Here is a 57,299-nt window from a genome sequence, read left to right as displayed (position 1 = left end):
GCCGCCGTGTCGGGGCGCTCGGCGGACCAGGCGGACTTCACCCGCTCCGGCATCGCCCCGTTCATACTGCGAACCCCGACCCGCCCGCACATCCAGGGCGTCGCGATCGAAGACTCCACGTAACCGGTCGGCGTATCCGCGTTCAGCTCCAGCAGTTTGATCCGGGCCTGATTCGGCGCGTCGGGATCTTCCGTCACGGCAAAGTCGAAACGCGCATAGCGGCTGATCTTCGCTTCTTCCGCGACGGGCGCCTGATCGAGCATATTCCACAGCACAGGCGGAATCCCGATCAGCTCGTACAAATCGCGGCGGCGGTGCACGTAGCGGACCGCTTTGTCGAACACGCTCCACAGACGGCGCGAGGCTTCGTTCAGCTCGGCATAAACCGATTCGTCCATAACGGCAACCTGGTCGATCCAGTACCGTTCGTCTTCATAATCCGCCCACGCAAAGCCCAGTTCGCGCAGTTCCTCTACGCGGGCCGCGCGGTCTTCCGACGGCGTGCCCGCGATACGAAATATCCCGCTCATCCGCCGAAGAAGCCGCCGGACTTCGAACCGGACGACTTGGAACCCGACGAACTGAGTCCGCTGGATTTGCCGCCTACGCCGCCGGAACCCGAAGAGGTGGAGCGGCGTGTGATTTTGCCCGTGGAATTCGAGGTCTTCGGCCGTACGGTCGAGCCGCTTACCGCACGGTTCTGGAAGCTGCCGCTGCTGTAGGTGCGCGGCGTATAGGGCCGGGTCGAGCCCGCGTAATAGCCGCGGCGGTTGTCATACCAGCCGCGCGACGAGTAAACGCCGGCATTGTTGAACAGGAAATGGTACAGCATCAGATCGCCCCAGCCGAACCCCGAGCCGTAACCGCCGTAATAATTGTTGACGACCGTCGTGCCTTCCGAACCGTCGGACGGCGCGGTGGTCTGCTCCTGCTCCTTCAGATCTTCTTCCGTGATCGGCAGGCTCCAATCGACGGTCGGATCGTAGTACTGCTTGACCTCTTCCGTCGAAAACTCGACCAGCTTGGGCTCGGAAGAACCTCCCGATGCGTTCGAAGCCAGGGCTCCTCCCGGAATCAATGCCGTATTGGCGAGCAGGGCAAGACCCAGCGACGTCGACAGGACCTTGACCGGTCGGCTGAAGCCTGCTTCCCGCTCCGAACCGCTTTCTTTGGCTTTGCCTTTTTCCGGCGTACCGGAACTCTTGTCCGAAGATTCCGCTTTCAATGTATAACGCTCTTTGTCCGTATGATCCAACGTTCTTGTCCCTCCTTCGAAAAACTTGCGTGTTCCGCCGCCGGGTGTCAGCCGTGCATCGGCACGAGCAGCAGCTCCAGCTTGCCCGTATCGACATTCAGCCGGCCTTCGACCGCTTCATATTCTTTACCCTGAACGACCAGATAGTTGGCATGTTCCAGCGCCGCTACCATATTCATGCTCCACGGGCGCTCTTCGATCTGTCTCAACTCGCCTCCGACCATTTTCTCGAACAAAATGACGGTAATGTCTTTATCCATTCGGCAGTCCCCTTTCTGTTTCTCTATCCCATTTATGGTCATGCATCGGTTTACGCCAACTGTATACGCACTGCGCGAAGATTCGTTGCGTAAATTCCCGGCATTCTGCGGAACTTCCCGATATTCCCATTCAGCATACGATTTCTCATTAATGAAGGCAATATTTTCGGACACTTTTTGATGAAAAAAGGTACCGTTCGGATACACCCGCACAGCAAAAACGCGCCCCCGGAAAGGGCGCGTTTTCGAATCCGTCCGCAGCTGCGGGTTTCACTTGTTCGTCCGCCGCTCCCCGCGTCCGCCGGTCAGCAGACTGACCGCCACGATCGCGACCAAGTTGACGGCAAAGCCCGGGACGATCTCGTACAGCGTTTCTTTGAGTGCCGGTATATTAGCCCAGACGATAACCGTCAGAGCGCCGGCAACCATGCCGGCGAGCGCGCCCCAGCGGTTCATCTGCTTCCAATACAGACTCAGCAGAATCACCGGGCCGAACGAAGCGCCGAAGCCGGCCCAAGCATACGCAACCAGCGTCAGAATCGTATCGTTTCGGGTATACGACAGCGCCAGTGCGACAATGGAGACGACCAGCACCGCCAGGCGGCTGACCCGCGTCAATTCTTTCTCGGAAGCGCCGCGGCGCAGAAAGATCCGGTACAAATCTTCCGTCAGCGAGCTGGAAGTGACCAGCAGTTGGGAAGAGATGGTGCTCATGACGGCGGCAAGCAGGGCCGCGAGCAGGAAGCCCGTAATCAGCGGATGGAACAGAATGCGGGACAGTTCGATAAATACCGTCTCCGGATCGGCCAGATTCAAGCCGCGGCGCGAGAAATAAGCCGCGCCGAGCAGACCGGTCAGCATCGCTCCCGCAACGGAGAAGATCATCCAGCTCATTCCGATCCGCCGGGCTTTTTTGATCTCGTGGACCGAAGAAATCGCCATGAAACGCACAATGATATGAGGTTGGCCGAAATAACCCAGACCCCAGGCCAGCAGCGAGACGATACCGAGCACACTTGCATCCTTGAGCGGATCGAGCAGGGATGGATCGATCGCGCGAATCTCGCCGAGCGAACCCGAGATGCCGCCGCTGTGGAGCAGCGTCACGATCGGGACCATCACCAGCGCCAGGAACATAATGAGCCCCTGCACGAAGTCCGTCCAGCTGACGGCCAGGAAACCGCCGAACAGCGTGTAAGCAATCGTAACTCCCGCCACCAACCATAATCCCGTCCGGTAATCGAGGCCAAAGCTGGATTCGAACAATACCCCGCCCGACACCATGCCCGACGAAATATAGAAGGTGAAGAAGATGATAATGACCAGCGCCGACACCAATCGGATGATCCGTGTACCGTCGCCGAAGCGGTTCTCCAGATACGAAGGAATCGTCATGGCATCGCCCGCCTCCTCCGTGTACGTCCGCAGGCGCGGAGCCACGTACAGCCAGTTGGCATAGGCGCCGATCGTCAGACCGACAGCGATCCAGCCCGCACTGAGTCCCTGGGTAAACATCGCACCCGGCAGACCCATCAGCAGCCAGCCGCTCATATCGGCCGCGCCCGCGCTCAAAGCGGTAACGGCAGGTCCCAGGCTTCGGCCTGCCAGGACATAATCGGACAAGCCGGATGTGCGCTTATACGCAACCCAGCCGATCAACAGCATGCCCGCCAAATAAATGGCAAGCGAAATCAAAATCTGAGTATTGGCCATGTTTCTCCCCCGGTTTCTCTCTGGATGAATCGGATGACCGGCGTTGCCCGCCAGCCAATCATTTTAAGATCGTAATTGATTTACCGCGTCAGTGCAACGAATTTGTTGGTATAGAAAAGAAATAGGGAATTGAAAACGTCTTCAACTCATTTGGTCGGTATCGGCGGATACAATTATCGAAAAACCCTTGTTCAATCGTTCACAATCCTTTATTTTAAAAAAGCACGCTGCAATGACACATCTAAGGTATACACATCGATGGAGGGGTATTATGAAAGGCAAACAAGAAGGGCAAGCGGAGCTTACCCGCCAAAATATTGTGGACAGTGTGCCGCAGACGGGATTCTTCGGTCACCCGAGAGGGCTGCTGACGCTGTTCTTTACGGAGTTCTGGGAACGGTTCTCCTACTACGGCATGCGGGCGATTCTTCTGTATTACATCTACGACACGACCGTCAACGGCGGATTGGGCTTCACGCAGTCGACGGCTGTCGCGATCATGTCGATCTACGGCTCGCTGGTCTATATGTCCACCATTATCGGAGGCTGGCTCGCGGACCGGCTGCTGGGCAAATCGCGTTCGCTGTTCTACGGCGGTGTTCTTATTATGATCGGTCACGTGGTGCTCGCCCTGCCTTACGGCGCCAACACCATGTTCATCTCGATGGGCCTGATCATCATCGGCACCGGCATGCTCAAGCCCAATGTCTCGAGCGTGGTCGGCGAGATGTATGCGGACAGCGACAATCGGCGCGACGCGGGCTTCAGCATCTTCTATATGGGGATCAATCTCGGCGCGTTCATCGCTCCCCTGGTCGTCGGAACGATCGGCCAAAAAATCGATTATCACCTCGGATTCTCCCTGGCGGCGATCGGCATGCTGGCCGGTCTGCTGGTCTTCCTCTTCACACGCAAAAAATCGCTGGGACTGGCCGGAACGGTCGTGCCCAATCCTCTGACCCGCGCAGAACGGGGGCGCGTCCTGACCACTCTCGGACTGGGTGCGCTGATCATTGCGGCTATTGTCGCGATTGCGGCCTGGCAGGGTTGGCTGACGATCCGTTCGTTTACGTTCACGATCGGCATCCTCGGCGTCCTGATTCCGATCGCCTACTTCACCGTCATGTACCGGAGCGGCAAAACGACCGATACCGAGCGCTCCCGGCTGCTGGCCTATATTCCGCTCTTTATTGCGGCGGTCATGTTCTGGTCGATTCAGGAACAGGGTTCGACCATCCTCGGCGTCTATGCCGATAAACGGACGCAGTTGGACTTCATGGGCCTTCAGATCGAACCGTCCTGGTTCCAGTCCGCGAATCCTCTGTTCATCATCGTTATGGCTCCCGTATTCGCCTGGATCTGGACCAAACTCGGCGACCGGCAGCCAAGCGTTCCTGTCAAATTCTCGCTTGGCCTGCTGTTCGCCGGCCTCTCGTTCCTTGTGATCCTGATCCCCGGCCAGTTCGGCGGCGGCGGACTCGTCAGCCCGCTGTGGCTGGTACTCAGCTATTTCGTGGTCGTGCTCGGCGAACTGTGTCTGTCGCCGGTCGGCTTGTCGACGACGACCAAGCTTGCGCCGGCCGCTTTCTCCGCGCAGGCGATGAGCCTCTGGTTCCTCGCACCCGCGGCGGCGCAGGCGCTCAACGCCCTGATCAGCCAGCTGTATTCGGAGCAGAACGAGACGCTGTATTTCGGCATTATCGGAGGCACGGCGCTGGTACTGGCCGCTGTGCTGCTGCTGCTGGCTCCGATCATCCGCAAAGCGATGCGGGGCATTCATTAAATGGGGAAAAAGCCTGTCCTTGGCGGACAGGCTTCAGGCTGTCGAGAAAGTCCTATTCTTAGGAGAAGCTTGTCGGCTGCGAGAGAAATTCGTTCCGGTCGCGTGTTGAAATCGGGGAAAAAGATTGAATTTCAGCGGAATTTTCTCGATTTCAAAGGCGAACACTATCGTTCCTACACTGAATTTCTCCCTTCGCCTCCTCGCTTCTCTAGGAACCATACTTTCTCGACACGTTGAAGCCTGTCCTTGGCGGACAGGCTTTTTTATGCCCAGGCAGAGAAGAAATCTTCCGCCCGGGCGGTCAGCGGCCGAGGTGAAAGACCGGCTTCAGCTCGCGGGATACGGGACTGTTGTCCGGGTTCGTCTCCATGATGTCTTTCATGTACGCCCACCATCTGCGGCAGATTTCGGTATCGGCGGATTGTGCCCAACGCTCTTCGTCTTCGATTTCGAGATAGGCGAACAGGCTGTCCGTTTCTTCGTCCAGATAAATCGAGTAGCTCAGCATCCCGTGTTCGTTCAGCATGGCTTCCATCTCCGGCCACAATTCGTCGTGCCGGCGCCGGTATTCTTCGTGATGTTCGCTGAATACTTTCATGACCGAGGCTTTGCGGATCATGTCGTCTTCCCCCTTTGGGCAATTCGGAATTCGTGAAGATTATAGCGCTTCCAAAAAAGACAAGCAAATCAAAAAGCGCGCCCCGCAAAGGGCGCGCTTAACTTGTTGGAAACGGTTGATGCCGAATGCGATCAGCCCGCCGCAATCGTGCCTGTGCGGACGGATTTTTCGTCTTTGCGGATCTGCTTGCTCCGCAGCTGTCCGCAGGCGGCATCGATATCGGTGCCGTGCTCCATCCGGACGGTCGCGTTGATGCTGCGCTTCTTGAGCACGTCGTAGAAGCCGTTGATCGCTTCCGGCGTACTGCGCTGATACTGGCTGTGTTCGTCGACCGGATTGTAAGGAATCAGATTGATGCTCGCCTGATCCTTGAATTCCTCCAGCAGATCGGCCAGCTGCACGGCCGTGTCGAGACCGTCGTTGACTTCACTCAGCAGGATATATTCGAACATGATCCGGCGGTTCGTCGTCTCGAGGTAGTAACGGACAGCGTCCATCAGTTTCTCGAGCGGGAAAGCGCGGTTGATCTGCATAATCTGTGTGCGCAGATCGTTATTCGGCGCATGAAGCGAGATGGCCAGATGCGTCTGGGTACCGAGATCCGCGAAGGCGCGGATCTTGGACGGAATGCCGCTGGTCGAGACGGTGATGCGCTTCGCGGCGATCGCCAGTCCCTTGCGGTCTTTGACCACTTCGAGGAACTGGATCAGATGTTCGAAGTTGTCGAACGGTTCGCCGATACCCATGACGACGATATTGGTGACCTTCTCGCCGTTCCCGGCCGCATCCAGATAATGCTGCACGGTCATGATCTGCTCGACGATCTCTCCGGCGGTCAGATCGCGGCTTTTCTTGATCAGACCGCTTGCGCAGAAGCTGCAGCCGATATTGCAGCCGACCTGCGTCGTGACGCAGACGGACAAGCCGTACTTTTTGCGCATGAGTACGGTCTCGATCAGGCTGCCGTCATGCAGTTGGAGCAGGAACTTGACGGTACCGTCGGAAGCTTCCTGCTTGACGAACTCGGTCATCGTATTCAGCGAGAAGCGATCTTTGAGCAGATCCAAACAGGCGGCGTTCACTGCGGTCATCTGCGAAAAGTCGCTGACTCTTGCCGTATACAGAGCCTCCCAGATATGCGCGGCGCGGGATTTCTTTTCCCCGTTTTGCGTCAGCCAGTCGGACATAGCCTCCAAAGTCAGTCCGTAAATGGACGGTTTGCTGTTCATGATGGTTAACCTCTTTTCATTTTAAAAAACCGGAAGTCCGCTCGGGACCCGGTATGTTGGAGTGGATGTTGGACTGGACAGTAAAATTCATTCTTATTCTCCCAAATTTCGGCCCCGAGTACAAGCGGCTTAAGGACCGCTCCGGATCAAAAAGACGAAAGAACCTCGCGCCGCAGGCCAGGCTGTCGAGAAAGTCCTATTCGTAAGAGAAGCTTGTCAACTTCGGGAGAAATTCGTTTCGGTCGCTTACGATGTGCCTTTCTTCGAAAGGATTTAGGTCGCGTGTTGAAATCGGGGAAAGGGATTGAAATTTAGCAGAATTTCCTCGATTAACGGTGCAAGTTCATATCCTGATTTTGGATGAACTTGCACCACAAAGGCGAACACTATCGTTCCTACACTGAATTTCTCCCTCCGCCTCCTCGCTTCACTTGAATTCAGACTTTCTCGACACGTTGGCCGCAGGCGGAAGGTTCCTCGAAACGCTTGGTCCGAAGCTCAGCCGAAGCGCTGGGTCTTGTACCACTTTGTCTTTTTGCCCGTCACTTTGCTGACCGTCAGATTCCAGACCGCTTTGAGCGACAGAACGATAAAGAGCTGCGCATAAGTGAAGTAGGACAAGCAGGACAGTACAAAGTTGCTCGTGGTGCTCTGTCCGATATCGGAAGACAGCGCCAGATTGATCTGGAGCACGTACAGATAATACATCAGCGCCCCCGACATCATCAGATACATGTAAAGACCGTCGGCGAACCGGAACGGCGAGACCAGAGAAGAATAGAACAGATTCAGAACCAGGAACACTAGGTTGATGCCCAGAATGAAGTCCGAGATCAGGATCGCGAGCATAAACCAGAGATAGCCAGTGGCATAATACAGAATCAGAAATTTGACTCTCCAGGTGGAGCGGTCGAACAGATGCTTGATATTGGTCATGATGACATAGAAATTGCCCTGCGCCCTGCGCGTTCTCTGCTTCATATAGACGCTCAGGTCTTCCGGTTCCTGCTGATACGCTTCGGCCCGCGAAGCGAGGGCAATCAGCTTGCCCCTCTGCATAATTTCGAAAGACACCGCCGTATCTTCCGTCAATGCCTTCACGTCCCAGCCGCCGATCTCCCGGATCAAGTCCGCTTGGATAATGAAATTGGTGCCGGGAATCGTTCCGATCCGGAACAGCTGCCACATCCCGGTATGATAAATCCGCTGCACCGTCACCAGTTCCAGATTGATGAAGCGAGACAGCAGATTCTGGCCGCGGTTGCGCGCCTTGTTCCGTCCGAACACCGCCCCGTACTTTTCCGGATCTTCCAGCGCTTTTGTTATGAGGAAAAAGAGGGTATTGCGCTCGGGAGCCGCATCCGCATCGAAAATGCAGCTCCATTCACCCTTCGCCTGTTCCAGAGCATCGTTCAAAGCCCCCGATTTGCCGCCCGTGCCGCTTCTTTCAAACACCGCGAAATCCCGATCCCGGAAAGCCGGCATTTCCTTGAGCGCCCGCAGCCGCTGCGCCGTGGAATCCGAACAGTTGTCGGCGATGACGATCAGCTGCAGTTTCTCGGGTGGGTAGTTCAGCTTGAGCACATTCTCTGCGGTTGCGGCGATAACCATCTCTTCATTGTGGGCAGGAATCAGTACCGTTACGGTCGGAAAAGAACTCATGTCCTGGGAAGAGTCCCATCTCTCCCGGCGTTCCAGGATCAAAAAACGGGCACCGCCGGCCATAAACACGATGGACTGCAGTACCGCCGCCCAAATGCTTAACATCGAAAACAGCAGCAAACCGTCACTCATGCGATTGGCCCCGGTCGTAACTCCGGTTAACCGCGCTGCGAAGCCACAGGGTCAGTCCGGTCAGTACTACAAGGCAAAGCGTCAGAAAAGCGTTCACTCCGCCACAAAGCGGAAAAAACCACGCCATATAACTCTCCACGTTCAATCCTCCTTTATTGGGCAGGGTCACAAGGAGACCGCAGCCCGTTAGATATACTCGCCGATCAAATCCGTTTCCGAGTTGCGTACAAGTGCGGCTACGACATCATTGGCGTCCCCGTACTTGCTGAACTGTTCTTCGCGAAAAACAAGGCCGCCGGCACGGACGACGAAGTTGACGCGCTGACCTCCCGGGCTTTCGACCCGGTGGTCCATGATGGCCTGCTTGATCCGGTCTTTGAGCATCTGCAGATCGTCCGGCTGCGTCATGGGACAGATCACGACGAACTGTCCGCCTTCAATCGAAAACTTGTAATCTTCAAACCGGATCTGCTTCTGGATAATCGCGGACAGATCGACCAGGAACGCCGAATATCGCCGGGAGCCAAGCGCTTCCTGCACAGAAGGCAGAAAGTCGATCTTGAACAGCATCAGACAGAATCCGTAGCGGTCGGAGTAACGGCGAGCCAGATTGGACTGTTTGATCAGCGTATCCTGCAGGGCCAGACGGTTGCCCAGATTCGTCGTAAGATCGACTTCCGGGTTCAGGCTCTGCAGGGCGTCCAACCGTTCGATCAGCCTTCGGATGCGCACGAGTCCGCGTCCCAGCAGCCCGGCAACCAATAGGTCGGCGGGTACGAGAAGCACCCAGGAAACCCCCAGCAGGTCAATCGGCCCGTAGGAAGTCAGCCAGACAAAATACGCGACAACAAACACAAACACCAGTACTACCGAAACGCCGAGCGGGATCAAAAATCCAACGCCCAGCGCAACAAGCGCCATCAGTCCAAGCCCGATCTCTCGCGAAGTGCCGCCGGAGTTTTGGTAAATGTGCAGATTCAGCAGAAGCGTCTGCACGACAGCCAGCGCGATCAGAGCCACATATCCGATCGAAAACGGACGAATAAAAACTGCTTTTTTCATAAATTATCGATTCCTTCTATCGGTTTTCCACTGCTGTTCCGCCAAGAGCGGGAACAGGTTATCAAAAGCATGCGTATCGCCGTCAAATACATAACCGCCTGGGTACGCAGGATCGTGATCACGGAATTCCAGCATTTTGGCGATCATTTTGCCGGCCCATTTGGAATCGTCGGATTCCATGAAGAGGATAGCGGCCAGTCCGTATACGGCGGGAGACTCGTAAGAAACGGTGGCTTTGGCGCTGGCACGGTCATAACGGCCGGCCAGCCTGCCGTCCTGCACAAAATGCTGCTTCAGAAACTCCAGCAGTTTGTCCGGCATATCGCCGGCTTCCCGAACGTGAATAGCCGCAATCAGCTGCTCGGTCAGATTGACTTCGTTGTCGGATTCATAGCGGTTGGTCTGAACGTTGTAGCGCTGGGGATAGAAAACGGAGTCCCGGGGAACATTCTCGAGCAGAGCCGTGTAACGCTGCAGCGACGCATCGTCCATCAGCCCGTAAGCATTCATTCTCTTGAAAGCTTGGATATCGAGGTAAGCGAGGTTAAGCGTAGAAGCGGAGCTTCCGTCGGAGAAATTGTGGTAGTCGACCATATAGCCGTTTACGGCCGCCTTCCGCTGCAGCACGTCCGAGATCCGGCGAGCTTCTTCGAGATAGGCGTCGCCGCCCCAGGCATCATGGGCTTTCAGAAGCACATTCAACAAACGAAGATCGTCACCGAGCGCATTGGTCGCGACACTCGAAGTTCCGTCGGGCGATATCTTCCAATACCAGTAGGATTCGGGGGCGGTAAAATACGTCTGCACCACGCCGAAACTTTTGTCGAATTCGGTCTGCTTGTCTTGATTCAGGTTGTACTGCATCCATAAGCCCATCGACTCGAGCAGGGCTTCTTTGCCGGCGGCAATATCGGGATGCTGGGAAACGGAAGGTTTGAGATAAGTGGCAAGGGTTTGATTAGGGTTCATCAGGTGGGAAGCGACGAAATTTGGGGTCGGGGAAACGTAACGCTGTCGAAGAAGTTCCCATCCGCCGCAAAAAATAGCCGTCGCCGTAACAAACAAAGCGATCAGTACGTAGGCGGATTTCTTTTTTCCTTTTAGTAGCACCCGGAACAGCCTCCAGTTTTTACTTAGAAGTTCTTATAGAGTACTTTATACCTAATCATATAGGATTAAGCAATACCTAATAGGTAATTTACCCAGCAAAAAGAAATTTAGAATACTTTCTCATCCGTATATCGAGCACGAATTTCCAAAAACTCATCCAAATGTCTCAGAAACAGGTCCGTGAGTTTCGGGTCGAAATGCTTGCCCCGCTCTTTGCGGAACAGCTCGACGATCTCGTCCATCGGCCAGGCTTTCTTGTACACCCGGTCGCTTGCCAAGGCATCGAATACGTCGGCGATCGCGGTGATCCGACCGTAGAGATGAATCTCTTCGCCGCTCAGTCCCTGCGGATACCCGCCTCCTCCGTATTTTTCATGATGCTGAAGCGCGATGATCGCCGCCGTCTTGAGGATCGGGCGGCTCGAATGCTTCAGCATTTCGTAGCCGGACCGCGCGTGGTTCTTCATCGTCGCGTACTCCTCTTCCGTCAGCTTTCCGGGCTTGTTGAGAATGGAATCGCTGATGCCTACCTTCCCGATATCGTGCATCGGGCTGGCCAGGGCAAGCAAGTTCGCTTCCTCTTCCGGCAGCCCGTATTTTACGGCAAGCAGTTTGGTGTATTCGGCGACGCGTTTGACATGGAATCCCGTTTCCTGCGAGCGGGTTTCCGCGATTTCGCCAAGCGTATAGATGATTTCTTTCTGCGTGCTTTCGATCTCGTGACGCAGCTCCAGATTCTCGAATACGGCATCCGTGTTGGCACAGTACGATTCGGCCAGGTAGTATTCCCAGTCGCTGGGCATCTGGCAGGCTTCCACGAAGATCAGACGTTCCGGGCCGATCACACTCGGGGAATGGAAACTGAAACCGTCCGGGATCAGGGACTTGGCGTTGGATTCCCGCAGCAAAGCGAGTACGTCTTCCATCTCTTCGGGCAGCGAAGCCGGATTCAGCTTGACGTATTCGCCGGAGGCCGCCAGCATGCGCCACTGCTGCCCGTTCTTCTGCAGCACGAGGCCTCCCGAAGACGGATAGGTTTTGAGGATTGACGCGAGATGGCGCAGAACATCCCCGGCCAGTTCCTCAAGCGAACCCGCATTGAGGACAAGCGAGGAAGACAGCGCCACGTAATCCAGACTTTTTTTCTCGTCTTCGGTTTTCTTGAAATCCCGGTAGCCTCGCAGCGAACCGATCAGCGCCGACTTGAACTTGCTTGCGCTTCCGTCGAATTCCCCTTTGAGCCGGAACGTATTGATGTCGTACCCCAGCATGATTTCTTCTTCCGCTTCCGCCCAGGCCGGGTCGGCGACGACGACAATCCTTACGGCCGCGTTCGATAGGGATTCGCGGATATATCCGACCCATTCGAGCGCCTGCCGACCGGCCGAAGCGCACAGTTCCAGCATCACCACCGCGATGTCCGTTTCTGTCGCAAGCTGCAGACGGACCTCTTCCGGCGTTACAGCATGAAGCAGCCGCATGGAACGGCTCTCAAATTGAAAGCCGGCCAGCAGATGCGTCAAGCCCCTAAATTCTTCGCTCCCGCCTCCGATCAGCAGGATATTCCATTCGCTCTCCGTCGGAAGGTTATCCTCTCCGATTAGCGGGTATCTGTCCATTGCATTTCTCCTCCAGCACGCAGCCCTTCCGGCTCTTGATCCGTTCATACAGTTAGATTGCATCCTTTTCGCTTTATCGTCAAATCGGAGGTCGATGTGAAGAGATTACGGGTATAAATTGTTAAGATTCATACCGAAACGACCGCAAATCGACGTCAGGAGGAATAAGATGACCGGCCCGGACCGTTTGGAAGAGAAGAAACGCAAAATCGTACTTGCCGGAGCCACCGGATTTATCGGCGGAGCGCTTCGGGAACGATATACGAAAAAGGGATACGACGTACGGATGATTTCCAGAAAGCCGGAGCATACGGCCTGGGACGATTCCGAAGGCCTGTGCGCAGCGCTTGAAGGCGCGGATCTGCTGGTCAATCTGGCCGGCCGATCGGTTAACTGCCGGTACAATGAACGCAACAAACGCGATATTCTGCAGTCGCGCACCGAAACGACGCGAATTCTCGGCGAAGCGGCGGCCGCCTGTTCCCAACCGCCGAAGCTGTGGATCAACTCGGGCACGGCCACGATCTACCGGGATGCCCGCGACCGGCCCATGACCGAGGAGAACGGGGAGATCGGCAGCGGATTTTCGGTCGATGTCGCCAAAGCCTGGGAAGAAACTTTTTGGGCGGCCGATACGCCGCACACGCGCAAAGCGGTGCTGCGGATCGCAATTGTATTGGGGCCGGGAGGCGGCGTAATGACGCCTTACGTCAATCTGGTCCGCTTCGGTCTCGGCGGCCGTCAGGGAAGCGGAGACCAGCGTTTCAGCTGGATTCATCTCGAAGACCTCTGCCGGATAATCGAATTCATCGAAGAACGCCCGGACCTCTCCGGGATCTTCAACGCTTCGGCGCCGGAGCAGGTGACCAATACCGAGCAGATGCGCATCATCCGGGAAGCGTACGGCCGCAGATCCGGCCTGCCCGCGCCCGTCTGGATGCTGGAGCTGGGTTCCGCCATGACCCGTACCGAAACGGAGCTTGTTCTCAAGAGCCGCTGGGCAGCTCCCGAGCGGCTGCTGCGCGAAGGATTCGTATTCCGGTATGCGACGCTGCGCGAAGCGATGGCGGATATAGCGAGGTAGCGCCGCTTGACGGCGCAGGAGAATAGGCCGGGCTTATTGTTCTGATTCCCGGCGCAGATACTCGTCCGTAATCGCTTCGATATAGGCGGATGTTTCCGCGTCCAGACCGTAGACCCGGGCAGATTCGTCTGCGCCGGGGCGGACGAACGTCCAATAGCGTTCCAGCAGCTGCTCGTCGCCTCCGAAAGCTTCTGCCGCGTAAGCCAGCAGATCACGCGCCAGCTCGAGCGACTCCGGCGAATCGGGCGGGCGATGCAGACTCTCGCGAAGCCGGTGCAGCAGCGCCGCCCAGACTTCGGTCGCAGCTCCCGTTTCGACCGGCTGCGGAAGCCTGAGCAGCTCGTCCCCCGTGAAGAATGCCGTGCGCGCTTCGCCTCTTCGGGAAGAGTCGAAATCGCCCAGCTGGCGCACGAAATCGGCCATGTCTTCCAAGACAACCTCACGGTTCACTTCGATCGAGAACAGACTGGATTCGATCAGCTTGCGCATGGCCGCAAGTTCCCGCATGCGAGTATCGATCCATTCCGATTGCCGGAGCAGCGCGCTTTTCCAGGCCTCTCCGCGCGGCTGTCCGGTCTCGGTGGGCATCCCGCCGATCTCCGACAGCTTGAATCCCATCGCTTTCAATACGGCAATCTCCTGCAGCCGCACCAGATCCTGCGGTCCGTACAGTCGATACCCGGATTCCGGGTGACGCTCGGGCTGCAGCAGACCAAGTTCTTCATAATAATGGAGCGCGGCTATGCTGATCCCCGAACGCCGGGCCAGTTCGCCGACTTTGTACTTTTTTTCGTGCATAAGACGCCTCCTTCTCTTCTGTGCGAGCTTATCCCAACCGATCCGTCCGGGGCAAGGCCGGGCTCTGCCGCTTCCGGGCAGTACGGCGGCGCAGCCCGGCCAGAGCGGCAAACACCGAAGCTCCGCCGACCACGACCGTCAGGAACAGCACGAACAGGCTTCCCGTCTCCCGTTCGATTTCGACGTAGCGCACCAAGCCTTCTCCCGGTTCGGCCAATACGGCAAAACGCGCCAGCATGAGATAGGCCAGATGAAAACCGATGCTGCCTCCAAGAGTCCCCAGCGCGGAACGGACGAACTGCAGCGCCACGGCAAAAAAGAGCAGCAGCACCACGTAATCGACCGTAACCGCCTGGGCATCCATGCCGGTCGCCGCCTGCAGCCCTCGCGCCGCGAGCGGTGCCAGCACGAACAGGATCGGCGCCAGCAGGAAAACGGCGGCGGACCGCATCCGGCGGCCGAGCGCATCGGGAATCAAGCCGCGGAAGACCAATTCTTCCGGCAGAGCCTCGTACAGCAGCGCAATCAGGAGATTGAACGCCATCGCGCTCAGCAGCGGCCCGGTAAACCGGACTTCTTCCACAACGATCCAGCCCAGGCTATGGGCGGCTCCGAACCCGGCGGCCGCAAGCGCACACGCGATGCCGGCCGCGCAAAGTCCGGCGCCGATTTCGCGCTTCCATGCCCCGCCGCGAGCGCGCAGCGGAAATTCTCCCGCGCCCCGCCGGCATAGAAACCGCACGGTCGGCACCACGATACCGACCACAATCAGGGCCTGGACCACACGCTGGACCGGTTGAACGATTCCCGAATGCTCCATCAGGTGATAGGCGGCCGAAGCCGCATACAAAGCCAGTACGAAGCTTGTCCAACCGATCGCGGCCTGTGCGCCCGGCTTCAGTTTCTTCTCCATATCCACTTTCCTCCTTCGGCTTGAAACGGATATTCCGTTTCGCTCTGACGCCACCATAAACCCTCAGGTTTACCTGAGAGTCAAGCGCAAGCCTGTGGGAATCGGGTAATGAAGCACAGAAACTTCCATAAGGAAAGCGAGGAAAATCATTTGCCGCAGAATCCGAATGTCCCCTCCGAAGAATTGACGATCGTCGTCGGTGCCGGTCTGGCCGGTCTCAGCTGTGCGTTCGAGCTGGCCGAAGCCGGCCGATCCGTACTGGTACTCGAAGCCGCCCCCTATGTGGGAGGACGCACCGCCAACTGGAACGAGAACGGAATGGAAGTCGAATCCGGTTTCCACAAATTTATCGGCTACTACACGCTGCTTCCCGAGCTGCTCGAGCGTGCCGGCATCGATCTGAACGAGATGCTGTTCTGGGAAAAATCGATGGAGACCCGGCATCCGGAGTCCCCGGAACCCGGCGTATTCGGGCTGGATGTGATCCGGGCTCCGCTCAAGACGGTACTCGGCGCACTCGGCAACAACAGCTACCTGACCCCCGCCGACAAAGCGTCGCTGATTCCGTTTTTTGCCGCGGGTTTCAAAGACTACGTCGCCCGTCCGGAAGAGCTCGACGAAATTCCGCTCAAGGAATACGCGGAGCGCCATCACGTGACCGAGCAGGCACTGGAGCGGATCTTGGAGCCGCTGTCTTCGGGCATCTTCTTCCTGCCGCCGGAGCAGTATTCGTCCTACGCTTTCTTCGGACTGTTCGCTCCGGGGATTCCCCGTCTGCACAAGATGCGGATCGGCGCTTTCAGCGGCGGCATGACCGATGTGATGTGCCGGCCGCTGGCCGATGCGATCGAGCGTCTGGGCGGCACGGTGCGAACCTCTGCGCCGGTCAAAAGCCTCATTGTGGAACAACAAACCGTCCGCGGCGTCGAGCTGGAGAGCGGAGAGCGGCTGATGTCCGCAAATGTCGTCGTGGCCGCCAATATTCGCCGCTCGCAGAAGCTGGTCGCCGAGCACTTCTCCGCCGTATCGGCGTTCCGGCCGTTCTTCGACCTGGAAGCCATGCCGCATGTGACGGCGCAGTTCGAACTGCCTGCGCCGCTGCTGCCGCAGGACCGGACTACGTTCGGACCCGGTACCCAGCTCGGATCGTTCGGCGAGCAGTCGCGCACCACGTTCCGCGATAAACCGGGACGTACGTCGATCATTCTGGTCGATCCCGACGCTCTGGTCGATCTGCCGGAAGAAGAAGTCTGGCAGCGGACGGTCGATAGCCTTAGAGAGATCGGTCTGGAGGGCGTCGACAGCGCCACGGACTACCGGATCATCCGGGGAGACGAGAATTTCTACCGCTTGTCCGCCGGCAGCGAGAAAAAGCGGCCCAAGCAGGTCACCCCGATTCCGGGTCTGTTTCTGGCCGGCGACTATACCAAGCAGCCTTTCCTCGCCACAATGGAAGGTGCGGTCATCTCCGGACAGCGCGCGGCCAGAGGCATTCTGAAAACCTGAGATCGGCCGTCCCAAAAATTTCTTCGCCAAAACGAAACCGCTCTCCACAGCGCCGCGTATATCTGGCATCAATCAAACGGAGGGTGAAAAAATATGTCTTTTTTCAAAAAAATGTTGGCCAGCGTCGGAATCGGTAATGCCAAGGTAGATACGGTACTCGACAACTCCCAGGTACCGGTCGGCGGCGATATCTCGGGGATCGTGCATATCGAAGGCGGCCAGGTCGAGCAGCAGGTCGATCGCATCTATCTGTTCATCAAGTCGGAATATCTTCGCGAACGCGACGACCGCAAGGTTCGCGAGACGGCTACCGTAACCAAGTTCCTGCTGACGGAGCGCTTTACGCTTCGTGCGGGCGAACGCAAACAGATTCCGTTCCGCTTCACCCTGCCGGAATATGTGCCGATTACGCTCCACAGCTCCGCCGTGTGGGTAGAGACGGGCCTCGATATTCCGAGCGCCGCCGATGCCACCGACCGCGATGCGCTGAACGTGACGCCAAGCGACGAGATTCAGATCGCGCTGGATGCGATCGAACTGCTGGGCTTCCGTCTGCGCGAAGTGACGAACGATTACTCGCCGCGTCTGGGCGGACCGCTGCCGTTCGTGCAGGAATTCGAATACGTTCCGACGACCAAGTTCCGCGGCCAGCTCGACGAGCTTGAAGTGCTCTTCCGTCAAAACAACGGCGACCTCGAACTGCTGCTTGAAGTCGACCGCCGCGCACGCGGTCTGGGCGGATTCTTCTCCGAAGCCATGGGCACGGACGAAAGCCTGGTTCGCCTGAACCTGTCCCGCAGCGATCTGAGCCGCGGACCGCATGCCGTCGCCGACATTCTGGAGAATACGATCTCCCGTTTCGCACACTAAAAGCCGGACCGCGCCGGACACGGACGATCGGTAGGTTGGCAAAAAGGACCGCCTTCGGGCGGTCCTTAACTTGTCGAGAAAGCCTGAATCCAAGTGAAGCGAGGAGGCGGAGGGAGAAATTCAGTGTAGGAGCTAAAGCATTTCGAAGAAATGCACTTCGGAAGCTTATGCTATAGTTCGCCTTTGAAATCGGGGAAATTCTGCTAAATTTCAATCCTTTTCCCCGATTTCAACACGCGACCGAAACGAATTTCTCCCGCAGTTGACAAGCTTCTCTTACGAATAGGACTTTCTCGACAGCCTGAGGACCGCTTTCGGGCGGTCCTTTTCTTATGCGCCGCGAACCCGCGAAACGGCGCAGCCGGCTGGAGCATCCATCAAGCCCGGCGCTCAAGCCGGAACACTTCGGCCAGCATTTCGTACATGCGCAGCTTCGACTCGAATTCCGGCGACACGGTCGCCAGCATCAATTCATCCGCTTCGTACAGATCGGCCAGCGCGATCAGCTGCCGGCGGATGCCAAGCGGATCGCCGACGACCATCCGGCTGCGGCCGGCGCGAATCTTCTCGCGCTGCTCCGGCGTGTAATCGCGCGAAGCGGCTTCTTCAACCGTAGGCACACGGTCCAGCCGACCGCCTTCGCCGATATCGAGCAGGTAGTCGTCGAAGACACCGGCAAGCCGCTCCGCTTCCGCTTCGTCGCGGCCGCATACCGCAAACAGGGACACGAGCACCCGCGGATGCCCGCTGCCGGGCGAAGGAACGAAGCGTTCGCGATAGGCCCGCACCGTTTCTCGGCCGGCCCGCCCGCGAATAAAATGACCGAAAGCCAGGCCCATGCCGTTAGCTGCGGCAATTTCCGCGCCGCCTTCGCTGGAGCCGAGCAGCCACAGCTCCGGCGGCGCGGCCGGATTCGGCGTGACCCGGGCTCCGCCGGTACCGCGGATATGCGCCGCAAGCCGCGCGACCTGATCGGGATAGCGCCGAAACGAACCGCTGCGCCCGTCCAGCAGCGCGGCGGAGGTCTCGGCCCGACCTCCCGTCGAGCGTCCGACTCCCAGATCGATCCGCCCCGGATACAAAGAAGCGAGCACGGAGAAGTTCTCCGCGACCTTGAACGGACTGTGCATCGGCAGCATGACGCCGCCTGAACCGATCCGCATTGAGCCTTGCAGCGAAGCGGCGAGCGCGGAAACCAGAATCTCCGGCGAAGAACCGGCAAGTACCCGGTTGCCGTGATGTTCCGATACCCAATACCGCCGGTATCCCCATTCTTCCGCGCGCCGGGCCAGTTCAAGCGATTCCGACAGCGCCCGTTCCGGGGAACCGCCTTCCCGAATTTCCGAATAATCCAAAATCGACAGCTGCATCTTCCGCCTCCTTTCGTCGTTTGGAGTTATATAGACTATTATAAACCATCCGCAGAGCGCAGCAAAAAAGCCGGAGCCATAACCCCAGCTTGATTCGACAGGTTCAAACGGATCGGGCGGATACTTCCGCCTCCGGTCTGTCTTTAAATAATGTTGTTAAAATCTTTCGCCCGTGCGTCCAACTGCTCCGAAGCGGCGGAAATGTCTTCGAACTCTTCCATGGCGGTACGGATCTGCGACTGGCTTTGCACGATGTTCTCCTGGGCCAGATTCGTTCCCTGGGTAATGTTCGATACTTCATTGGTAATGCCTTCGATATTTCGGCGGACTTCGACGATCGACTCGCTCACGCGGCCGGCCAGCTTTTTGACTTCTTTCGCTACAATGTCGAATCCTTTGCCGTGTTCACCGGCGTGAGCCGCTTCGATCGCCGCATTCAGAGCCAGAAGGCTTGTCTGCGAAGCGATTTCCTGAATCGTCTGCACGATCCCCCGGATCGATTCCGCCTGACCCTGCAGGCTGCCCAGCGTCGAGATGTTCTTCTCCGACACTTCCGAAATCCGCTCGATACTCTTCAGCAGTTCCTGGCTGCGGACAATGCCCGACTCCGCCCGCACATTCAGTCCTTCGGACATCTGCTGCAGTTCCGTGACGACTTCTTCGATGCTTTTCTGCCGGCGCGTAATATCCGTCGCGACTTTGAGCACTTCGACGACTCGGCCGCTGTGGTCGAGAACCGGCATATAGGTAGCTTCCAGCCAGATTTGCCGGCCGTGCGCATCCATCCGTTCGATCTTGTCTTGGTAGCTTCGACCGGACATCAGATCCCGCCAGAATTTGTCGTAGCCCGGACCGTTGGCGAATGCCGGAAAACAAAATTCGCGGTGCTGCATCCCGATCATTCGCTGCGGATCGTAACCCATCGCTTCGGCGAAATTCCGGTTAACGTCAATGACACGGCGGTTCAGGTCAAAGCGGATCATGGCTACATTTTTCTCCAGAGCGGATACAACCAAGTCGTTGGCGGCTTTCCTACGGTTTCTTTCATCATCTGTCTCACCTTGTTTCTTCAATTTGAATTTAAGGTTGCTTACAGCGCGGATAAATGAATGTCTTGGATGACTGTTATTTAAAAAACGATTATTTTCGACTTATTATTATATCATTCGACATTTCGCGAAAAGGGAATGTCCTTTATTTGGTATCTATACAAAAATTTATTTTTCAAGCTCTACTAAATCAGTTTCGAGAATTCTTTGGCCTGGGCATCCAACTCGCCGGAAGCGGCGGAAACTTCCGCGAATTCGTCGATCGCCAGCCGGATTTGTTCCTGACTCTCCGCGACGGTATTCTGTGCCAGGCTGGTACCGTTGGCAATATTGTCGACTTCCCTTGTAATGCCTTCGATATTGTGCCGGACTTCGACGATCGATTCCCCGGCTTTGTTCGCCAGTTTGCGCACTTCCTTGGCTACGATATCGAAGCCTTTGCCGTGCTCTCCGGCGTGAGCCGCTTCGATGGCCGCATTCAGAGCCAGCAGACTGGTCTGTGAAGCGATTTCCTGAATCGTCTGCACGATGCCCCGGATCGAATCGGCTTGGCGCTGCAGACTTGCAAGCGTCGCCATGTTCTCGTTGGATACATGGGCGATATGTTCGATACTCTTGAGCAGCTGATGGCTTCTCTGGATACCTGCTTCCGCGCGGATATTCAGACCATCGGACATCTCCTGCAGCTCTGTCATAACGGTGGTAATCGTTTCGATCCGCTCCGTAATGTTCGAAGCGACTTTGCATACGCCCAATACCTGCCGATTGCTTCCGAATACCGGCATATAGGTAGCCTGCAGCCAGATCCGTCTTCCGGTCGCCGTCATGCGTTCAATCTTGTCTTCATAGCTGTGCCCGTTCATCAGGTTGCGCCAGAAGCGTTCATAATCCGGACTGTTCGCAAATTCGGGCACACAGAACTTCCGATGATCCATGCCCTGCATTTGTTCTTTTTTATAACCCATGGCACCTGCAAAATTGTCATTGACGTAAACAACGCGGCGGTCCAAGTCGAAACGGATAATGGCCAGATTCTCTTCAAGAGCCTGGACAACCAGAGCATCGCTGACTTGTTCTTCTGCCTTCTGTTCGAAACGTGCTGTGTGCAAGCGGTTCATCGTATCACCTAAACTTTCTATGAATGGATTGATAAATATTGTAAAATAAAAATTTCACACAACTTTGTTTTCCGTTAATTTCTCTTGGCAATTATATCGGCCGAAAACGATCTCCTGCTTATATCCAAGAACGGTTTTGGAAAAATATTTTGGAGAACTGCTGTCGATGCTTCCAAACAGGACAACCTGAACGGCTTCCGAAGAAGCCGTTCTGCTAGTTAAGCGGAGATTGCCGGTCTCCAAACTCCGTGACCCGGTTTTTCCCCTGCGCCTTCGAAGCGTATAGAGCTGCATCCGCCTGCTGGTACAATTCGGCGAACGCCTGCACGCCTGCCTCCCGGTATACCATGCCGATACTGGACGTGACACCGAGCCGGACTCCACCCGCAAGAGTGAAGCTCGCCGCTTCAATCGCCCGGCGTAGGCGCTCCGCCTCTTCCCGGGCCTGTGCATGCGTTACTCCGGTCACAAAGACCGCAAATTCTTCTCCTCCGAAGCGGCCCGCAGCGGCGCTGCCCCCGACTCCTTCTCTCAATACGGAAGCGAACCCTTCAAGTACAACATCCCCGGCCGCATGTCCGTACGTGTCGTTCACACTTTTGAAATCATCGATATCGAGCACCATCAGCAGCAGGCCCGGTTCTTCGAGGCGCTCTCCGATCAGCTCCAGAAAATGCCGCCGGTTCACCAGACCCGTCAGCTCGTCGATCGTCGCATGGCGGGTCAGCACCTTTTTGCGGGCTTCCAGCTCTTCGTTTTTTTCTTTGAGCTGCTCCATGTACATCTTCGTATTGTTGATAATCCGTCCGGCTTCCACCGCGATTTCTTCGATTTCCGAATACGACCGGTCCATGCGGACCCCCTTCTCGAACAGCTCGTCCACGTCGCCATCGGCAAGCCGGCGGAAGACGCCGCGCAGCTGCCCAAGCGATCGCTGCATAGGGCCGACCAACCATCTGCCAAGCCAATAATTCACGTAAAAACAGAGCAGGCCCAGCAGGAGCATCAGCAGCGCCGTGACTCCCACGATCTCGACCAGCAGCGGCGGATAGATCCGTGCGGTGATTCGGCCGATCTCCCGGCCGTCATCGGTCACAATCGGAGCCAGATAAGGCTTGTTGAAATACTCGTACAGCAAATTGCGTTCCTGCAGCGCTTCCGTGACGGGAACGGAAGGCGGCAGATAGGCGCTTCGATACAGTTCCCGGCCGCCGAGTTCAACAAAGATATCGACCGTATGCAGCGCGCGCGGCATCTCGCGTCCTTCGTCGTAAGCCAGCGGTTCGCTGCCGTCGATCCAGGGAATCCGGTAATTGACGACTTCCTGACGCTCCACCGTCTCCCACCAGCGCTTGAATCCGGAAGATTCGGAAGAAAGATCTTCAAGATCGGCGATACCGTGATCTTTTGGAAAAGCGGGCGAAGTCATTTCTCTAAGCGTGGAGTGGGCGACAAGCTGAGCGCCGAGCTGCGCCAGCGGCCGAATGACGATTGAGAGCAGGTTGGTGACGATAACGGCAAAAACGAGGATGGTAAACAGCGTGGACGCATTCATCGAGCGGCGAATCCGTCGGCTCAAACTTTGGCCGCCGGTTATGTGGGTCAAGGGACTTCCTCCCGTTTGGTAGACTGTGAATCGGTTCTTGCATTTTCCTATTGTAGCGGCGGTTTAGATCGTGCGCAATCCATTTTAAGGCGGCAGAATGGCATTAACTCGAAAAATTTTAAAAAAGCGAATGAAAGAGCAGGAGAATCAAACAAAATCAGATGAAAAAAAGACGGCGCTGTGCTACAATACTGGAATTGCAAAACACTGCAATCGGCCATCATCCTAGGGAGGTTTATCGATCGCCATGCTTATAATTGGTATCGCCGGCGGCACCGGTTCCGGTAAAACAACGGTAGCACGCTCCGTCATCGACCGCCTCGGCGCGGGCAAAGTCACGTTCCTGTCACAGGACAATTATTATAAAGACCATCCGGAGCTCAGCTTCGAAGAACGCGGAGCGATCAACTACGATCATCCTTTCGCGTTCGACAACGATCTGATGGTTCAGCATCTGAACGAACTCAAAGAAGGCCGGGCAGCCTATGCTCCGGTATACGACTTCACCCTGCATGCGCGTTCCGCGGACAAGACGGTGGAACTGACGCCGAACAACATCGTGATCATCGAAGGACTGCATGTCCTGTCGGACGAACATCTGCGGGCGCTGCTCGACATCAAGGTGTTTGTCGATACCGATCCGGACGTACGCATCCTGCGCCGCGTACTGCGCGACATCGAGGATCGGGGACGCAATATCCGCTCGGTACACGACCAGTACCTGACTACGGTCAAACCGATGCACGAAGCGTTTATCGAACCGTCGAAAAAGTATGCCGATCTGATCATTCCCGAAGGCGGACATAACGAAGTCGGCATCCAGCTGCTGTCGGTGCTGACCGAGAAATATCTGTCGGGCGACCACAAATGGAATCACCATTCGTAAACCGGATTTCTCCCGGGGGGATCCTTCCGGGATCATCCCAAAACAAAAAGCTTATCCTTCAGAGAGGATAAGCTTTTTTTGATGCCCGAACCGCTCGCGCGATCCGTACGCCGCTCTTACTTGTAGAATACCTTGTCCACATTGTATTTCGCGCGGCCGGTATTGATCAGATACGTCTCGTAGATTTCGCGTTCCGTCGGATCCGCCACCAGGCAGACTTCGATACGGCGCACTTCTTCCCGGTGATCCTTCATCGGCGACACTTTGTCTTCGAAATGTTTCTTGATCCGGGGTCTAAGCTTGCGGGCTTTGCCGACAAACAGAAGCTCGTCGTTTGCGCCGTAGAACATAAAGATGCCCGCTTCTTCGCGCGTAATCAGATGGAAATCGGTAAAGCCGTAAATATGGCTGAGCTGCGGATCCGTCTGTTTCTCGATCACGACGTCCGGCTTCGGTACGGTAATTTGAATCATGCTGTTCACGTCCTCTTATTCGAATGATACGGGAGTCTGCCGGCTGCGCCAAGCGGCGTCCGGCGCTGCCCATCCTACCACAGATTTCACCCGCGCGCCACGAAAAATAAACAACAGAGGCGCAACCATCGTGTTCTTCGCCTCGTATGCTTCTGCATACAGGAATCGGCAGCACCGGGGAAGAATGGATACCGCTTGAGCGGAATACGCCGCCGCATTTACTTACCGAAGGAGTGAAGACCCATGTCCACGATCAATGCAAGCATTACCGAAGGTGTTTTGCGTACGCGCAAAAAACTTCGCCAGGATACGCTGATTTCGATTTTCGAAGAGTTTGACGGAGAACGAATGGGTCTCGATGACGGCAAACGCGCGGAAAAATACAGCAAAATGGCGTTAAGCCCGTTTTCTTTTTACCGGGGGAGCGCCTATCTGTTCTACTTCGACGTTACGCGCCAATACTTCCCGTACCATACGCCCAAAGATCGGCCCACCTGGGTCCAGGGCGATCTTCATTTCGAGAACTTCGGCGCCTTCCAGAGCGAGAGCGGCCGGATCGTCTACGACGTAAACGACTTTGACGAAGGATACGTAGGTTCTTACCTGTACGATGTGCTGCGCATGTCGGTAAGCATCGTTCTTGTCGGACGCCAGCTGGGCTACTCCCCGGAAGAGCAGGTGAACGCGGCGGCCCAATACATCCGTTCCTATTACAAACAAATCGACAAGTTCGCTTCCCGCAAAGACGATCCGGCCGATTTCGTGGTCGATTCCGATTGCGCCAAAGGAGCGGTCCGCAAGCTGCTGCGCAAACTCGAGAAGCGCCAGCAGGGGCATTTTCTTGAAAAAGTGACGGCGCGGATGCAGAGCGGACGGGCTTTCCTCGAAAATGCGGAGCTGGTCGAACCGGCTGCGGAAGACCGCGAGCAGTTGGAGAAAGCCTGGTCCTTTTATATGGATACCCTGCTGTGCCGACGCTCCGGCGATGAGCATTACCAGATCAAAGACATCGCCGTGAAGCACGGTTCCGGAACCGCTTCGATCGGCTTGGACCGCTTCTATGTGCTGATCGAAGGCGGTTCCGCGGACGCGACAGGCGACCGCGATTCCGATGACACGGTGCTCGAAGTAAAAGAAGTACGTGTGCCGGTCCCCGCTTACTTCATGCCTTATTCCGAATCGTTCTGGGAAACGTTCGTGCATCAGGGCAAACGGGTTACCGCGACCCAGCAGGCGATGCACCACGAAGCCGATCCTTATCTGGGCTTCATGACGATCGACGGACGCCATTTCTATGTGCGCGAGCGGTCGCCTTACAAGAAACGCCTGAAACTCGAAGATTTGAAAACGACGGAAGATATGGACCGCGTTCTGACACTCATGGGACGACTGACCGCCAAAATGCACGCCCGCGCCGACCTGGATGTCAGTCTCGGCATTCTGCCTTACCACAGCGAAAAAGAAATTGCCCAAGCGATGGGAGACGACCCGGACTCGTTCGCCAAGCACATCTCCCAATTCGCTTACGCTTACGCCGATGTAGTGGAGCGCGATTACGCCCTGTTTACGGAATGGACCGCGCAGCGTTTTGCGGATCTGCCGACAACTGCCGCTCCGGGCCTTCTTCCGGAAGAGCCGGCCGTAGAGGACGGAGTGACCGTGGAACCTTCCGCAGACCTCACGATAAGCGATGACGGAGCCTGCGACGCCGGCCCTTCCGATGCTCCCGCCTCCAAGGAAACCGGAACGGATCACCCTTAACCGGACGGATGGCGGGCCCAATCACCGTCTGCCGCACTAAAAAGTACGTTTCCGGATAGTTAGAATATTGACTATTAGTCACATGACTATCCAAATGAAAACAAAAAGAACCCCGAAGCCGCAGATATACGGCTTCGGGGTTCTTTTTGTGAAAAGGACTTGGCGTTCTTTGCTCAAACTGCCTGCCATCAACAGGTTCATTCGTCTATAGGCTGCCGCCGAACGTGTCTCCGCCTTCGATCGTCCCGTTCTGGAATCCTTTATAGAACCAGCTCTTGCGCTGCTCCGACGTTCCGTGGGTAAAGCTGTCGGGCACCACGTAGCCGCGGGACTGCAGTTGGATACTGTCGTCGCCGACCGCACTCGCGGCTGTCAGCGCTTCGTCCAGATCCCCTTGTTCCAGCAGATTCTGTCCCTGCTCGTAATGCGCCCAGACTCCCGCGTAATAATCGGCCTGCAGCTCAAGCTTCACGGAATATTTGTTGTACTCCTTCTCGCTGAGCTTCCGGCGCAGATTGTCGACTTTGCCGCTGGTTCCGAGCAGATTCTGTACGTGGTGTCCCACTTCGTGCGCTACTACGTAGGCCATCGCGAAATCGCCCGGAGCGTTGAACTGCCGGTTCAATTCGTCGTAGAAATCAAGATCGATATACAGCTTCTCGTCGCCCGGACAATAGAAAGGTCCCACTGCCGAATTGGCCGTTCCGCATGCCGACTGGACGCTGTCCGTGAACAGAACGAGCTTCGGATTGCGGTAGGTCATCCCGTTCTTGCGAAAGACCTCGCCCCAGACCTGTTCCGTATCGGCCAGCACCACCGACACGAAATCCGCCCGTTCTTCTTCTTCGGCCGTTCCCTGGTAGCTGTTGTTCGCCGTTTGCGTCTGCGACGTCTCTGTGGTGGAGCCTCCGTTCAACAGGCTGCCCGGATCGCCTCCCATCAGCATGATGATAATGACGATCACGATTCCGCCGATTCCGAGGCCTCCGCCCACTTTCATTGCGCCTCCGCCGCCGCTCTGGCCGCGCCGGTCTTCGACGTTGCGGCTCGCTTTTCTGCCTTTCCACTCCATGGCTGTTCCTCCTTGATGACGGTGCGGCGCGGGATGTGCCTTCATTCCGGCCGCTCCGAATGATTCGCGGAACCGTCCGCGCGTGCAATCCCTACAGGGAAAGCGCCGTTCCCGTCCCCGCTCTCTTTCTCACCATTAACCCCGAGAGCGGCAGGCCAAGCGACCCGCGGAGAAAATTGGCACCCGAAACCTGCGCGAACAAAGCCTCGCGGGCGCGGGATATACCGTCACTCCTCCGAATGTTTCAAAGCGTCCAGACGCTCCAGGGCCCGGCGTTTGCGGTACAGCATAACGGCCGCTTCGGACACGTCGCCCAGCGTCTGGCGATTGGCAAAAGCGCCGAAGACGATCCCGGCCACAGGCACGGCCTGCAGCAGTTTTTTCCAACCCCAGCTGTCCCGATAAGTCGTGACCACTTCCCGCCAGCCCTGGATTTTGGACATGGCCGTTACAGACGAAGGCAGTTTGCCGTCTTCGCCCGCTTTGAGATTCAGTTCGTTCAGTACCGCCTGCTTGCCCACGATGTCGGAGGAAGCGAACTGCAGAACCTTCACGGCGAAGACCCGTTCGATCTTCTCGTTGGCATCATATCCGTAGCAGAGACCGATTTCCTGAATGACTTTGAGCGATAACCCAAGCACCGCGGGAATATCGGCAGCCAGCGTGAATATACCTCCGAAACCGGTGGTCGCTCCCTGCGCCGTCGCCAGGTTCCGGCTCTCCGCGCTCAGTCTGGCCGAAGCCGTGTCCATCACGGACATTGGATGCGGCCCGCTGCCGGGCAGTCCGCGCTTGAGCGCGATTGTCTCCAGCATCCCCGTTACGCGCCGCCGGGCGATCAGATATTTGCCGCCGTTCTGGACATAATTGCCCATCTCGTCGAGCAGGCTGCCGATCTTCTGATGAATAAATTTGGGCGTGACTTTATCGAGCAGCTTGAACGGCAGTTGGGTGATGCGGTCCCAGATCGGCAGCTTGCGCTGGCTCTTCATCCACTTCTCCGCTTCGGCCAGCGCGGCCCGCAGTTCCTCTTGGGTATCGGGCACCGTTCCCGGACGCGTCCCTTCCTGTCTGGCTTCTTGCGCGCCTTCCGCGCCGCTGTCTGTACGGATCTCCTCCGGTTCGTGTGTCATGCGGTTTCCTCCCTGGTCTCGTCTATCTTTCTTTAAACTACCCTTTATACGCGGTCCAGAAAAGAAGGATTCGAAAAATCCCTGCCGGCGCAGAACCGGCAGGGCGAACAGAAGCGGGATTATACCGCCCGCGGCTTCTTCGGGCGCAGCCGCAAGGGCGCTTGGGTCAAAGCGGCCGGGGCCGGTCCGTGCCCGGCAGGACCCGCCGCGCGGATGCGTCCCAGCGCGGCGGACTGCCGCCGGAGAGCCGCAGGCCTCCGGCCCATTCGGGGAAGGCCGGCGCGCCCGCAGGCGCGGCCTCTCCCGCAAGGATGCGCCGTCCAAGCTCCGACGGCGCGAAGGTCCGGTTCCCGAAGTCCGGCTGTGGATGGCCGAACTTCGGGAACGATCCGGATCCGCTGACCGCAAGCAGCGGATAAGGCCCGGCGGCCATCCGCTCCAGATGCCGCCAGAATTCCAGGTCGCCCATGCCCAGGGCGACCAGCTTGTCCGCCGAGCGCCGCAGCAGCTCGGCGGGAGACGCCGCGCCCGCGGCGGCCGTATCGAGCACCGTGCGCTCGATACGGCCCAGGCCGTCTTCGGCCGAAGGCAGACGCGACAGATGCGCTTCAAAAGCGGCATGGGCAAACGGCAGCGCCGACGTGTCTGACTCCAGAAAGCGGACATGCTCCTGCGGATCGGGCGAGCTGTAGGCCGCCCACAGCCGCGCCGCGAGTTCGAACTGCTCCGGGCCGACCGGCTGCCAGGTTCCGGAGAGCGTCTTGAGCTGCTCCGCCCGCAGCTGTCCCAGACCGTGGAAGATTTCGATTCCTGGGAATTCGCCGATACAGAGCAGGCTCACGCGCGCAGCGCCGGTTTGCATCCGGTCGATCCGCTCAAGCAGCAGGGCCAGCATCGTCTGGTCGAACAGGTCGTGCTCGAACCAGAGTACGACTTCCTCGTAATTCGCAACTTCCCGCAGCTTCCGCTCCTGCTCCGCGCAGCCGCCAAGCAGCGTCTGCCGGGGAATGCCCAGCTCCCGCTCCAGATACTCCGCCCGTGCAAAACGGGCGGACGCTTCTTCCATATCCGGAAATACCGGTCCAAACGGATACAGTTCTCTCCAGACTTGTACCTCCCCTTCGATTCCCGCTTCGTGCAGCCGATCGGCCGTGTGGTCTCCATTGACAATATGCAGCATTCGTTTGCCTCCTTCGTGCAGATCCCGGAACACCGCGGAGAAGTCCGACACGTGCAGCGCGGATCTCAGGCGCGAGCGGGCGTCGAACAGTCTTTTTTTGAGCGCCGATTCCGACACGCCCAGAAAATCCGAAATTTCACGGATCCGGCAGCCTTCGAAATAGAACAGCCTCACGGCAAGGCGCTGGTGTTCCGGCAGTTCGGCTACCGATTCATACAGGCTTCGCTTGAGCTCTCGGCGGTGTGCAAGTTCTTCCGTGCCTGCGCCGACGTCCGCCGGTCCTTCGCCTATTTCCGCGGCCGGCAGTAACGGGAACCTTTTGCGCCGAAGCAGCCGAATCGCCCTGCGTCTGACAATCGTGCGCAGCCAGCCGGGGAAAGCGGCCGCCTGCTCGAGACGTTCCAAACCGGCAAATGCTTCGATAAAAGCTTCCTGCACCGCGTCCTCCGCAAGCTGCACGTCCCCGAGCTGTTCGTAAGCGGCGGCATACGCCATCCCTCCAAATCGGCGGAACAGCCATTCGCAGCTTTCGGCATCTCCTTTTTTCGCTTTTTCGATCCATTCCTGCATCGTTTCGTCCTCCTTCCGCCTGTTCCTGCCCTACAGTGCCGTCTGCTGCCGGTTCGGTTACCGGTTATTGCTCCTTATAAGAATATTTTTCTAATATTTCTTTTTTTCATTCCGATGAAGATAGAGATAGACTATTATAATTATAGACCTAAAGCACTATATATAAAAAAGAGGGAACCCCTATGCGTACTCCTGCCAAATCTGCCTTTGCGCTTCTTTTTGTTTTGTTTTTTACGCTTTGTTACTACACCTGGATCATGGTATGGAGCCATGACGACAATATCGCGACCTGGGGAGGAAATCTCCTGTCGATCGCCGGAAGCCTGATTGCTGCTTTCTGGCTGGCCGGTGCGGCCAAACGTACCCTCGGAGAAAAGAGGATCTTCTGGACCCTCCTGTCCGCCGGATGCTTCAACTACTTTATCGCCGAGTTGATCTGGCTCTACGATGAGAAGGTGCTCCGGATCGATCCGCCGTCTCCCGGCTGGACCGACCTTTTCTACATTCTGCAGGTTATCTGCTATTTGACCGCTTTTGTCTATCCCTTTATCCGGCTCAAAAAAAGCTACGGCGCTTTCAAGCTGATCTTCGATATCCTGATTGTCATGACCGTCGCCGCGACGTTCAGCTGGCATTACCTGATCGGCCCGATTCTCCACGAAGGCGAGGTCTCCAGACTGACGGTGATCGTCAACCTGGCGTATCCCATTACCGACCTGGCGCTGCTGTTCGGAGCGATCAGTCTCTACTGGGGCGCCCGCCAGATTTTCGAGGGCAGACTGATTCTGTTTGTATTCCTGGGTCTGATGACGCAGGCGGTTACCGACTCGGCTTTCTTGTATCTGCTGTCCGTGGAAGCTTACGATTCCGGCAGTGTCGTCGATCCGTTCTTCATCCTCAGCCTGCTTCTGGTCGGCTATGCCGGATTTATCCAGCGATCGGAAACCGCAGAGGAAACGATTGAAAAAGAGGAAGAAGCAGGCGTGGAACGCCTCGACCTCGTTCGGGTCGTCCTGCCTTATCTCAACGTGTTGATCTTGTTTTTCTTTATGATTTCGGGTTCCGCCGGGATCGATGCCTTCACGATCGGAACCGGCATTTCGATTCTGCTGGTCATCGTGCGGCAGCTGCTGACCATTCTGGAGAACCACAAACTGCTGCTCAGCGTATACCGCAAAACGGAAGAGCTGGAACTCAGCGAGGAACGCTACAAGTCGCTGTTCGAGTATCACCCCGATGCCGTCTATTCCCTGGATCCCGACGGAAACTTCGACAGCGCGAACGCGGCCTGCGCGGATCTGCTGGACTGCGAACGTGGAGAACTGCTAGGCAGATCCCATATCGATTTCGTATATGATGATGGTTCGCAGCAGCTGGAAAATTATATGGAACCTGTCCGCTCGGGACGGTCGCAGCGCTACGAAGGGGAAATCCGCAGTCTCACCGGCCGGATCAGCACGGTCAGCGTCACGCATATTCCGATTCGTGTCCGCAACCGGGTCGTGGGCATCTTCGGGATCGGCCGGGATATCACCGAAAACAAGCGCAATGAAGCCCGGATCCGCTACCTCGCTTACCACGATGCGCTGACGGGCCTCGCCAACCGGGCCTCGTTCGACGCCCAACTGAAAGACACGATCCGGCAGGCGGGCGAATCGGGCGAGACCTTCGCCGTCGTCTTTATCGACCTGGATCGCTTCAAGAACGTCAACGACACGCTGGGACACGATGTCGGGGACAACCTGCTGATCTCCGTCGCGCAGCGGCTGAGGCTGTGTATCGGCGAAGCCGACACGGTCGCGCGCCAGGGCGGCGACGAATTCACGCTGATCCTGCGCAATGTCGACGGCCGGGAAGGCGCGCGCGCGGCGGCACAGCGGCTTCTGGAAGCACTGAGTCCTCCCCATCCGCTGGTCGGGCAGGAGATCGTCGCTCTCCCCAGCATCGGATTGTCCGTGTATCCGATCGACGACGACACGGCGGTTGGCTTGATGAAGAAAGCGGATATTGCGCTGTATCAGGTCAAATATGGCGGCCGGGGGCATCACCGGATGTACTGCGAGACCGATCCGAGCGCTTCGCGCAAGTTCCTGCTCGAGAAAGACCTCGGTCGGGCGCTGGAGGAAGACCAACTCTTCCTGCATTACCAGCCGCAGATCGATTCCGCTTCCAAGCAGCTGAACGGGGTCGAGGCGCTTATCCGCTGGAATCATCCGGAACTCGGTCTGGTATCGCCGGTCGAATTCATTCCGATTGCGGAAGAAAGCGGACAAATTCTATCGATCGGGCATTGGGTATTGAGAGAAGCCTGCATGCAGGCCAAGCTCTGGAGCGATGCCGGATCGCCGATCAAGGTCGGCGTCAACCTCTCGCCGAGACAGCTGCACAGCTCCGACCTTGTCGATCAGGTACGGGGCGTCCTTGAAGAAACCGGCCTTAATCCGGAACTGCTCGACCTGGAAATCACGGAATCTTCCGCGCTTGAACATCCCAAGCTTGTTCTGGGCAGGTTGAACGCCCTCAAACAGCTGGGCCTGACGATTTCGATCGACGATTTCGGTACCGGGTATTCCTCTTTGTCGCACTTGGAGAATTTCCCGATCGACAAGCTCAAGATCGCGCGGCAGTTCACCAGCAAACTGGAAAAGCGCCAGGTCAACCGAAAGATCGTTTCCCATATCATCGACCTGGCCCGGACACTGGAGATGAGCGTGATTGCCGAAGGGGTCGAAAGCGAGAACCAGGCCGAGATTCTGCGCTCGATCGAATGTGTCGAGATGCAGGGCTTCCTCTTCGGACGGCCGGTTCCGGCCGAAGAGATCTGGCCGATGCTGAGAGCGGCTACGGATCTGTAATGCCGGGCGGCTGGCTTGCGGACTGGTGTGAATCTGTAATGTCGGGCTGCAGTCCGGCTGCGCCTGCAAGCCAGCCGCCCCAGACCGATTTTGCTTATATCCAAAAGCCTCTGCCGCAATCGGCAGAGGCTTTTGGGTGTCCGCTTCGTTCAGCGAACCGCAATATAGATCAGGATTTCTACCGCTTGCGGGTCAAAATTCCGGGTATCGTAGACCTCGAAATCGCCGGTATACGCCCGCTGCTCGGACGACTGGGCATAATAGGCCCAGATCTCGCCCCAGGTTTCCGCTGCCACTTCGCCCATCGGCCCTCTGCGGGTCCGAAAGATCCGATAACGGCTGCCGGGCACCCGCACCTCAAGAAGTTCGGATCCTCCCTGCCCGGTATAGGTCTCCGAGACGCCGGAATCTTCGGCGGCCGACTCATGGCCGACGACTACCGTGTACGCACCGGAAGCGTCGCTCTCGTAATCGGTATACAGCGCGTAGATCAGATGCGGATCGCGCACGCCTTCTTCCCCCGCAAGGGAGCTGTTCATGTAAGTCTGCCACAACCCCGGTATTCGGCCGCCATCTCCCAGCTCGGCTGCATTGGTCGTACGAACGGCAAATCCTTTCAGCGCAAAAGATTCCCTCGGGGTATACAGGTCGGGCGTCGACCCTTCGGTCTGTAACGAACGTTGAACGGGTTCCATGGGCAGTCTTCCTCTCCTAAGTCAGTTTCCGTCAGTATAAGCCCCTAATACGGACATCTCCCTGTCCATATTCACACTGGGAGTTTCCGAGACTTTGCCGTCAAGGTTTGAATCGCCCACGGGATCACACTCGCCCCCGTAAGCCGCCGCGATGCGCAGAGCGCGCCGTACCAGTTCGCTCCTTACCGCCGGCGGGGATTCGACCGTCATCCGGTCGCCGTAGCTGAGCAGCATTCCGTAGAATCCTTCGTTGGGCACAAACATCCCGACCAACCGCATACTGCCATCAGCCAGGACTTCGATCCGGGCCGCATCAAATTCGTCGCTCACGCGCAGCCGCGCTTCGGAACGAAACCGCAGCGATATTTCGACGCGAGGGGTCGAGTCCCATTTGTCGTTCCATCCATAGCCGTCGATCGGCGGCGCGGATCGGGGGATAAAGGGTTCTCCCGTACGCCGCACTTCCAGCATGCGCGATAAACGAAAGATCCGAAATTCTTCGCGCAGCAGACAGTAGGCCTGCAAATACCAGACGTTTCCTTTCATCAGCAGCACCGCCGGTTCCAGCAAACGCACGCTTTCCCCACCGTTCATGTTCAAATAACGGATCTCTACCCGCACCGCTTCCCGGGCGGCCGTCCGCAGCAGATCGACCCGCCCGCGAATAAATTCGGTGGAGCACCAGGGATTGAAGTCGAAGACGACGCCCGTACCGCCTTGAACCGGATCGCTTCCGTTTGCGCTCCCCAACAGTGCCTGCACCTTCTCCGTCAGATCCGAGAACATCCGATCGTCCAATACGGTTGCCGCTCCTTTGACTGCCGTCCGCAGCGCTTCGATCTCGCCCGCACTTAGCATCTGCCGTCCAATCGTATAACGCTCCATCATCTCGAAGCCGCCGCTTGTTCCTTGATGCGAAATGATCGGAATGCCGGCACGGCACAGCGTCTCGATATCCCGGTATACGGTCTTGGTGGACACTTCGAATCTCTCCGCCAATTCTCCCGCGCTGATTCGTCTGCGGTTCAGCAGCAGGATCGTGATCGCCAGCAGCCGGTCGATCTTCATCGTGCTCGCCTCCTTTTCGGTTAAACAGCCGTTTGCCGCTCTGCGGTTTTCCGCTTCTTTCTTCCCATTTTACGGCAAATTCAAGTTCGCGTACAAACGATAATACGGAGATTCTTTTTGCAGCCGCGTGGAACGGGATCGGAGCGGGTAAGAACAGGAAAAAGACAGCCTTTGCGCCAAACTTGCAACCGCCTTCCTTCATCCTTTAAGATCAGGTGGAGGACATCGCGGCGGGTACCGGGCCCCCTGCCCTCAAGCGGACTCTCGTACGCAAAATTGAAAATATCTATTCTTTTCTGAAAATATATCGATATTTACATATTGAATCGAGAAGACGGACATGGACGCCAACGCCTGCAAGACCGGGAGCCGGACTCCCGTCCAAATCAGAAACGAGGTGAGCAACATGGAGAATTGGATTACGAATTTTATGAACGAATGGGGTTACTTCGGCATCTTCCTGCTGATTGCCCTGGAGAATATTTTTCCGCCGATTCCGTCGGAAGTCATTCTGACTTTCGGAGGCTTTATGACCACGCAGACCGATATGCATATCGTGGGCGTCGTCATCGCTTCCACGCTCGGTTCCGTCGTAGGCGCGGTCGCGCTGTATGCGGTCGGGGCTATCATGAAGCAGGATCGCATGGAGCGGCTGATCGAGAAACGCGGCAAATGGCTTCGGCTCAAAAAAGAAGACGTGGGCAAAGCCTACGGCTGGTTCGACCGTTTTGGCAAATGGGCCGTGTTTCTGTGCCGCCTTGTCCCGCTCGTCCGCAGCCTGATCTCGATCCCGGCCGGCAGCGTGCGTATGAATCTGGCTTCGTTTCTTCTGCTGACGACCCTGGGTTCCCTGCTGTGGAACACGGTGCTGACGTTTATCGGCAGCGCGGTGGGCGAATCGTGGGAGAGCGCAGCCGGTCAAATGGACGTCTTCTCCAATGTGGTGTACGTGATTATCGGACTGCTCGTCGTGACGGGCGCCATTCTCTTTTTCCGCAAAAGAAGCCGGGACGTCAAGAGCGGTTCGTAAGCGCGGGAGCGAAGTCCGGCGCAAGAATGGGTCGCCAAGCCGCCGCCAGGGGTATATAGGAGAGAGTTTGAAACCGGGACAGGTGCCCAGGATAAAAAAAGAAGGCACGCGGCGGGGACTGGGCGGGAAAAGCGGAGTGCCGCTTGGCGCGCGGGAAGAGCGGGATCAAGGCTCGCTCGGCGCGGTCCCTGCAAATTACGCGCCTGTAAGGATTCGCAATTTTCGGGACGGGGAGGTTACCAAATGGAAGAGATCACCATTACGGCTGTAATCAAAGCCAAATCCGGGCGGGAGCACGAGCTTCGCGGGGAACTGATCAAAGTCGTCGGTCCAACAAGAACCGAACACGGCTGTCTGGAATACGTACTGAACGAATCGATGGAAGATCCCCGCGTATTTATCTTCTATGAACGCTGGGAAGATCAGGCTTCCGTTCAAACCCATCTGGACAGCGAACATTACCGGGAATACCGCCGGGCTACGGAAGAGCTGGTCGAGAGCCGGGAGATTTACCGGCTGCAGCCGATCACGGGCTGAGACGTACCGCGCAGCAAGCGTGCGGCCCGTGAATCGCCCGGCGCAAAGCGTTTCGGCGCACCGAAGCTTCACACCCGGGGAAAGCCGCCGTTTCCAAGGAACCGTTCTTTGCCGAATCCGGCGGAAGAGCGGTTCTATTTGTTGGATTCGCGGGTATAGAAAAGGTAATCCCTATCGTGCGGCCCGCAAAGCCGCCCACTATCCCACAGCTACAGGAAGCGAGAGTGAACAACCGCTATGTTCAGCGAATCTGAAAATCATCAAGCGCATGGTCTATCCGGCGGTACGACCGATTCTTCCGATCCCCATACCCCTTTATATATGACGGCGGCCGAAGAAGCCGTCGACGAACTCGAGCACGTCTCCGGCGTACATCCGGGCTACCGCCGCGCCCATGCGCGCGGCTTCTGCTGCCGGGCTTCGTTCCTTCCGAGCGGCAAAGCCGCTCCGTTCACGACTGCCCCGCATCTGCAGGATCGCGAGGTCAAAGCCATCGTACGCTTCTCGGGCAGCTCGACCGACCCGGCTCTGGCCGATCTGCTGTCGCCGGCCAAAGGCATGGCCGTCCAATTCCTGCTGCCGGACGGCGGTCACAGCAATATGGTCGGCGTCACCGTGCCGGTCTTCTTCGCCCGGACCCCGGAGTCGTTCATGGAAATGCTGACGACCCTCAACCGGACCAAAGCCGGACAGATGCCCAAATCCGAAGCGCTGCGGCGCTTCGCCCGGCACTTCAGCGAGAGCCGTCAGAGTCTGCTGGCGCTCAACCGCCTGAAACCGCCGGCCAGCTATGCCACGAATCTGTATTATTGTATCCATGTCTATATGCTGGTCGACGCAGAAGGCCGCAGAAGGCCGGTCAAGTTCGAATGGATTCCTGATTCGGGCGTACAAACGCTGTCGATCCATGACGCGGCGGCTATGCCCGACGATTATCTGGAACGCGAGCTCGAACTGCGTATGCTTGCGCAGCCGCCTTCGTTCAAACTCAGTATCGTATTCGGCGAAGAAGGCGATCCCACCCACGATCCGACCAAGCGCTGGCCAAGCGACCGCAAGCGGATCGACGCCGGGCGTCTGGTCCTGCTGGAGCCGATTGCCGAGCCGCAGGGTCTGGTTATGGACCCGACGGCGATCACCGAAGGCATCGCCCTGTCCGACGACCCGATTCTCAACTTCCGCCGCGACACATACGCCGAGTCGTTGAAGCGGCGCAGCGGCGGCCATTGATCTTCTTTTGGCCAATAACCATTCCGACCTATTACAAAAGACATGCGGTTCAAGCGCCCCTTCGGCGCCTGTCCGCATGTCTTTAGTGAGGCTTGCAAAAACCTCCGCCCTGAAGCGGCAGCCTTTGCCGGTTATTCCTGCTTATCGTGAGATCCGGCAGGTGTACAGACGACAATCTCGATCGGACTATCCGCAAACACGTCCAGCACGATCTCCCGCACCTTCTCCCAGCGAAGCCGGTCAAGTCCGCTGCCGATCCGGGGCATCGCAAGTCTCGTTACTCCGTCAGCGACGCATAGGTGGGCTTGTTGAAATACTTCGCCTTGGTCACCAGATTCATAACCCGCCCCTGCCGGACGCAGCTGCCGATTTCCAGCGGCTGCCGGGCCGCCTGTTCCTGCAGCGGCCGAAGATCGAACCGCCTGACAAATTCCGCAGCGATCCCTTTGCCCATCCGGGCATCGGCCGAAATACAGTGCGCCAGTACGTAATCGCCGGGCAGGGCGAACAGATCGCTTTCGATTTCCTGTACAGACATCGGTCCGCCTCCTTTACAGGGCTCTTCCCCAGATACGTTCGAACGGACGGAGGGTCCGGCTCTCCTGCGACCGGTCAAGCACGGCAAATACGATCCGGTCGAAATGGGCCGACCAGCCTTCGCCGTCCAGCAGACGTCTCCACCAGGATGCCACTTCCGCCGGATCGTTCCGGAATACGCCGCATCCATACGCGCCGAGCACAAGCGTACGGTCTCCGCGTTCGGCAAAGATCGCCAGAGCCAGCCGCATGCGGTCCAGCATAACGGCTTTGGCTTGATCCGCATCTTCCCCTTTGAGCAGCACCTGTCCGTAATTGACGGCCGGAAGCGTCAGCACCGACGCATAAGCCGGCGGCGCGGCAAGTTCAAACTTCTCGTCCCGAAAAAAGACCACCTCCGGCGAATAAATCGCGTGATGCGTATACCTCATCGTTCCGCAGGCCCGGTTCGCCTCGTAATAACCGGGATGACGAAGCTGCGAAGGATACAGGCCGCTCGACATGGCCAGGTTCTCTTCCTGCGCCGTCGCTCCGTTCAGAAATCCGCCGCCCGGATTCTTGGCGCTGGCAAAGTTCAGCAGCCCGACCCGGGAAGCACCGGCCGCGGCCAGATCATGTACCGTCTTGACCGCCGACTCGTTGACTACCCGGTAATCGGTCTGCGAATGGGCGGCAGACGGCTGCGAAGCCATCTGCCGGACAATCTCCGCTCCCCGCGCCGGATCGATCAGCAGGCTGTTCTCCTCGCTGCGCCGCTGCGCGTTGCGGATATCGATCTCTTCGCCTTTATAGGCGTAAGATCCGCCTGCGGCGATGTCGACCGTTTCCGCGGCCGTACGCCGCATCCGGTCTCGCGCCTTCTCGCGAATTCCCTGCGTGTTCACCTGCTCGTTCACGTTACATTCCCTCCTCGATCAGCTGATCCCGTGCTTCGCTCAGCGCAAATCCCAGCAGGTTCGTTCCCCGCCATCTCGCCGGGTTCTCCGCATCCGGATGGTCTTTGCCCATACCGATTCCCCAGATCCGGTCTCTCGGACTGGCTTCGACCAGAATCCGATTCTGCGTATTTCGGAGAAACGCCCACAGCTCGGCATTTTGACGAAACTTCTCCAGACTCGCACGCTTGACGATCCCGTACGCTTCTTTTTTCCAGACGGCATCGTCGAAGTTTCGCACCTGTCGGCCGAATTCTTTCATCTGCTTCGGGTGTACGGCCTGCAAAATGCGCTCGCGCGCTTCCGCGTCCCGGAACAACCTCGCTTTTTCCGCCATCATGTACTGCTCGGCGCATCCATACTCCGTTCCGTCCACCGCGAATACACTCGGCCACCATTGGCTCAGACAGCTGGAATCCACGATCCCCGGCACTTTGGGCGTATGGCCCCAGAAAAACAAATATTTCAACCGCTCGCCGGCTTCCTGTGCCTGGCGCAGCGCTTCCCGTTCATAAATTTTCATTCGTAATCGCCCCATTCCTCGCGGCCGCGCCGGTACAATCTCGAAGGCCGATGGCCCGCATTTTCCGTATATTCGTCCGTTTTCTCCACAAGCGGTTCCGCTTTGCGGCGGAAAGCCGCTTTTAACAGCTCCCGGTCCAGAATCGATTCATAGACCTGCTGCAGTTCCGTAAGCGTAAATCGCTCCGGCATCAAATGCAGCGCCAGATCGCTTCGCTCCACCCGTTCCCTCAAGCGCTCGATCGCCATGGCGATCATCTTCGCATGGTCGAAAGCCAGCCCTTCGTTGCTCCGGATCCGGTACTCGTCGGCCGATGCTCCGTGGGTACGGGTGCGGCGGCATTCGACAACCGCGGTCAGTTCGATCCGCTCCGTTTCGCCCGCAGATTCTCCGGTCAGATCCGTCTCCGCCTTGTCCAAGGCAAGCTTCAATTCGAAGCGGCGGACATGCAGGATGCCGCCCGATTCCAGGCGCTCCCGGCTGTCGCTCTGCAGACGGTAGGTCAGTTCGAACCAGGCCGCCCGATCGGCATCGTCGCCGGCTTCCACATGCAGTCCTCGGCTGTCAACGAGCGCCATATAGGCGCAGCTCATCACCCAGGTCCGAGGATCGCGCCCCACGTCGCTGAACGTATGCAGCTGCTCCAGATAGATACGGTCCACGCCTGTTTCTTCACGCAGTTCCCGGGCGGCCGCCTCATCCGCCGTTTCCGTCGGCCGTACAAATCCGCCGGGAAGTGCCCAGCAGCCGAGGTACGGATGTCCTCCGCGCCGGATCAGCAGGACGCGCAGCGTACGTTTCGGCAGCCTGCGGTAGTTCTCTTCCTTCTCGCCCGCCACGGTAAAGATCACCATGTCCGCGGCGACCGAAGGACGTTCGTAGTCGCCGGCATCATAGCTCGCCAGAAACTCTTCTTCCGTCAACCCGTTCGCATCGCGCAGCCTTTCGCCGCCGTCTTCGTTTCTGCTGCCCGTGTCCAATGCAGTTCCTCCTTCATCATCCGCGATCCGCAGCCGGTTGCCTGGGCGGATTCCGTCTTATTCACTTATTGATATTATCTAATAGTTACTAACAATAATAGTCGAAGCTCTCTTCCTTGTCAAACCTTTCGCGGACGCGATTTCCGTTTCGTGCGGCCGAGAGGGTATAATGGAAACAGAATCCAACTTCAAGGAAGTGAAGCTATTCATGCCGAATACCCCGGAAGCGCCGCGGACACAGCCGACTGCGGATTCCAACGAACCCTGCTTCTGCGGCAGCGGACGCCCGATGCGGCTCTGCCACAAGACCGCTTCGGCCGACAGCCGGGCGGCGCAGATCACTCGCCTCTATCAGGACGTCGAACAGACGATCGAAGACTACCGGGCCGGCAGCCCCAAGCAGCCTCCCTGCCGCGAAGGCTGCAGCTCGTGCTGCTCCGATTATTTCCCTGTATCCCAGGTCGAATTCGAACTGCTGCTTGTCTATATGGAACGCCATTGGAGCCGGGAAGACATTCGCGAAGCCTTCGCGCGGGCGGAAGAAAACCTGACGGCTCTCGAACGCGAAAACCCGGCTATGCACGCTTCTTTGACCCATACGGTCGATCGCAAAGGCGAACTTGAAGCCATCCGGCGCCATGCGGGCCGCAACAGCTTCCCCTGTCCGCTGCTCGATGTCGACAGCGGACGGTGCCGCGTGTATCCCGCGCGGCCGTTCCTCTGCCGGACGCACGGCAGCTCGCACACCTTCTACGGCTCCTGGCGCGAACGGCTTCAGTCCGAACGGGTCTGCGAACATATCGACGGCGGACGGAGCCACCGCAAGATCACGCCAAACGTCGCCGACCTGTGGCCCCGTTACGAAGAACTCGCCGATGTGCGCATCGGACCGCAGCGGCGTCTGCTGCGCCAATATCCGATCTTTTACTGGCTGGTCCTGTACGGCCGTCACGGGAACGGACAGACGGCCAAGCTGGGCAGCCGGGACAACTTCGATCTGCCGCTGGCCGAGCACAATGCCCGGATGGCGGCGCACGGAGCGCAGACGAATTGAAGGGTCGGACCTAATCCCCGGCTGGTGCCCAAACTCAAAAGACCGCTTTCCGCGCCATCTGTACGATGGCTGCGGAAAGCGGTCTTTTGGATTCTGCCGCGCGAAAAGTTTCGGGCTCGCTTGCACCGAAGACTCCTGCGGGGATATGGGTTGTGTTCGCGTTCTGCGCTGCTGCGCCGACTCTATTTCCATCGGCTGCGGCCGGTCCGGCGATTTATTCGCCGTCCAGTCTGCCCTTGTCGCCGATTTCGGATTTCGTTTCGGGTTTTGCTTCGGTATCCTTGCCTTTGGTCTTGTAAGGCTTGGGTGCATTCTTCTTGCGGTTCTCCGCTTTCTGCCAGCGGTTCCAGCCTTTCTTGCCGGTTCCGCGGCCCGTGCCGCCCTTCTTGCTTGCCATGATTTGTTCGCCTCGCTTTCGCGTCCCTCGCCTCCCGCCGGACCGTTTGAGCGGTCTTTCCGATGCGCATGGACGTCTGTCGTTCTATCGTACGTTATGAAGAGGCTCCCGCACAAGCGGGATTCGAAATTTACAGCAAACAAACGGCGTCCGAAGCAAGAGAAGGAGCGTGCGCCAAGCGAACGTATTTCGCCTACGGAGCGGCCGGAAACAGCGCTTCATAAGCCGGACACGGGAGCTGCTCCAGGAAATCCGCCAGCGCTTTCGGACGATTGGCGTAGACGGCTGCCAGATCCAGTCCTTCGTACACATTGCCGATCACTTCGGGACGGCACAGTTCACAGATGAGCACATCGCCGTTGCCGTGCAGATGCAGCTGCTTTTTGCCGTCGACGCAGTTGGAGAAGTAGACGCCGGGTTCTTCCCGGAAACCCAGCTCGGTCATAAACCGGTCCATACAAGTCAGGTACAGCTCCGTATCGGGACGCCGGTTGGCAATCAGATCGTTCACCGAACGGACCAACGCTTCGCGCGAAGCGATCGCATTCCAGCCTTCGCGTTCGGCATGATCCATTACGATACTGTTCTGGATCTCGTGGATGCGCACGCCCAGATCATGTACTTTCCGGCTGATCGCCGGCATGTTGCTCTGGGTCGGCCCGAACAGCAGCGTCTCGAGTACCGTTTCCAACCCGTATTCGACGCAGGTTTCGATATTTTCGATCACTTTGTCGTAGACCCGCGGATCCATTCCGTAATAAGCGCCGAACGACTGCGCGTCGGTAAAGTTAAACGACAAATGGATATTGGACAATCCCGCTTCCTTCAGCCGCCGAATCCGCTCTTCGCTCAGCAGGCTGCCGTTCGTATTGAGCTGGGTAGCCAAGCCGTGCTGCGTACAATAGGCGACAATCTTCACGCAGTCTTCGAACCGGAGCGTCACTTCGCCGCCCGACAGCCGAACCCGCTTGAGCGTAGGGATCTCACGGATCAGCGCAATGACTTCCTCCGCCCCGATCTTCGATCCGTCATCGCGGCGGTACGCGCAGCAGTAGTCGCATTTGAAATTGCAGTTCGACGTCACGCCGACTTCCAATCCTTCCAGTTCGTAGATACCCGGCGTTTCCAGCTCGAGTGCTTTGTATTTATTTTCCGCCATCGCTGCTTTCGACCTCTTCCAAGCAAATTTTCTCCGCCCCTCGGGGCGCCGAGAATACTTCGCCATTATAACGAAGAGAAAGCCGGCCCCGTTATGACAAAGCTAACGGTCCGGCTCGCTGCGTATGAAGATCCAAGTCCTGTCTGTCCGTTCAAAAAACCTCAAAGTAACGCAGCTTCCCTCTTCTTCGTCAGGTGGCTTCGCGGGATTCGGCCGTTCCGTCCGCCGCATCCAGAGCGACCCGGTTGCGCCCGAGCTTTTTGGCCCGGTAGAGAGCCTGATCCGCACGTCGCATCAAGATCTGCATATCCGACGCTCCGCTGCCGGACGAAGGCCGCATATGCGAAGCGCCGAAGCTCGACGTCACGTGAATCAGCCGACCTTCCATAGGGATCTCCAGCATCTCGATCCCGGCTCGGATCCGCTCCGCGCAGAGTGCGGCTTCGTCCGGGCCCGTGTCCGGCAGACAAAGTACGAACTCGTCCCCGCCGTAGCGTCCGGCAATTCCCTGTTCGCCCAGAACCGCGCGGATGACGTTCGCCACTTCGCCAAGCACCCGGTCTCCCGCCTCGTGCCCGAAGGTATCATTCACTTTCTTGAAATGATCGACGTCGAACATCACGACCGAGACACCCGCACCGTGCGCGGGCGCCCTGCCGATTACACATTCGGAACGTTCGATCAGCGTGCTTTTGTTGAACAAGCCCGTCAGACCGTCCGTGCTCGCCAGGCGCTTGAGTTCTTGTTCCATGGCGATCCTTTCCGTAATGTCGACAAAGGTCACGATACTGCCCGATCGGCAGCCTGAGCGCCCCCGAATCGGAGAAAAGCGGACATGTACATAGACCGGCGCCTCGGCTCCGGATTCCAGCAGCAGATCGCTCTCCCGGCCGGCCCGGATACACGCGGCAATCTCCGGACGGCTCTCCAGCACTTCATGCGCGAACCGGCCGATACTGCGCCGGGCGAGTTCGGGCACGAACGGCAGCATCGCCCGGTTGTAGTCGACGACCATATCCTGCTCGTTGAGCACCAACACCCCGTCGCCCATACTCTCGAACACGATATCCCGGGCGATCGGGGCCACGTTGAACATACGGAAGCGGAACACGGCCATACTGTGAAAAATAAACGAAACGCTGATAAACACAGGACCCAGATCAATCCCGTACGGACTCAGCCCGGCCAGATAGTAGAGGTTGCCGGCGACAGGCACCAGCACCCCGGCCGCCATGGCCAGCATCTGCATCCGGAACCGGTGGCGGGCCTTGCGGATCTGCAGCAGCAAAACGGTGATCGAAAAAGCCAGACAGCCGTAGAGAAACAGCGTATGCACGACATACCAGGGACCGGCCGTCAGCTTGACGATCGGGAAATCCAGGTTCGGCTGGAGCCCGATCGAAGCGTAATACAGATGATGCCAGTCGTTTGTATGCTGAAGTACGAAGGTGATCGCGGGGATCACGAACAAAGCCCGCCTTTTCCACGGACCCGGTACAATACCCGCATATTCCAGACACATCAGCAGAGTAAAGACAGGCAGGAACGGCAGAGAGAAATATTCGATCCCGATCCAGAACTTGATCTGCTCAAGATCCGCACTCGTGAGTTCAAAAGCATATCCATAGGCCAGAAGAGATGCCATCAGCGCCGCCAGAACATAATACCGGCCTCCCGGTGCATTGCGGAAACGAAGCAGCGCATAAACCGCAAGAAAAAGGCTCAGCGTTCCTCCCATCAGAATGACCGACACGTATACGAGCAACTGCTGCGCCATTTTCATCCGCTCCATTTAGATTAATATCAAACACGAAAAGGCACCTATGCGCACACAAGTGCTTGCTCTATCTCTTACCCACATTTTCTCTAGTATATAGCAGTTTAGCTTCCGGTTCCCAAACAATAATTAGGTATCGGGAATCATTCGGGATACGAGGCATCCGGGAAATCCGGCATCAAAAAAGCGCTCCGCGGCAGACGCGGAGCGCTTTTTCAGGACTATCGGTCCCCTTTCACCTCGTGGATCGCCCGTTCCAGCGCCGCCGCCACTTTGTCGCTCCAGGCATCGAATTCCGGGTCTTCCTGCTGCGTATCGGCATGCGCCAGCATATATTCCACCGCTTCGCGCAGTCCCTGATCCGCCCGTGTCGTCGCGACAAATTCCGGTACGAGGCGCTTGAGCTTCGAGTTGTCGAAGACAACCGTGTTGGCTTTGTCGCCGAGCAGGCTGCCTCGATAGTCTTCGCCGCTGCAGGCGTCCAGGAACTCGGACGGTACATGCAGCAGATTCGGTTTCACGCCAAGCGCAGAGGCTACAATGTCGTGGATCTGGTTCCAGGTGACCGATTCGTCCGATGTGATATGCACCGCGTCGCCGATCGCATGGATATTGCCCATCAGCCCGACGAAACCTTTGGCAAAGTCCCGGCTGTGGGTGACGATCCAGAGCGACGTCCCGTCTCCGTGTACCAGGACCGGCTTGCCTTCCTGCATACGCCGCAGCACCTGCCACGGACCTTGGGCCCCATGTACGCCTACCGGTACGGAGCGTTCGCTGTACGTATGGCTCGGACGCACGATCGTCACCGGGAAGCCTTCTTCGCGGTACTGCTTCATCAGATACTCTTCGCAGGCAATCTTGTTGCGCGAGTATTCCCAGTACGGATTCGCAAGCGGCGTGCTCTCCGTAATCCGGTAATCCGCCGGCGGGGACTGGTAGGCGGACGCCGAGCTGATAAACAGGTACTGCTTCGTCTTGCCTTTGAACAGCCGGTAATCGCGCTCGACCTGCTCCGGCACGAAAGCGATAAACTGCGCGACCGCGTCAAATTCCAGATCGGCAATCAGCTCCGCCACTTTCGCTTCGTCGTTGATGTCGCCCTGCAGCAGATGCGCCCCTTCCGGCAGCTCCGCGTTGCGATTGCCCCGGTTGAGCAAATAAAGTTCATGCCCCTGCGCAAGCAGCAGCTTCGTAATCTCCCTACTGATCGTACCCGTTCCTCCGATAAATAGCGCTTTCATAAGTTCGCCTCCATTTGGAATCAAGATGGACCTGCCCGTCTTTCCGCGCTTTACGGCCTCTAGGATAGCATGCCCGAAAAGGGAATACAAATTTCCTCGCGCCCGTGTTTCAACCGAAAAAAAATTCTTTAAAAATAAACGGAAGTCCAATATACGGAAAAGGAGACACATCTATGAAAAAGCCGCTTCGCCCTCTTCTTCTCTCCATGCTCTGTCTGTTTCTGCTGGCCCTTCCCGCTGCCGCTCTCGGCGCTCCCGCCCCAACTACCCAGACTCCGGCCGCCGACCTGCGTACCACCATGGCCAAAGTCCACGGGGAACACGCCTACTACACGATTATCGCCATGCAAAAAAGATTCGATCAGGCACCGGACGCCGCCGAAGCGACGAACGTACTGAACGCCAATTCCAATACGATGGTCATGATGATCTCGGATCTCTACGGCAAAAGCGCCGCCCAAACGTTCCGCACCGGCTGGGATAACCATATTGCCCTGCTGATGAATTACGTCGACGCAACCAAGTCCAAAAACAACGAGGCGCGCAAGCAGGCAACAGCGGGGCTGAAGCAAAACGCCGCTTCCATGGCCATGGTGCTGAGCAACCTCAATCCGCATCTCGACCGCAAAACGCTGGAACAAAACCTGCTGGTGCATGAACAATACCTGCTTCAGTCGTTCGACGGCTACGCCGCGGGCAAGTATGGAACCGCCTACACGGCCGCGCATAACGCCTATGCCCGGACTTCGACGATTGGCGCCATGATGGCGACCGCCGTCGTCAAGCAGTTCCCGGCCAAGTTCGACGGAACGTCGACCCAGACGGACGCCGCTGATCTGCGCCAGCAGATGGGACAAGGGCTCGGGGAGCACGCGATCCTGTCGATCCTGGTGCTTCAGAAAGCCCATGACAAAGCGCCGGATTACGCTAACGCCAAAGCCGCGCTGGACAAAAACACGGCTGCGCTGACTGCCGTCCACCGCAGCCTGTTCGGGGCCGGAGCCTCCAAAACGTTCAACCAGCAGTGGAACCGCCATATCAAAGATTACCAGCTCTATCTGGCAGCTACACTTGCCGGCAATGAAGCGGGCCGCAAAGCCGCCAAAGCCGACCTGGGCGATTTCGTCGCCAAGATCACCGCGTTCCAGGTGAACCGCCTGCCGCTGGACAAGACGATGACGTACCAGGCCAACGCCATGCACGGCGCTCATGTCATCACGGCAATCGATTCGTATCACAACGCCAACTATGCCAAGACTTATCAGGCGCTGCGTATCGGCTACAATCATATGTGGATGACAGGCAACGATCTGTCGGAAGCGGTCGTGAAGAAGATGCCGGGGAAATTCTAGGTAGGAGACAAAGGCCAGGGGAGCTTCGGGAAGGTTCTGTTTCGATCGCTTGTTGAAACCGGGAAGCCTGGATGAGGTTGAAGAGGGGGCTTCCCGGTTTCAAAGGCGAACGCTGACGCTTCTACACAGAACTTCCCTGCGCTCTTTGCGCCTTTTCTAAAAGGGTAGGGGGAAAAAGATAAAAGGACCGGCTCCAAGAGCCGGTCCTCAACGTGTCGAGAAAGTCTGATTCCGAGAGAAGCGAGGAGGCGGAGCGAGAAATTCAGTAAAGGAACGATAGTGTTCGCCTTTGTGGTGCAAGTTCATCCAAAAATCAGGATATGAACTTGCACCGTTAATCGGGAAAATTCCATTAAAATTTGATCGTTTTTCCTGATTTCAACACGCGACCGAAACGAATTTCTCCCGCAGCCGACAAGCTTTTCACACGAATGGGACTTTCTCGACAGCCTAAGGACCGGCTCCAAAAGCCGGTCCTTTTTCATGTCGTTTCCTATAGTGAATATTAACTTACTGAGCGACGGCCCGGAAATACTGGTACACTTTCTCCAGCTTCTGCTTCTGCTTGCCCTGGGGTTTTTCCATGCCGCCGAATTCGAAGAACTTCACTTTTTTGATGCCGACGTAGCCGAACAGCGCTCTGCGCATCAGAACCTGGTGGGCATTGCCCATCACCAGGCGCAAGTAGCCTGTCGGGCCTTTCATGACGGAGATGCAGACGGCCGTTTTGCCTTTCAGCAGTCCTTCCGGCATCAGGCCGCCTTTGTCGAGATAGGCAAACTTCGAAGCGAACATCCGGTCGATAAAGCCCATCATCATCGCCGGAGGACGGCCCCACCAGATCGGGTAGATCAGCACGATCTTGTCCGCCCAGATCAGCAGTTCGCGATGCCGCGCCAGCTCGGGATCCAGGTGCATATCGCGTCTTCGTTTATCTTCGTTGAAGACCAGCACCGGGTTGAATCCTTCTTCGTAGAGGTCAAGCACGCGCACTTCCTGCACCTCTTGATTCTCTCCTCCGCCGCGAAGCACCTCCTGCATAAACGAATAACTCAGACTCTTGTGGTTGGGATGGGCGTAGACCAGAAGCATGTTCATCGAATTCCCTCTTTTCGTTATCATTTGATAACCAAAAGGTATCATATCGAACATATAGTTGTCAAATGATAATTGTTTAAATACAACTTTTTTGTTATGTTGGACAAAAGAGGTGAGAGTATGGATCACAGCGCTTTATTTCAAAAAGTCGTCTCGTTCGCATCCGCCGTGCACGAAGTGACGCACGAGATGACACGGGGCGTAAAAGACGAAGATATCACGCACGTCCAATACAAAATTCTGGAGTATATGATGTTCGTACAGCCCGTGACCCCAAGCGAAATCGCGGACTGCGTCAATCTGTCACTGCCCAATACGAGCCGGGAACTGCGCAAGCTGCTTGAGAAAGGCTTGTGCGAAAAAGGAGTGGACGAAGCCGACCGCCGGCGTCAGATGTTCCGTTTGTCCGAAGAAGGGCAGGCCTTGATGGGCCGCATATTCGGACAGGAACAGATGCGGTTCGAGCAGCGGATTGCGGGCCTATCGGCAGCGGAGCTGACAGAGATTGAACAGGCGCTGGAGCTGCTGCGCAAAAGAGTTTTTAAATAAACACAAAAAAAGACGTGACCGTGCGAAGCTTATCCCGCTTCGTATGGTCACGCCTTTTTGATGGGTATCCGGCTATCCGTGATCGGAAGCTTTTCAATTTCAGCCTGCGGTTTCGACCAGCACTGCTGCCAGCTTCCGCAGCGTATCTTCGGTCTCGGCATCGTTCAAAGTTCCATCCGCCGCAAACTTTTTTGTGATAAACGGAATACAAAGCCCGGCTCCTTCCGGGATGACGGCGCTCATCATCCCGAGCGTCCCGACCAGTGAATCGAGTGCCGCAGAGCCGCCCTGCGGATGGGGAGAAGCTCCGATCGCCGCAGTCGGCTTACCGACAAATTCGCCTGAAGAAACGACCCAGTCGAGCGCATTTTTCAATGAACCGGGAACCCCGCGTGCATATTCCGGTGTACAGATCACGATAGCGTTCGCCCAAGCGAGGTGCGCTCTCCACTGTCCGACTTCTCCGTGTACCGGAAGACCACTGTCGTCCAGATCGGGATTGAAATGCGGCAGATCCGAAAGCTTGCTATACGTTTCATACTCCACATGCGGCGGCAGCAAATGTTGCAAAGCCGACAGAATCCTCGAATTGGCTGATTGTGCGCGAAGGCTCCCCGAAATACCCAGGATCTTTATGGATTTCTGTTCGCTTTGCCCTTTACCGTTCACTCAAGTACTCCTCCAGCCGGTCCCAAGTCTCGCGGATTCCGTGTTCCATGCCCATCTCGACAACCGTCTTCAGCGACTCTTCCGAATCGTACAGGGTACGGGAGACCAGCTTCGTTCCGCCTTCGAACTCTTCGAAGACCAGCGTGGTATCGGACGGAGGCAGGTCTTCATTGATGCTGCCTTCGGCATCGGAGAAATAATCGGTATAGACGAATGAGTGCGGCGCATCGATCTCCCGGTAAATCCCTTTGCCCCAGGAGTCCATCCCGAAAAAGTCGCCTTGATTCTTGTCTTGGCACGTCATGCAGTAATGCCAGACGCCTTCCGGCCGGAAATCGAGCGTACAGGCGGTGAGTGCCCAACCCCGGGGTCCCCACCAATGCTTCAGGTGTTCACATTGGGTGAACGCCGCAAATACTTTGTCCCGCGGCGCCTGGAATACCCGTTCCATCACAAATTCCCGACCTTCGATTCTTACGATCATGCCGTCTGTCATGTCGATTCCCTCCCTGAAATGCCTGATTTGGATGAATCTTCGAATGTTCGGTGTCCACCGTGCCCCGGTCAATCCGGCATATTCCGCAGGTACTCGTCCAAGCGGTCGAAGCGGTCGCTCCACAGCTCGCGGTAGCCTGCCAGCCAATCTTCCATTTCCCGAAAAGGCTCCGGCCGCAGCCGGTAATGCCTCCGGTTCGCCTCCGCCTGAACCTCCACCACGCCCGCCTGTTGAAGAACTTTGAGATGTTTGGAAGCCTGCGGTTGGCGCAGTTCCAAACGATCCGCAATCTCGCCTACGCTGAGCGGTCCTTCGCGCAGCAGCGCCACGATCCGCATACGGCTCGGTTCCGCCAATGCACTGAACAGCTCTGTATGTCCTTCGTCCATATCGTTTCTGCGCAGACCGGAATCGGCCTTTCTTCCGCCCTCTTCCGTTCTGCGCAAGATCACCTCTTTCAATGGTCCGTCTTGTTCTGATCCCAATATAACCCAGTTGAATATTCCTGTAAAGGAATATTCGAAAAAATACATCGCAGGCCTGATCGAAAAACCGCAGAAAAAAGCCCGCACCGGAAGGTGCGGGCTCAACGTGTCGAGAAAGTCTGATTCTGAGAGAAGCGAGGAGAAGGAGGGAGAAATTCAGTGAAGGAACGATAGTGTTCGCCTTTGAAATTGGGAAAATTCCGCTAAAATCCAATCCTTTTTCTCGATTTCAACACGCGACCGGAACGAATTTTTCCCGCAGCCGACGAGCTTCTACAACGAATAGGACTTTCACGACAGCCTGAGCCCGCACCGGAAGGTGCGGGCTTGGAAGGAATCAGCCGCCTGAGAAGAAACGGCGGCCTCCTTCTTTATTCTGCGGGTTGTCCCGCCGCTTCCCAAGCCGCGATCTCTTCGCGGACGATCGGAGCAACCTTGGTGCCGAGCAGCTCGACCGAACGCAGGACATCGTCGTGGCTGCCCATCGTACCGACCGGCGTATGCAGCATGAAGCGGGTGATCCCGACCTTTTTGCGCAGGTCGATAATCTTCTTCGCTACGGTCTCCGGGCTGCCTACATACAGCGCCCCTTCCGGTCCGCGCAGAGCATCGTAACCTTGGCGGGTATAAGGAGCCCAACCGCGCTCTTTGCCGAGCACGGTCATCGCGTAGCGCATCGACGGATAGAATTTGTCCGCCGCTTCGTCGTCGGTCTCGCCGACGAACCCGTGCGAATGCGAAGCGACCGGCAGCAGGGACGCATCGTGTCCGCTGTGCTGGGCCGCACGCTTGTACAGGTCGACAAGCGGCGCGAACTGGGCCGGACGTCCGCCGATAATCGCAAGCACCAGCGGCAGGTTCAAGAGGCCGGCGCGAACGACGGACTCCTGATTGCCGCCGCTGCCGATCCAGATCGGCAGTTTCTCCTGCACCGGACGCGGATAAACGCCCCGGTTCTTGATCGCCGGCCGGTGTCCGCCTTTCCAGTCGACAATCTCCGATTCCTGAATCTTGAGCAGCAGTTCCAGCTTCTCGTCGAACAGATCGTCGTAATCGTTCAGATCGTAACCGAACAGCGGGAACGACTCGATAAACGATCCCCGGCCCGCCATGATCTCGGCGCGGCCGTTGGAGATCGCATCCACGGTCGAGAAGTCCTGGAACACGCGTACCGGATCGGCCGACGACAGCACCGTTACCGCGCTGGTTAGGCGGATCTTCTCGGTCCGGGCGGCTGCAGCGGCCAGAATGACCGCAGGCGCGGAAGCCGCGTAATCGATCCGGTGATGCTCGCCCACGCCGAACACGTCGAGGCCGACTTTGTCCGCAAGCACGATTTCTTCCACCACTTGGCGAATACGCTCCGCGTGACTGATCGTAGGTCCGGTGCCGTCCGCAGGGGTTGTTTCCACAAATGTACTGATGCCGATTTCCATGATTGAATCTCCTTTTCGATAAGCCGACTATTTGAGCAGGGTCAGTTATATTTATTAAAGTAAGTTACTATAATTATTTTATATACTCATTATCGGCTTTTTCGTCGGAGATTTCAAGTCTTGTTTTGAAAAAGGAATCGAAATTAAGAAAATAGGGACGAGACCGTCGTGAAAAAGAGAATCAAAATAAGACCTGCAATCATAAAAGCGGCACCTGCCGCCAGATTGGCTGCCTTCTCCCGCGAACCGTCGGCGCTTCGTTCTCCGTGTTCATTTTTTCGATAAGGCTCAACCGCGGGCAGCGTTCCCTTTTTCAGATAGAAAGCACCCAATCCCATCAAAGCGATGCCGGTCAACAGGACTAGAAACGAATAAATCGGCATACTCCCCACTCCTTTTCCAGTTGATACTTATTATGTAACCCGAAATCTCCTTCTCTTTATACTAAATTTATTTATGCGAAATATATGTTCCATCATCGCTTGAGTAGGAAATACAAAAAGCCGCCCTCCACATTGAGGTACGGCTTACTTTTTTGTTCTACTGGCTTTTGGAATTCCGGAAATAAAGGGTATTTAAATTTGCGACTATCCGTTCACGATTTCCAACAGTTTCTCATAGCTGTTGACTACATCGTACTTCAATTCCGCCGTATCCAGACTGGCAAAGTGCCTGCGTGCGCATTCGATTTTCGCATTCTCCACACCCCGCAGATCCATAGAACTCATGGAACCCTTTGTCTCCGCTACGAAATAGATATGCTTTACGCTGCCTTCCTTAAATACGATCGCCCAGTCGGGGTTGTACTTGCCGACCGGCGTCGGAATATGGAAACCGCGTGGCAGTTTGGCATAGACAAGCACTTCGTTATGCGCATCCAACTCCTTCGCGAACTTTTGCTCGATACGCGAATCGGTTAAAAGGTAGTCGTAAATGTGCTTGTCCATCTCAAATGCGTTTTCTCCCAATTTGCCATTCAGGTTGTTGGCCGTGAAAATGGCGCTGTCGAACGTCTCGTTAATCGCATCGTACGTAATCGACTGGATAACCGCCGCCGCTTTCTCCTCGTTGATCAGTTTCCCCGCACGCAGAATAAACTCTTCCGGATTGGTGCGAAATTGGAGGAACGTCGCCTCTTTGATCCCCGACAAAATCGCAATAATCGTGCGGCGGGTCAGTTGCGTCTCGTCCATCAGTTTCCCGACCAGATCATATTTGATGGAATAGCTGACGACCGCCTTTTCCGTATGATTGCTTTTCTCCCGCAGCTCGAACGCTTCGCCCGCAAGTAGTTGTTCCTGAGACTTAATCTCCCCGAGCTCTCCGTAAGCGACGGTATAACGCAGATGAGGCACCCGAAGATCGGTCTCCAATTTACGAATACTGTTACGAATAAGCTCATTGGAGTCGAATTCCACGGTATAGATCGATTTACGGTTGATTTTGTTCCACAGTGCCTGAAATTCCTGTCTATTGAAGTTTTCATTCGTCTGTTGGATCGTGACGTTATTGTCCCGTTCATTGCTGGATATATCCGCTTGTCCCGAGCTATAGACAGATTGCAGCAGCTCTAATATGGACGTTCGATAAGGCTCAAGTTCCGGCGGCAGTTGTACGGTTCCCTGCTCGAACGCGGTTGTGTACGTATCCGTCAGGGCAAATTCAGGGTCCACGTAATCTGCCTTAATTAGCGCAAACAGCAGCTTCTTGGCTTGAGCATCATCCAGTTGGAGCTTGCCGCCCTGTCCATCCGTCAACATCCGGCCTAGGAAGAACGCATGATCGGCTTTTTTCGGACGATCCTTGAGCGTGTCGGCGATCTCGCGCTGCAGTTCTTTGGCAAAAAGCTCATACGATTCACTTGCGATCACGGTGAGCCTATTGATCTTATGCACGTCCTCATCCAGAAAATCCGCATCGATTCGCTCGCCGTTCTGGTTCACACATAGACGCAGACCCCGTCCGACCTCTTGTCTTTTTTTCATCGTTGAATCGCTATGCTTCAATGTGCAGATCTGGAAGACGTTCGGATTGTCCCAACCTTCCTTGAGCGCCGAATGAGAGAAAATAAAGCGTGTCGGCTCGTCAAAACTGAGCAGGCGTTCTTTTTGCTTCATGATCAGATCGTAAGCATCGACGTCGTCTGAACCCGATTCAGCATTACGCCCAGTCACTTTGGGATCGACGAAGCGTTTGCTTTTTTTATCGATAGAGAAATAGCCTTTATGCGTCTGGGCGGCTTCAATTCCGTTCAAATAGTGTACATAGGGATCGTCGGCAAACAGCGAAAGTTGCTCGTTCAACAAAATCGTATATTCTTCCTCAAACATCTCGGCATAGATTCCGCGCAATTCTTCGTTATTCTCGCCGTACTGCCTGTACTTCGCGACTTCGTCGATAAAGAACAAGGATAGCACTTTGATGCCTTTTTGGAACAACGAACGCTCCTTCTTAAAATGCGATTGGATCGTCTCGCGAATCTGAATTCGGCGGAAATGGAGTTCGTTGACATCCCCCCATACTTCCCCCGCTCGAAGAGGCTTAATCGAATTCGTAAACGTGACTGTATTATTCTGGCCGTTAATTTGAGCGACTCTGCAGCCCCGATACTGTTCCATTCGTCCGGAGTGATCGTAAAGACTATAGCCTTCGTTAACGACATGCGTGCTCCGCTTGACTCCCGATCCGCTGATGCTTTCGAATTCCAGACGGGCGACCGGAGGTTTTTTGGCGCTGATTTCGATCGACTGCAAGTAAAGGTAGCCTTCGGTACCGACATTGCCCGTAACCGAGATCCCTTTGACGTTAATCTTTTTGACCAACTTCATGTTATAAGCATCCAACGCATCAAGGCGATAGACTTTGTTGTAGTCTTCCTTATGCGTGGCCGAATAGCGCAGCGTAAAAAGCGGCTTGAACGCCTGCAGCGATTCCTTGGTCTTGGCTCCCTCCACGGACTGCGGCTCGTCAATGATCATGATCGGATTCGTGCTAGCGATTACGTCGATCGGGCGGCGAGAAGCGAAGTCGTCCAGCTCCATATAGATGCGCCGCGCATCCTGGCCGCGGGCCGCAAACGCCTGCGAATTGATAATCATCACATTGATGCCGCCGTCCGCCGCGAACTGATCCACTTTATTAAGATCCTTGGAATTATAAACAAAATGACGAGTCTTGATACCATATTCGGCCATAAAATGCTCTTCCATCATCTGAAAACTCTTCAGCACGCCTTCGCGGATCGCAATAGAAGGCACGACGACAATGAATTTGCTCCATCCATACGCTTTGTGCAGCTCGAACATCGTACGGATATACGTGTAGGTCTTGCCCGTACCGGTCTCCATCTCGACGGTCAGATTGTAGCGACCGGCGAGTTTGTCGGAGACCGGAAGACCGTTCAGGCGCTGAAGCGATTGGATATTGGAAAAGACGTCGTTGTCCGGAATCCGGATCGTATTATTTTTGAATCCATATTCGGCATCCATGACGGCGGTCCCGACACGTTGCTGATAGAGGTCGCCCGCATACTCCACCGTTTGACGGCGGCCTTTGTCCAGCGTGAAGCGGGAAGCCTCGTTGGGCTGACCAGCAAACACGTCGACGATCCGCTGCACGGCATCAAGTTGGAACTGTTGGTGTTTGAATTTGATTTTCATCTTCGCATCTCCCTTCTACAAGACCTGAATGTCGGTAATCGGGGAGAGCAGTTTGAACATTTCTTCCACGTTGATACGAGCCGAGTCGTCGGCAAATGAAGCATCCCGGCATACAAAGCGGAGCGGCTTGTCCTCTTCCGCGATTCGACGAAGAAGCAATCCCGGGATATCTGCGTCAAAGCAGGCGATCAGCGAGTTGCCAGCCACATAATGCACGGTGCAGCCGTCGACCCGCTTCGCTTCCATCGGCAGCGAGAGCGAGAGTCCTTTTTCCAACATGACCTGGATCAGCAGGTCTTCGCTGGTACGGTCTTCTTTGATGTTGTCGGCGAGATCGAGGAGATCCACCTGCCCAAGCTTATCCGGCGTGTAGTAGATGTCTTTCATGTTGCTGGAATCGGTACGATAGACGCGGAATCCATAGTCGATATCGGCGCCGGTTTCGTTTTGGATCTTTTTGGCTGCCCGACGGATGCGTTCTTTGCCGATTTCACTTATATAGGTTTTTTTGCCAATAGAAGTAAGAAATTCTATGGTATTTTCTATTGTTTTTCTAGTAACAGGATCAACTTCAATTTTAGTTTGGTTAAGATCTTCAGGTATTTGAACCATAATAAATTTCCGATTCCCACCATCAAGAGCATTCAACTTCATCACCGCTTCAGCAGTTGTGGAAGAGCCCGAGAAGAAGTCTAATACTAAGGCGTTCTCATGCCTAATGGAGGCAAGAAGCTTCATAATTAATTTTGTGGGTTTAGGATAACTAGCTATACCTTGTACTCCAAAAAGAAGGCGTTGTTCTTCATCTGCATCTTCATTGGATCCCCATCCTGTATCAAATAAATTTTTAAGATTTATTTTCCAATCCTCTTGGATGGTTTTTTTTCTTCTCCCGCTCTAAAAAGTAAATCTTTTAATGCTTTATTTCTAGGTTCACTTACAATTCTTCTTAAGTAAAGATCTTGAGTTATATACAGCTCTTTTTTTTGTGCAAATTGTTTCATTAAGGTTTGGGAATACCTCCAATTACCTTCTATGATTAAATCTTTTGCTAATAAACCATCTTCAATAACAAGATCAGAATGCAAAAACATATTCATTGTCTTATCAGAAATCGTGCTGCCTTTTTCTAAGAAAAAATTTTTTTCCTTATATTTTGAAGAAATACCAGCTGTTATTTTTATCAATTCTCTCTTGTTATTTGCATTAATACAAGGATATGTTTCAGTTTCTTCGTTTATTTCCCCTACCAAGCCACAAAAGTCAGAATTGTCTTTACAATAAACAAGAATATATTCTTTGATGGTAGTTATATTTTTGGCAAGAAATGAACCTTTCTTTTTTTTCTCCCATACCAAAACTGAAATGAAGTTCTCAGATCCAAAAATTTCATCACTAATCTTTTTCATATTATCTATTTCTTTATCATCTATACTGATAAAAATCATTCCATCGTTTTGCAAAAGATTTCTTGAAACTTTTAGTCTTGAATACATCATAGTCAGCCAATCACTATGAAACCCTCCATTTGACTCTGGATTAACAAACAGCTTGTTCCCTTGTTCATCTATTTGTCCAGACTCCTCTAAGTATTCATTAATTGGTTTCGAAAATTTATCTTTGTGACGGATTGTAAAATGAAGTGCAACACCTCGAACTGAATACAAAAAGGGCTCATGGCCGGATTCGTGTAGAATAAAG

54 protein-coding genes and 1 pseudogene (1 of these 55 running past the window's edge) are annotated in these 57,299 nt (G+C 56.2%); 13 read left to right on the top strand and 42 right to left on the bottom strand.

The window, feature by feature from the left end:
* The 4 genes from HRQ60_RS05175 to putP all read right to left on the bottom strand — a co-directional run.
* Nucleotides 1-530: the start of a glutathionylspermidine synthase family protein gene (locus tag HRQ60_RS05175; RefSeq protein WP_172194574.1), read on the bottom strand. It extends 682 nt beyond the left edge of the window; 530 of the gene's 1,212 nt are visible here — the first part of the coding sequence; its start codon is at nt 528-530; its stop codon lies off the left edge, out of view.
* Nucleotides 527-1,255 carry a hypothetical protein gene (locus HRQ60_RS05170; protein ID WP_246281133.1) on the bottom strand — a complete coding sequence of 243 codons (729 nt, stop codon included), beginning with the start codon at nt 1,253-1,255 and terminating at the stop codon, nt 527-529. The genes HRQ60_RS05175 and HRQ60_RS05170 overlap by 4 nt, the downstream gene beginning before the upstream one ends.
* A 47-nt stretch (nt 1,256-1,302) precedes the next feature.
* Nucleotides 1,303-1,515, bottom strand: coding sequence for a hypothetical protein (locus tag HRQ60_RS05165; RefSeq protein ID WP_172194573.1), 213 nt, complete (start codon nt 1,513-1,515; stop codon nt 1,303-1,305).
* 270 nt (nt 1,516-1,785) lie between these two features.
* A complete protein-coding gene (gene putP / locus HRQ60_RS05160; RefSeq protein WP_172194572.1) occupies nt 1,786-3,228 on the bottom strand; it encodes a sodium/proline symporter PutP in 1,443 nt (480 codons plus the stop codon).
* 271 nt (nt 3,229-3,499) lie between these two features.
* Between putP and HRQ60_RS05155 the strand changes: the two genes are divergently transcribed.
* Nucleotides 3,500-5,011, top strand: a complete 1,512-nt coding sequence (locus HRQ60_RS05155) for a peptide MFS transporter (RefSeq protein ID WP_172194571.1) — start codon at nt 3,500-3,502, stop codon at nt 5,009-5,011.
* Nucleotides 5,012-5,312: 301 nt separating this feature from the next.
* Here HRQ60_RS05155 and rhaM read toward each other — a convergent pair whose 3' ends face one another.
* The 7 genes from rhaM to HRQ60_RS23585 form a co-directional block, all read right to left on the bottom strand.
* Complete coding sequence (gene rhaM / locus HRQ60_RS05150) at nt 5,313-5,630, bottom strand: L-rhamnose mutarotase (protein WP_172194570.1); 318 nt, start codon at nt 5,628-5,630, stop codon at nt 5,313-5,315.
* 131 nt (nt 5,631-5,761) lie between these two features.
* Nucleotides 5,762-6,859 (bottom strand): dual-specificity RNA methyltransferase RlmN, encoded by a 1,098-nt coding sequence (rlmN, locus tag HRQ60_RS05145; protein ID WP_172194569.1) that lies wholly within the window; start codon nt 6,857-6,859, stop codon nt 5,762-5,764.
* Nucleotides 6,860-7,357: 498 nt separating this feature from the next.
* Nucleotides 7,358-8,653: a glycosyltransferase family 2 protein gene (locus HRQ60_RS05140; protein WP_172194568.1), complete on the bottom strand. Its 1,296-nt coding sequence runs from the start codon at nt 8,651-8,653 to the stop codon at nt 7,358-7,360.
* A complete protein-coding gene (locus tag HRQ60_RS05135) occupies nt 8,646-8,792 on the bottom strand; it encodes a hypothetical protein (protein WP_172194567.1) in 147 nt (48 codons plus the stop codon). Before HRQ60_RS05135 ends, HRQ60_RS05140 begins: the two co-directional genes overlap by 8 nt.
* A gap of 47 nt (nt 8,793-8,839) precedes the next feature.
* Nucleotides 8,840-9,715 carry a GGDEF domain-containing protein gene (locus tag HRQ60_RS05130; RefSeq protein WP_172194566.1) on the bottom strand — a complete coding sequence of 292 codons (876 nt, stop codon included), beginning with the start codon at nt 9,713-9,715 and terminating at the stop codon, nt 8,840-8,842.
* Between the two features lie 3 nt (nt 9,716-9,718).
* Entirely contained in the window at nt 9,719-10,825 is a 1,107-nt protein-coding gene (locus HRQ60_RS05125) for a glycosyl hydrolase (protein ID WP_172194565.1), read from the bottom strand.
* 107 nt (nt 10,826-10,932) lie between these two features.
* Complete coding sequence (locus HRQ60_RS23585) at nt 10,933-12,444, bottom strand: HD domain-containing phosphohydrolase (RefSeq protein WP_172194564.1); 1,512 nt, start codon at nt 12,442-12,444, stop codon at nt 10,933-10,935.
* Nucleotides 12,445-12,613: 169 nt separating this feature from the next.
* Between HRQ60_RS23585 and HRQ60_RS05115 the strand changes: the two genes are divergently transcribed.
* Nucleotides 12,614-13,528 carry a TIGR01777 family oxidoreductase gene (locus tag HRQ60_RS05115; RefSeq protein ID WP_172194563.1) on the top strand — a complete coding sequence of 305 codons (915 nt, stop codon included), beginning with the start codon at nt 12,614-12,616 and terminating at the stop codon, nt 13,526-13,528.
* Nucleotides 13,529-13,561: 33 nt separating this feature from the next.
* Here the strand turns inward: HRQ60_RS05115 and HRQ60_RS05110 are convergent, their stop codons facing one another.
* Together HRQ60_RS05110 and HRQ60_RS05105 are read right to left on the bottom strand one after the other, a co-directional pair.
* Nucleotides 13,562-14,326 (bottom strand): MerR family transcriptional regulator, encoded by a 765-nt coding sequence (locus tag HRQ60_RS05110; protein ID WP_172194562.1) that lies wholly within the window; start codon nt 14,324-14,326, stop codon nt 13,562-13,564.
* 28 nt (nt 14,327-14,354) lie between these two features.
* Nucleotides 14,355-15,239, bottom strand: a complete 885-nt coding sequence (locus HRQ60_RS05105) for a CPBP family intramembrane glutamic endopeptidase (RefSeq protein WP_172194561.1) — start codon at nt 15,237-15,239, stop codon at nt 14,355-14,357.
* Nucleotides 15,240-15,347: 108 nt separating this feature from the next.
* Here HRQ60_RS05105 and HRQ60_RS05100 point away from each other — a divergent pair, with 108 nt between their 5' ends.
* Both HRQ60_RS05100 and HRQ60_RS05095 read left to right on the top strand, forming a co-directional pair.
* Complete coding sequence (locus HRQ60_RS05100; protein ID WP_172194560.1) at nt 15,348-16,745, top strand: hydroxysqualene dehydroxylase; 1,398 nt, start codon at nt 15,348-15,350, stop codon at nt 16,743-16,745.
* Between the two features lie 93 nt (nt 16,746-16,838).
* Complete coding sequence (locus HRQ60_RS05095; protein WP_172194559.1) at nt 16,839-17,615, top strand: sporulation protein; 777 nt, start codon at nt 16,839-16,841, stop codon at nt 17,613-17,615.
* 377 nt (nt 17,616-17,992) lie between these two features.
* Here the strand turns inward: HRQ60_RS05095 and HRQ60_RS05090 are convergent, their stop codons facing one another.
* The 4 genes from HRQ60_RS05090 to HRQ60_RS05075 all read right to left on the bottom strand — a co-directional run bounded on the left by HRQ60_RS05090 (nt 17,993) and on the right by HRQ60_RS05075 (nt 22,758).
* On the bottom strand, nt 17,993-18,985 hold the full coding sequence (locus HRQ60_RS05090) for an LLM class flavin-dependent oxidoreductase (RefSeq protein WP_172194558.1): 993 nt from the start codon (nt 18,983-18,985) through the stop codon (nt 17,993-17,995).
* A 143-nt stretch (nt 18,986-19,128) separates the two neighbouring features.
* Entirely contained in the window at nt 19,129-20,001 is an 873-nt protein-coding gene (locus HRQ60_RS05085; RefSeq protein WP_246281132.1) for a methyl-accepting chemotaxis protein, read from the bottom strand.
* 218 nt (nt 20,002-20,219) lie between these two features.
* A complete protein-coding gene (locus HRQ60_RS05080; RefSeq protein ID WP_172194557.1) occupies nt 20,220-21,152 on the bottom strand; it encodes a methyl-accepting chemotaxis protein in 933 nt (310 codons plus the stop codon).
* 214 nt (nt 21,153-21,366) lie between these two features.
* On the bottom strand, nt 21,367-22,758 hold the full coding sequence (locus tag HRQ60_RS05075) for a GGDEF domain-containing protein (protein ID WP_172194556.1): 1,392 nt from the start codon (nt 22,756-22,758) through the stop codon (nt 21,367-21,369).
* Nucleotides 22,759-23,005: 247 nt separating this feature from the next.
* On the opposite strand from HRQ60_RS05075, the gene udk reads away from it, so the two are divergent.
* Nucleotides 23,006-23,644, top strand: coding sequence for a uridine kinase (gene udk / locus HRQ60_RS05070; protein ID WP_172194555.1), 639 nt, complete (start codon nt 23,006-23,008; stop codon nt 23,642-23,644).
* A gap of 116 nt (nt 23,645-23,760) precedes the next feature.
* Here the strand turns inward: udk and HRQ60_RS05065 are convergent, their stop codons facing one another.
* Complete coding sequence (locus HRQ60_RS05065) at nt 23,761-24,117, bottom strand: nucleotide excision repair endonuclease (protein WP_172194554.1); 357 nt, start codon at nt 24,115-24,117, stop codon at nt 23,761-23,763.
* Nucleotides 24,118-24,360: 243 nt separating this feature from the next.
* On the opposite strand from HRQ60_RS05065, the gene HRQ60_RS05060 reads away from it, so the two are divergent.
* On the top strand, nt 24,361-25,878 hold the full coding sequence (locus HRQ60_RS05060) for a DUF2252 domain-containing protein (RefSeq protein ID WP_172194553.1): 1,518 nt from the start codon (nt 24,361-24,363) through the stop codon (nt 25,876-25,878).
* Nucleotides 25,879-26,083: 205 nt separating this feature from the next.
* Here HRQ60_RS05060 and ypfJ read toward each other — a convergent pair whose 3' ends face one another.
* The 3 genes from ypfJ to HRQ60_RS05045 form a co-directional block, all read right to left on the bottom strand.
* Nucleotides 26,084-26,950, bottom strand: a complete 867-nt coding sequence (ypfJ, locus tag HRQ60_RS05055; protein ID WP_172194552.1) for a KPN_02809 family neutral zinc metallopeptidase — start codon at nt 26,948-26,950, stop codon at nt 26,084-26,086.
* Nucleotides 26,951-27,177: 227 nt separating this feature from the next.
* Complete coding sequence (locus HRQ60_RS05050; protein WP_172194551.1) at nt 27,178-28,083, bottom strand: EcsC family protein; 906 nt, start codon at nt 28,081-28,083, stop codon at nt 27,178-27,180.
* A gap of 166 nt (nt 28,084-28,249) precedes the next feature.
* Nucleotides 28,250-29,833 carry a sigma-70 family RNA polymerase sigma factor gene (locus tag HRQ60_RS05045; RefSeq protein WP_172194550.1) on the bottom strand — a complete coding sequence of 528 codons (1,584 nt, stop codon included), beginning with the start codon at nt 29,831-29,833 and terminating at the stop codon, nt 28,250-28,252.
* A gap of 182 nt (nt 29,834-30,015) precedes the next feature.
* Here HRQ60_RS05045 and HRQ60_RS05040 point away from each other — a divergent pair, with 182 nt between their 5' ends.
* Nucleotides 30,016-32,688, top strand: coding sequence for a DUF4084 domain-containing protein (locus tag HRQ60_RS05040; RefSeq protein WP_172194549.1), 2,673 nt, complete (start codon nt 30,016-30,018; stop codon nt 32,686-32,688).
* Between the two features lie 149 nt (nt 32,689-32,837).
* Here HRQ60_RS05040 and HRQ60_RS05035 read toward each other — a convergent pair whose 3' ends face one another.
* Nucleotides 32,838-33,383, bottom strand: a complete 546-nt coding sequence (locus tag HRQ60_RS05035) for a GyrI-like domain-containing protein (protein WP_172194548.1) — start codon at nt 33,381-33,383, stop codon at nt 32,838-32,840.
* Nucleotides 33,384-33,404: 21 nt separating this feature from the next.
* The gene (locus HRQ60_RS05030) at nt 33,405-34,451 is read right to left on the bottom strand and encodes a helix-turn-helix transcriptional regulator (protein ID WP_172194547.1); all 1,047 of its coding nucleotides are present in this window, start codon (nt 34,449-34,451) and stop codon (nt 33,405-33,407) included.
* A 406-nt stretch (nt 34,452-34,857) separates the two neighbouring features.
* Between HRQ60_RS05030 and HRQ60_RS05025 the strand changes: the two genes are divergently transcribed.
* From HRQ60_RS05025 to HRQ60_RS05015, 3 genes are all read left to right on the top strand, one after another.
* Nucleotides 34,858-35,481 (top strand): DedA family protein, encoded by a 624-nt coding sequence (locus HRQ60_RS05025; RefSeq protein ID WP_172194546.1) that lies wholly within the window; start codon nt 34,858-34,860, stop codon nt 35,479-35,481.
* Between the two features lie 243 nt (nt 35,482-35,724).
* Entirely contained in the window at nt 35,725-36,018 is a 294-nt protein-coding gene (locus HRQ60_RS05020) for a putative quinol monooxygenase (RefSeq protein WP_172194545.1), read from the top strand.
* 237 nt (nt 36,019-36,255) lie between these two features.
* Nucleotides 36,256-37,248 carry a catalase family peroxidase gene (locus HRQ60_RS05015; protein ID WP_172194544.1) on the top strand — a complete coding sequence of 331 codons (993 nt, stop codon included), beginning with the start codon at nt 36,256-36,258 and terminating at the stop codon, nt 37,246-37,248.
* 131 nt (nt 37,249-37,379) lie between these two features.
* On the opposite strand, the gene HRQ60_RS23870 is transcribed toward HRQ60_RS05015, so the two are convergent.
* Genes HRQ60_RS23870 through HRQ60_RS04995 form a run of 5 tightly spaced genes read right to left on the bottom strand, consistent with a single transcriptional unit; the run spans nt 37,380 to nt 40,223 of the window.
* Nucleotides 37,380-37,514, bottom strand: coding sequence for a hypothetical protein (locus HRQ60_RS23870; protein WP_281358051.1), 135 nt, complete (start codon nt 37,512-37,514; stop codon nt 37,380-37,382).
* An 11-nt stretch (nt 37,515-37,525) separates the two neighbouring features.
* Nucleotides 37,526-37,786 carry a macro domain-containing protein gene (locus HRQ60_RS23580; protein WP_246281131.1) on the bottom strand — a complete coding sequence of 87 codons (261 nt, stop codon included), beginning with the start codon at nt 37,784-37,786 and terminating at the stop codon, nt 37,526-37,528.
* A 13-nt stretch (nt 37,787-37,799) separates the two neighbouring features.
* The gene (locus HRQ60_RS05005; protein WP_343044612.1) at nt 37,800-38,681 is read right to left on the bottom strand and encodes a TIGR02452 family protein; all 882 of its coding nucleotides are present in this window, start codon (nt 38,679-38,681) and stop codon (nt 37,800-37,802) included.
* Between the two features lies 1 nt (nt 38,682).
* Nucleotides 38,683-39,243: a riboflavin biosynthesis intermediates N-glycosidase gene (gene ybiA / locus HRQ60_RS05000; RefSeq protein WP_172194543.1), complete on the bottom strand. Its 561-nt coding sequence runs from the start codon at nt 39,241-39,243 to the stop codon at nt 38,683-38,685.
* Nucleotides 39,240-40,223: an NUDIX hydrolase gene (locus tag HRQ60_RS04995; RefSeq protein ID WP_246281130.1), complete on the bottom strand. Its 984-nt coding sequence runs from the start codon at nt 40,221-40,223 to the stop codon at nt 39,240-39,242. The genes ybiA and HRQ60_RS04995 overlap by 4 nt, the downstream gene beginning before the upstream one ends.
* Before the next feature lie 169 nt (nt 40,224-40,392).
* On the opposite strand from HRQ60_RS04995, the gene HRQ60_RS04990 reads away from it, so the two are divergent.
* Nucleotides 40,393-41,277 (top strand): YkgJ family cysteine cluster protein, encoded by an 885-nt coding sequence (locus tag HRQ60_RS04990; RefSeq protein WP_246281129.1) that lies wholly within the window; start codon nt 40,393-40,395, stop codon nt 41,275-41,277.
* A gap of 214 nt (nt 41,278-41,491) precedes the next feature.
* On the opposite strand, the gene HRQ60_RS04985 is transcribed toward HRQ60_RS04990, so the two are convergent.
* The 4 genes from HRQ60_RS04985 to HRQ60_RS04970 all read right to left on the bottom strand — a co-directional run bounded on the left by HRQ60_RS04985 (nt 41,492) and on the right by HRQ60_RS04970 (nt 45,854).
* Nucleotides 41,492-41,674 (bottom strand): DUF3934 family protein, encoded by a 183-nt coding sequence (locus tag HRQ60_RS04985; protein ID WP_172194542.1) that lies wholly within the window; start codon nt 41,672-41,674, stop codon nt 41,492-41,494.
* Nucleotides 41,675-41,867: 193 nt separating this feature from the next.
* Nucleotides 41,868-42,833, bottom strand: a complete 966-nt coding sequence (locus HRQ60_RS04980) for a radical SAM protein (protein ID WP_172194541.1) — start codon at nt 42,831-42,833, stop codon at nt 41,868-41,870.
* Between the two features lie 190 nt (nt 42,834-43,023).
* Complete coding sequence (locus HRQ60_RS04975; RefSeq protein WP_172194540.1) at nt 43,024-44,610, bottom strand: histidine kinase N-terminal 7TM domain-containing diguanylate cyclase; 1,587 nt, start codon at nt 44,608-44,610, stop codon at nt 43,024-43,026.
* Nucleotides 44,611-44,831: 221 nt separating this feature from the next.
* Nucleotides 44,832-45,854 carry an SDR family oxidoreductase gene (locus HRQ60_RS04970; protein ID WP_172194539.1) on the bottom strand — a complete coding sequence of 341 codons (1,023 nt, stop codon included), beginning with the start codon at nt 45,852-45,854 and terminating at the stop codon, nt 44,832-44,834.
* Between the two features lie 173 nt (nt 45,855-46,027).
* Here HRQ60_RS04970 and HRQ60_RS04965 point away from each other — a divergent pair, with 173 nt between their 5' ends.
* Nucleotides 46,028-47,206 (top strand): hypothetical protein, encoded by a 1,179-nt coding sequence (locus HRQ60_RS04965; RefSeq protein WP_172194538.1) that lies wholly within the window; start codon nt 46,028-46,030, stop codon nt 47,204-47,206.
* 510 nt (nt 47,207-47,716) lie between these two features.
* Here HRQ60_RS04965 and HRQ60_RS04960 read toward each other — a convergent pair.
* Complete coding sequence (locus HRQ60_RS04960) at nt 47,717-48,304, bottom strand: NAD(P)H-dependent oxidoreductase (protein ID WP_172194537.1); 588 nt, start codon at nt 48,302-48,304, stop codon at nt 47,717-47,719.
* Nucleotides 48,305-48,424: 120 nt separating this feature from the next.
* Here HRQ60_RS04960 and HRQ60_RS04955 point away from each other — a divergent pair, with 120 nt between their 5' ends.
* Nucleotides 48,425-48,853 (top strand): MarR family winged helix-turn-helix transcriptional regulator, encoded by a 429-nt coding sequence (locus HRQ60_RS04955; RefSeq protein ID WP_172194536.1) that lies wholly within the window; start codon nt 48,425-48,427, stop codon nt 48,851-48,853.
* A gap of 99 nt (nt 48,854-48,952) precedes the next feature.
* Here the strand turns inward: HRQ60_RS04955 and HRQ60_RS04950 are convergent, their stop codons facing one another.
* The 9 genes and pseudogenes from HRQ60_RS04950 to HRQ60_RS04915 all read right to left on the bottom strand — a co-directional run.
* The gene (locus HRQ60_RS04950) at nt 48,953-49,522 is read right to left on the bottom strand and encodes an NADPH-dependent FMN reductase (RefSeq protein WP_343044611.1); all 570 of its coding nucleotides are present in this window, start codon (nt 49,520-49,522) and stop codon (nt 48,953-48,955) included.
* Nucleotides 49,512-50,018: an SRPBCC domain-containing protein gene (locus HRQ60_RS04945; RefSeq protein WP_172194535.1), complete on the bottom strand. Its 507-nt coding sequence runs from the start codon at nt 50,016-50,018 to the stop codon at nt 49,512-49,514. Before HRQ60_RS04945 ends, HRQ60_RS04950 begins: the two co-directional genes overlap by 11 nt.
* A 68-nt stretch (nt 50,019-50,086) precedes the next feature.
* Nucleotides 50,087-50,407 carry an ArsR/SmtB family transcription factor gene (locus tag HRQ60_RS04940; RefSeq protein ID WP_172194724.1) on the bottom strand — a complete coding sequence of 107 codons (321 nt, stop codon included), beginning with the start codon at nt 50,405-50,407 and terminating at the stop codon, nt 50,087-50,089.
* 467 nt (nt 50,408-50,874) lie between these two features.
* Entirely contained in the window at nt 50,875-51,939 is a 1,065-nt protein-coding gene (locus tag HRQ60_RS04935) for an LLM class flavin-dependent oxidoreductase (RefSeq protein ID WP_172194534.1), read from the bottom strand.
* 143 nt (nt 51,940-52,082) lie between these two features.
* Complete coding sequence (locus HRQ60_RS04930) at nt 52,083-52,322, bottom strand: hypothetical protein (protein ID WP_172194533.1); 240 nt, start codon at nt 52,320-52,322, stop codon at nt 52,083-52,085.
* Nucleotides 52,323-52,526: 204 nt separating this feature from the next.
* On the bottom strand, nt 52,527-55,598 hold the full coding sequence (locus tag HRQ60_RS04925) for a type III restriction-modification system endonuclease (protein ID WP_172194532.1): 3,072 nt from the start codon (nt 55,596-55,598) through the stop codon (nt 52,527-52,529).
* A gap of 15 nt (nt 55,599-55,613) precedes the next feature.
* Nucleotides 55,614-56,246 (bottom strand): hypothetical protein, encoded by a 633-nt coding sequence (locus HRQ60_RS04920; RefSeq protein WP_246281128.1) that lies wholly within the window; start codon nt 56,244-56,246, stop codon nt 55,614-55,616.
* A gap of 12 nt (nt 56,247-56,258) precedes the next feature.
* Nucleotides 56,259-56,456, bottom strand: a pseudogene (locus HRQ60_RS23575) (DNA methyltransferase); the annotation flags it as partial.
* Nucleotides 56,453-57,299 (bottom strand): DNA methyltransferase (locus HRQ60_RS04915; protein WP_172194531.1); only part of this gene is annotated, 847 nt, incomplete at its 5' end. The gene HRQ60_RS04915 and the pseudogene HRQ60_RS23575, both read right to left, overlap by 4 nt.

It is taken from the genome of Saccharibacillus qingshengii, from assembly GCF_013185195.1.
Classification (GTDB): domain Bacteria; phylum Bacillota; class Bacilli; order Paenibacillales; family Paenibacillaceae; genus Saccharibacillus; species Saccharibacillus qingshengii.
This window is presented reverse-complemented; position numbering and strand designations above follow the sequence as displayed.

Coding starts and splice junctions, on each gene's coding strand:
- HRQ60_RS05165 (WP_172194573.1), bottom strand. CDS start 1,515: ATGGATAAAGACATTACCGTCATTTTGTTCGAGAAAATGGTCGGAGGC.
- putP (WP_172194572.1), bottom strand. CDS start 3,228: ATGGCCAATACTCAGATTTTGATTTCGCTTGCCATTTATTTGGCGGGC.
- HRQ60_RS05155 (WP_172194571.1), top strand. CDS start 3,500: ATGAAAGGCAAACAAGAAGGGCAAGCGGAGCTTACCCGCCAAAATATT.
- rhaM (WP_172194570.1), bottom strand. CDS start 5,630: ATGATCCGCAAAGCCTCGGTCATGAAAGTATTCAGCGAACATCACGAA.
- rlmN (WP_172194569.1), bottom strand. CDS start 6,859: ATGAACAGCAAACCGTCCATTTACGGACTGACTTTGGAGGCTATGTCC.
- HRQ60_RS05140 (WP_172194568.1), bottom strand. CDS start 8,653: ATGAGTGACGGTTTGCTGCTGTTTTCGATGTTAAGCATTTGGGCGGCG.
- HRQ60_RS05130 (WP_172194566.1), bottom strand. CDS start 9,715: ATGAAAAAAGCAGTTTTTATTCGTCCGTTTTCGATCGGATATGTGGCT.
- HRQ60_RS23585 (WP_172194564.1), bottom strand. CDS start 12,444: ATGGACAGATACCCGCTAATCGGAGAGGATAACCTTCCGACGGAGAGC.
- HRQ60_RS05115 (WP_172194563.1), top strand. CDS start 12,614: ATGACCGGCCCGGACCGTTTGGAAGAGAAGAAACGCAAAATCGTACTT.
- HRQ60_RS05110 (WP_172194562.1), bottom strand. CDS start 14,326: ATGCACGAAAAAAAGTACAAAGTCGGCGAACTGGCCCGGCGTTCGGGG.
- HRQ60_RS05105 (WP_172194561.1), bottom strand. CDS start 15,239: ATGGAGAAGAAACTGAAGCCGGGCGCACAGGCCGCGATCGGTTGGACA.
- HRQ60_RS05100 (WP_172194560.1), top strand. CDS start 15,348: ATGAAGCACAGAAACTTCCATAAGGAAAGCGAGGAAAATCATTTGCCG.
- HRQ60_RS05095 (WP_172194559.1), top strand. CDS start 16,839: ATGTCTTTTTTCAAAAAAATGTTGGCCAGCGTCGGAATCGGTAATGCC.
- HRQ60_RS05090 (WP_172194558.1), bottom strand. CDS start 18,985: ATGCAGCTGTCGATTTTGGATTATTCGGAAATTCGGGAAGGCGGTTCC.
- HRQ60_RS05080 (WP_172194557.1), bottom strand. CDS start 21,152: ATGAACCGCTTGCACACAGCACGTTTCGAACAGAAGGCAGAAGAACAA.
- udk (WP_172194555.1), top strand. CDS start 23,006: ATGCTTATAATTGGTATCGCCGGCGGCACCGGTTCCGGTAAAACAACG.
- HRQ60_RS05065 (WP_172194554.1), bottom strand. CDS start 24,117: ATGATTCAAATTACCGTACCGAAGCCGGACGTCGTGATCGAGAAACAG.
- HRQ60_RS05060 (WP_172194553.1), top strand. CDS start 24,361: ATGTCCACGATCAATGCAAGCATTACCGAAGGTGTTTTGCGTACGCGC.
- ypfJ (WP_172194552.1), bottom strand. CDS start 26,950: ATGGAGTGGAAAGGCAGAAAAGCGAGCCGCAACGTCGAAGACCGGCGC.
- HRQ60_RS05050 (WP_172194551.1), bottom strand. CDS start 28,083: ATGACACACGAACCGGAGGAGATCCGTACAGACAGCGGCGCGGAAGGC.
- HRQ60_RS05045 (WP_172194550.1), bottom strand. CDS start 29,833: ATGCAGGAATGGATCGAAAAAGCGAAAAAAGGAGATGCCGAAAGCTGC.
- HRQ60_RS05040 (WP_172194549.1), top strand. CDS start 30,016: ATGCGTACTCCTGCCAAATCTGCCTTTGCGCTTCTTTTTGTTTTGTTT.
- HRQ60_RS05035 (WP_172194548.1), bottom strand. CDS start 33,383: ATGGAACCCGTTCAACGTTCGTTACAGACCGAAGGGTCGACGCCCGAC.
- HRQ60_RS05030 (WP_172194547.1), bottom strand. CDS start 34,451: ATGAAGATCGACCGGCTGCTGGCGATCACGATCCTGCTGCTGAACCGC.
- HRQ60_RS05025 (WP_172194546.1), top strand. CDS start 34,858: ATGGAGAATTGGATTACGAATTTTATGAACGAATGGGGTTACTTCGGC.
- HRQ60_RS05020 (WP_172194545.1), top strand. CDS start 35,725: ATGGAAGAGATCACCATTACGGCTGTAATCAAAGCCAAATCCGGGCGG.
- HRQ60_RS05015 (WP_172194544.1), top strand. CDS start 36,256: ATGTTCAGCGAATCTGAAAATCATCAAGCGCATGGTCTATCCGGCGGT.
- HRQ60_RS23870 (WP_281358051.1), bottom strand. CDS start 37,514: ATGCCCCGGATCGGCAGCGGACTTGACCGGCTTCGCTGGGAGAAGGTG.
- HRQ60_RS23580 (WP_246281131.1), bottom strand. CDS start 37,786: ATGTCTGTACAGGAAATCGAAAGCGATCTGTTCGCCCTGCCCGGCGAT.
- ybiA (WP_172194543.1), bottom strand. CDS start 39,243: ATGAAAATTTATGAACGGGAAGCGCTGCGCCAGGCACAGGAAGCCGGC.
- HRQ60_RS04990 (WP_246281129.1), top strand. CDS start 40,393: ATGGAAACAGAATCCAACTTCAAGGAAGTGAAGCTATTCATGCCGAAT.
- HRQ60_RS04985 (WP_172194542.1), bottom strand. CDS start 41,674: ATGGCAAGCAAGAAGGGCGGCACGGGCCGCGGAACCGGCAAGAAAGGC.
- HRQ60_RS04980 (WP_172194541.1), bottom strand. CDS start 42,833: ATGGCGGAAAATAAATACAAAGCACTCGAGCTGGAAACGCCGGGTATC.
- HRQ60_RS04975 (WP_172194540.1), bottom strand. CDS start 44,610: ATGGCGCAGCAGTTGCTCGTATACGTGTCGGTCATTCTGATGGGAGGA.
- HRQ60_RS04970 (WP_172194539.1), bottom strand. CDS start 45,854: ATGAAAGCGCTATTTATCGGAGGAACGGGTACGATCAGTAGGGAGATT.
- HRQ60_RS04965 (WP_172194538.1), top strand. CDS start 46,028: ATGAAAAAGCCGCTTCGCCCTCTTCTTCTCTCCATGCTCTGTCTGTTT.
- HRQ60_RS04960 (WP_172194537.1), bottom strand. CDS start 48,304: ATGAACATGCTTCTGGTCTACGCCCATCCCAACCACAAGAGTCTGAGT.
- HRQ60_RS04955 (WP_172194536.1), top strand. CDS start 48,425: ATGGATCACAGCGCTTTATTTCAAAAAGTCGTCTCGTTCGCATCCGCC.
- HRQ60_RS04945 (WP_172194535.1), bottom strand. CDS start 50,018: ATGACAGACGGCATGATCGTAAGAATCGAAGGTCGGGAATTTGTGATG.
- HRQ60_RS04940 (WP_172194724.1), bottom strand. CDS start 50,407: ATGGACGAAGGACATACAGAGCTGTTCAGTGCATTGGCGGAACCGAGC.
- HRQ60_RS04935 (WP_172194534.1), bottom strand. CDS start 51,939: ATGGAAATCGGCATCAGTACATTTGTGGAAACAACCCCTGCGGACGGC.
- HRQ60_RS04930 (WP_172194533.1), bottom strand. CDS start 52,322: ATGCCGATTTATTCGTTTCTAGTCCTGTTGACCGGCATCGCTTTGATG.
- HRQ60_RS04925 (WP_172194532.1), bottom strand. CDS start 55,598: ATGAAAATCAAATTCAAACACCAACAGTTCCAACTTGATGCCGTGCAG.